The organism is Spirochaetota bacterium (assembly GCA_017999915.1).
Taxonomy (GTDB): domain Bacteria; phylum Spirochaetota; class UBA4802; order UBA4802; family UBA5550; genus RBG-16-49-21.
In genome coordinates, this window is the sequence record JAGNKX010000026.1 from 1 (window position 1) to 50021 (window position 50021).

The 50021-nt window shown below is 52.0% G+C and carries 43 protein-coding genes and 2 tRNA genes; 17 read left to right on the plus strand and 28 right to left on the minus strand.

All coding sequences use genetic code 11. The features are described from left to right. Positions 1 to 323: 323 nt before the first annotated feature. The 5 genes from KA369_23700 to KA369_23720 all read right to left on the minus strand — a co-directional run bounded on the left by KA369_23700 (position 324) and on the right by KA369_23720 (position 4643). Positions 324 to 779, minus strand: a complete 456-nt coding sequence (locus KA369_23700; GenBank protein MBP7738996.1) for a hypothetical protein — start codon at positions 777 to 779, stop codon at positions 324 to 326. 163 nt (positions 780 to 942) lie between these two features. Continuing rightward, positions 943 to 1596, minus strand: a complete 654-nt coding sequence (locus KA369_23705) for a hypothetical protein (GenBank protein MBP7738997.1) — start codon at positions 1594 to 1596, stop codon at positions 943 to 945. Positions 1597 to 1643: 47 nt separating this feature from the next. Beyond that, positions 1644 to 2393 (minus strand): hypothetical protein, encoded by a 750-nt coding sequence (locus KA369_23710; GenBank protein MBP7738998.1) that lies wholly within the window; start codon positions 2391 to 2393, stop codon positions 1644 to 1646. A gap of 80 nt (positions 2394 to 2473) precedes the next feature. Next, a complete protein-coding gene (locus KA369_23715) occupies positions 2474 to 3106 on the minus strand; it encodes a hypothetical protein (protein MBP7738999.1) in 633 nt (210 codons plus the stop codon). 547 nt (positions 3107 to 3653) lie between these two features. Beyond that, positions 3654 to 4643, minus strand: a complete 990-nt coding sequence (locus KA369_23720) for a hypothetical protein (GenBank protein ID MBP7739000.1) — start codon at positions 4641 to 4643, stop codon at positions 3654 to 3656. Positions 4644 to 5436: 793 nt separating this feature from the next. Between KA369_23720 and KA369_23725 the strand changes: the two genes are divergently transcribed. Then, a complete protein-coding gene (locus tag KA369_23725) occupies positions 5437 to 6867 on the plus strand; it encodes a B12-binding domain-containing radical SAM protein (GenBank protein MBP7739001.1) in 1431 nt (476 codons plus the stop codon). Here KA369_23725 and KA369_23730 read toward each other — a convergent pair. Continuing rightward, a complete protein-coding gene (locus tag KA369_23730) occupies positions 6803 to 7891 on the minus strand; it encodes an AraC family transcriptional regulator (GenBank protein ID MBP7739002.1) in 1089 nt (362 codons plus the stop codon). The genes KA369_23725 and KA369_23730 overlap by 65 nt on opposite strands. A gap of 402 nt (positions 7892 to 8293) precedes the next feature. Here KA369_23730 and zupT point away from each other — a divergent pair, with 402 nt between their 5' ends. The 3 genes from zupT to KA369_23745 all read left to right on the plus strand — a co-directional run bounded on the left by zupT (position 8294) and on the right by KA369_23745 (position 12701). Beyond that, the gene (gene zupT / locus KA369_23735) at positions 8294 to 9106 is read left to right on the plus strand and encodes a zinc transporter ZupT (GenBank protein MBP7739003.1); all 813 of its coding nucleotides are present in this window, start codon (positions 8294 to 8296) and stop codon (positions 9104 to 9106) included. Positions 9107 to 9452: 346 nt separating this feature from the next. Continuing rightward, complete coding sequence (locus tag KA369_23740; protein MBP7739004.1) at positions 9453 to 10553, plus strand: hypothetical protein; 1101 nt, start codon at positions 9453 to 9455, stop codon at positions 10551 to 10553. After that, positions 10554 to 12701, plus strand: a complete 2148-nt coding sequence (locus KA369_23745; GenBank protein MBP7739005.1) for a GAF domain-containing protein — start codon at positions 10554 to 10556, stop codon at positions 12699 to 12701. Positions 12702 to 12746: 45 nt separating this feature from the next. On the opposite strand, the gene KA369_23750 is transcribed toward KA369_23745, so the two are convergent. The 12 genes from KA369_23750 to KA369_23805 all read right to left on the minus strand — a co-directional run bounded on the left by KA369_23750 (position 12747) and on the right by KA369_23805 (position 26255). Further along, the gene (locus KA369_23750) at positions 12747 to 13595 is read right to left on the minus strand and encodes an activase (GenBank protein MBP7739006.1); all 849 of its coding nucleotides are present in this window, start codon (positions 13593 to 13595) and stop codon (positions 12747 to 12749) included. Positions 13596 to 13812: 217 nt separating this feature from the next. Further along, positions 13813 to 15255: a 2-hydroxyacyl-CoA dehydratase gene (locus tag KA369_23755; protein MBP7739007.1), complete on the minus strand. Its 1443-nt coding sequence runs from the start codon at positions 15253 to 15255 to the stop codon at positions 13813 to 13815. 50 nt (positions 15256 to 15305) lie between these two features. Beyond that, the gene (locus KA369_23760; GenBank protein ID MBP7739008.1) at positions 15306 to 16436 is read right to left on the minus strand and encodes a 2-hydroxyacyl-CoA dehydratase; all 1131 of its coding nucleotides are present in this window, start codon (positions 16434 to 16436) and stop codon (positions 15306 to 15308) included. Beyond that, entirely contained in the window at positions 16433 to 17224 is a 792-nt protein-coding gene (locus tag KA369_23765; protein MBP7739009.1) for an AAA family ATPase, read from the minus strand. The genes KA369_23760 and KA369_23765 overlap by 4 nt, the downstream gene beginning before the upstream one ends. Before the next feature lie 4 nt (positions 17225 to 17228). Next, complete coding sequence (locus tag KA369_23770) at positions 17229 to 17978, minus strand: hypothetical protein (protein MBP7739010.1); 750 nt, start codon at positions 17976 to 17978, stop codon at positions 17229 to 17231. A 6-nt stretch (positions 17979 to 17984) separates the two neighbouring features. After that, positions 17985 to 18806, minus strand: coding sequence for a 2-hydroxyglutaryl-CoA dehydratase (locus KA369_23775; GenBank protein MBP7739011.1), 822 nt, complete (start codon positions 18804 to 18806; stop codon positions 17985 to 17987). After that, a complete protein-coding gene (locus KA369_23780; protein ID MBP7739012.1) occupies positions 18803 to 19594 on the minus strand; it encodes a 2-hydroxyglutaryl-CoA dehydratase in 792 nt (263 codons plus the stop codon). Before KA369_23780 ends, KA369_23775 begins: the two co-directional genes overlap by 4 nt. Next, positions 19591 to 21000, minus strand: coding sequence for a 2-hydroxyacyl-CoA dehydratase (locus KA369_23785; protein ID MBP7739013.1), 1410 nt, complete (start codon positions 20998 to 21000; stop codon positions 19591 to 19593). The genes KA369_23780 and KA369_23785 overlap by 4 nt, the downstream gene beginning before the upstream one ends. Further along, entirely contained in the window at positions 20997 to 22148 is a 1152-nt protein-coding gene (locus KA369_23790; protein ID MBP7739014.1) for a 2-hydroxyacyl-CoA dehydratase, read from the minus strand. Before KA369_23790 ends, KA369_23785 begins: the two co-directional genes overlap by 4 nt. Next, a complete protein-coding gene (locus KA369_23795; GenBank protein ID MBP7739015.1) occupies positions 22145 to 23614 on the minus strand; it encodes a hypothetical protein in 1470 nt (489 codons plus the stop codon). Before KA369_23795 ends, KA369_23790 begins: the two co-directional genes overlap by 4 nt. A gap of 28 nt (positions 23615 to 23642) precedes the next feature. After that, the gene (locus tag KA369_23800) at positions 23643 to 24986 is read right to left on the minus strand and encodes a GMC family oxidoreductase (protein ID MBP7739016.1); all 1344 of its coding nucleotides are present in this window, start codon (positions 24984 to 24986) and stop codon (positions 23643 to 23645) included. Positions 24987 to 25172: 186 nt separating this feature from the next. Beyond that, positions 25173 to 26255 (minus strand): AraC family transcriptional regulator, encoded by a 1083-nt coding sequence (locus KA369_23805; protein ID MBP7739017.1) that lies wholly within the window; start codon positions 26253 to 26255, stop codon positions 25173 to 25175. Between the two features lie 307 nt (positions 26256 to 26562). Here KA369_23805 and KA369_23810 point away from each other — a divergent pair, with 307 nt between their 5' ends. Genes KA369_23810 through KA369_23820 form a run of 3 tightly spaced genes read left to right on the plus strand, consistent with a single transcriptional unit; the run spans position 26563 to position 30386 of the window. Further along, on the plus strand, positions 26563 to 27510 hold the full coding sequence (locus KA369_23810; protein ID MBP7739018.1) for a hypothetical protein: 948 nt from the start codon (positions 26563 to 26565) through the stop codon (positions 27508 to 27510). Next, positions 27511 to 28509, plus strand: coding sequence for a TRAP transporter substrate-binding protein DctP (dctP, locus tag KA369_23815; GenBank protein MBP7739019.1), 999 nt, complete (start codon positions 27511 to 27513; stop codon positions 28507 to 28509). Continuing rightward, positions 28506 to 30386: a TRAP transporter large permease subunit gene (locus tag KA369_23820; protein MBP7739020.1), complete on the plus strand. Its 1881-nt coding sequence runs from the start codon at positions 28506 to 28508 to the stop codon at positions 30384 to 30386. Before dctP ends, KA369_23820 begins: the two co-directional genes overlap by 4 nt. 246 nt (positions 30387 to 30632) lie before the next feature. On the opposite strand, the gene rlmKL is transcribed toward KA369_23820, so the two are convergent. From rlmKL to KA369_23845, 5 genes are all read right to left on the minus strand, one after another. Further along, the gene (gene rlmKL / locus KA369_23825; GenBank protein ID MBP7739021.1) at positions 30633 to 32795 is read right to left on the minus strand and encodes a bifunctional 23S rRNA (guanine(2069)-N(7))-methyltransferase RlmK/23S rRNA (guanine(2445)-N(2))-methyltransferase RlmL; all 2163 of its coding nucleotides are present in this window, start codon (positions 32793 to 32795) and stop codon (positions 30633 to 30635) included. 5 nt (positions 32796 to 32800) lie between these two features. After that, positions 32801 to 33433, minus strand: a complete 633-nt coding sequence (locus tag KA369_23830) for a response regulator transcription factor (protein ID MBP7739022.1) — start codon at positions 33431 to 33433, stop codon at positions 32801 to 32803. Beyond that, positions 33430 to 35250: a response regulator gene (locus tag KA369_23835; GenBank protein ID MBP7739023.1), complete on the minus strand. Its 1821-nt coding sequence runs from the start codon at positions 35248 to 35250 to the stop codon at positions 33430 to 33432. The genes KA369_23830 and KA369_23835 overlap by 4 nt, the downstream gene beginning before the upstream one ends. A 72-nt stretch (positions 35251 to 35322) precedes the next feature. Beyond that, positions 35323 to 35658 (minus strand): hypothetical protein, encoded by a 336-nt coding sequence (locus tag KA369_23840; GenBank protein ID MBP7739024.1) that lies wholly within the window; start codon positions 35656 to 35658, stop codon positions 35323 to 35325. A gap of 26 nt (positions 35659 to 35684) precedes the next feature. Further along, positions 35685 to 36071, minus strand: a complete 387-nt coding sequence (locus KA369_23845) for a hypothetical protein (GenBank protein MBP7739025.1) — start codon at positions 36069 to 36071, stop codon at positions 35685 to 35687. Between the two features lie 369 nt (positions 36072 to 36440). On the opposite strand from KA369_23845, the gene KA369_23850 reads away from it, so the two are divergent. Then, positions 36441 to 36629, plus strand: coding sequence for a hypothetical protein (locus KA369_23850; protein MBP7739026.1), 189 nt, complete (start codon positions 36441 to 36443; stop codon positions 36627 to 36629). Between the two features lie 159 nt (positions 36630 to 36788). Here KA369_23850 and KA369_23855 read toward each other — a convergent pair whose 3' ends face one another. Continuing rightward, positions 36789 to 37610 (minus strand): NAD-dependent protein deacylase, encoded by an 822-nt coding sequence (locus KA369_23855; protein MBP7739027.1) that lies wholly within the window; start codon positions 37608 to 37610, stop codon positions 36789 to 36791. Between the two features lie 234 nt (positions 37611 to 37844). On the opposite strand from KA369_23855, the gene KA369_23860 reads away from it, so the two are divergent. From KA369_23860 to KA369_23880, 5 genes are all read left to right on the plus strand, one after another. After that, positions 37845 to 38771 carry an alpha/beta hydrolase gene (locus KA369_23860; GenBank protein MBP7739028.1) on the plus strand — a complete coding sequence of 309 codons (927 nt, stop codon included), beginning with the start codon at positions 37845 to 37847 and terminating at the stop codon, positions 38769 to 38771. A gap of 190 nt (positions 38772 to 38961) precedes the next feature. Beyond that, a complete protein-coding gene (locus tag KA369_23865) occupies positions 38962 to 39993 on the plus strand; it encodes a 2-hydroxyacyl-CoA dehydratase (protein ID MBP7739029.1) in 1032 nt (343 codons plus the stop codon). A gap of 9 nt (positions 39994 to 40002) precedes the next feature. After that, positions 40003 to 41292 (plus strand): 2-hydroxyacyl-CoA dehydratase, encoded by a 1290-nt coding sequence (locus KA369_23870; GenBank protein MBP7739030.1) that lies wholly within the window; start codon positions 40003 to 40005, stop codon positions 41290 to 41292. Between the two features lie 208 nt (positions 41293 to 41500). Then, positions 41501 to 42127 carry a cache domain-containing protein gene (locus tag KA369_23875; protein MBP7739031.1) on the plus strand — a complete coding sequence of 209 codons (627 nt, stop codon included), beginning with the start codon at positions 41501 to 41503 and terminating at the stop codon, positions 42125 to 42127. A gap of 24 nt (positions 42128 to 42151) precedes the next feature. After that, positions 42152 to 42805, plus strand: a complete 654-nt coding sequence (locus KA369_23880) for a sensor histidine kinase (GenBank protein ID MBP7739032.1) — start codon at positions 42152 to 42154, stop codon at positions 42803 to 42805. Between the two features lie 74 nt (positions 42806 to 42879). Here the strand turns inward: KA369_23880 and KA369_23885 are convergent, their stop codons facing one another. From KA369_23885 to KA369_23900, 4 genes are all read right to left on the minus strand, one after another. Beyond that, positions 42880 to 43263, minus strand: a complete 384-nt coding sequence (locus KA369_23885; protein ID MBP7739033.1) for an Hsp70 family protein — start codon at positions 43261 to 43263, stop codon at positions 42880 to 42882. A gap of 249 nt (positions 43264 to 43512) precedes the next feature. Continuing rightward, positions 43513 to 43977 carry a hypothetical protein gene (locus tag KA369_23890; GenBank protein MBP7739034.1) on the minus strand — a complete coding sequence of 155 codons (465 nt, stop codon included), beginning with the start codon at positions 43975 to 43977 and terminating at the stop codon, positions 43513 to 43515. A 143-nt stretch (positions 43978 to 44120) separates the two neighbouring features. Beyond that, positions 44121 to 45959, minus strand: a complete 1839-nt coding sequence (locus KA369_23895; protein MBP7739035.1) for an AMP-binding protein — start codon at positions 45957 to 45959, stop codon at positions 44121 to 44123. 301 nt (positions 45960 to 46260) lie between these two features. Continuing rightward, positions 46261 to 46998 carry a hypothetical protein gene (locus tag KA369_23900; GenBank protein ID MBP7739036.1) on the minus strand — a complete coding sequence of 246 codons (738 nt, stop codon included), beginning with the start codon at positions 46996 to 46998 and terminating at the stop codon, positions 46261 to 46263. A 388-nt stretch (positions 46999 to 47386) separates the two neighbouring features. Between KA369_23900 and KA369_23905 the strand changes: the two genes are divergently transcribed. The 4 genes from KA369_23905 to KA369_23920 all read left to right on the plus strand — a co-directional run bounded on the left by KA369_23905 (position 47387) and on the right by KA369_23920 (position 50019). After that, positions 47387 to 47779 carry a response regulator gene (locus tag KA369_23905; GenBank protein MBP7739037.1) on the plus strand — a complete coding sequence of 131 codons (393 nt, stop codon included), beginning with the start codon at positions 47387 to 47389 and terminating at the stop codon, positions 47777 to 47779. A gap of 352 nt (positions 47780 to 48131) precedes the next feature. Further along, entirely contained in the window at positions 48132 to 49442 is a 1311-nt protein-coding gene (locus KA369_23910) for a VWA domain-containing protein (protein ID MBP7739038.1), read from the plus strand. Between the two features lie 287 nt (positions 49443 to 49729). Then, positions 49730 to 49804, plus strand: a tRNA-Pro gene (locus KA369_23915). Between the two features lie 142 nt (positions 49805 to 49946). Continuing rightward, positions 49947 to 50019 (plus strand) — tRNA-Arg (locus KA369_23920). Positions 50020 to 50021: the final 2 nt, after the last annotated feature.

A 50021-nucleotide genomic window follows, 5' to 3' on the forward strand; every position in this document is an offset into this window, starting at 1 on the left:
GCTCACCAAGGATCCTTACGATTTGTTCTTCTGAGAATCGTTTTTTCATTTTAACCTCGTTTCTTTCTTGTCTATTTATCGGTTAAAACTAAACTATCTCATGGTACAAATTTAAGGGGTGGGATCACATGCATTTTAGGTCTTCTGTTGAAAATTGAATTTCTTTAAATTCTATCATGATGATTTCTCCAAGTGAACTTTTATTATTATTGCTTAATTATACTATGAATTATAATAATTAAGTGGATGAATCAAACTACAAGTGATTCCTCACAAGATCACATCTATAGTGTCAACTCCGTTAACCTACCACTATACTACAGTTACTTGTACTCGATAGACCCCTGAGCGATGATCTCGTCCTTGACAATGAAGTTGATCTTGTACTTTCCCTTTGCCGTCAGATTATAGACTATCTGTAAAGTTGTCATATCAGGCATCGTATCATAATCCTTGCTAAATATAACTGATCCTCGGATACTATCGATAAGCTGCATCTTTACGGTAGAAGAACCGATCGGCTTTTCAAAGCGGGTTCCCATGATAAGACATGGCTTTGTCGTTATACGGTTCTTACACCTGGTGAAGTAATCGGTATAAGACTTATTCTCCTTCAGGACAGCATTGCATGCTTCGACATATGAATATGAATTGCAGTAATCATAGTTCTTCATGTTGCTGAATTGAATCTTCGACGGCTTCTTCTTGCAGGCATCCAATGCAAGTACCATGAGAAAGACCAGTACGATACCCAGCACGCTGTACATCTTATGTTTCATATAATCCTCCATGTATAATAATTAATCATAATATTATAATTCAGAATTTGATTATTCTGCCAACGCATTACACTATGTTCCCAATATTAATTTATCCTTGTTTGCGCTTATAATTAAATTTGTTCTTTTACAACTAATTCAAATACATTCATATATCACTATATTAAGGATGACCCTTTAATGCTTCTACAACTGTCCAAAGTTCAGTATTTGTACCAAATATGCGAAATTTAACAACAGTAAACCCCATCTTAACTATTTCAACTTTTACCCCATCTTTTAAAGCTATAACCATTCCTGAATTTAATAATTGCTGTAAAGCATCGTAATCCTTTGCTACTGATAATTCTGTGACCCTATCAAGTAATTCTTCAGTAGTTGCAGCCATATAACCGCCAACAGTATATTTAATACGACTATTTGAATTTGCATTATCTGATGTTACCGAATTGATCATTTTAGTTTTTTGATTTGTATTGGTTGTTGTTTTTATGTCATCATTTGATACAATGATTGCATATAAAATAATTAAAACAAAAAATCCAGTAATTGCAGCTGGAATAACATATGATTTTTTTTTATTTAAATTATTATTATTCAAATTTTTATTCATATTTATTGTTTTACAATATGGGCATTTTCTTGCACCTTTATAATATGGTTGTTTACAAGAAACACAAATTGTAAAATTTGATGATGGTTTGAATGTTGGTTTTTCTGAAGTATTTTTTATAGACCTTTTGAAGCCACAATGAGGACAGGCTTCCAGTGTGTCAGACATTTCCTTATTACATTCCATACATGTTATTAATGCCATCTTATCCCCCACTATTTCTTTATATTTATATTATTTCGCATTACGAATCATGGTTGCCCTATAACACAATCAAATATTTTGCCATTATCTGAACCTTTAACTCCCATCATAAAATCCTCATAACCGACATCCATAATTTTAATTGATCCATTATTGATATATCCTACATATCTCATCAAAGGTGTTCCAGTTGTTCCATTAAAAACAGTATTACCGTTAATTCTCATATTATAATTGTCAAAATTAGCATATTCAATATCGAAAAACTTTCTTTTTCCATTCCCCAATGAACTAACCCAAAAATGATTTTGTTTAAATAGATACAATCCCATTTGTAATTCTTTTAATTTTTGTTGTGATTCATTGTAATTTGGATCATTTTTGGGTGTAGAAGTTAGAATTGAGATAGCTTCATTAAGCTGACCATCGCAAAGAGCTTGGTCAACTTTATCGTCTATTGTTGATTTTGATGTAGAACCCAAATTTATTTGGAAGCCAATAATTTTTAATATAACAAATACTAGAATTATTCCGAGTATGACATATACCATAGGATGATATGTTTTTTTATTTACATTTTTCGTTTTACAATATGGACATTTACTCGCACCTTTATAATAAGGTTTTCCACATGAAGAACAGATTGTATTATTTGGATTAACTTCTAAATTTGATTTAACTTCTGGATTTGGTTTATCTACATTTTGTATTGTAGTCCTTTTATATCCACAATGAGGACAGGCTTCTAAAGTATCGGACATTTCCTTCTTACATTCTATGCATGTTATTAATGCCATATTATCCCCCACCAGGTAAATATTTATTGACGACATGATTTCACGTCTTAATCATTTTTACTCCACTACAGACCTTGATATTATTTACTTTTTACAATTTTATAGTTTAATGGCATCATCAAACTATTCTTTTCCATTTCGAATTTTCCTATAAAAACAAATTTCATTTGTTTTTCCATATTAGATATCTCACTTTTACTTGGAATACTTTTTCCTGAATTTATCGAATCAATAAACATTCTCAATAAAATAAGTGTTGCTTCATATCCAGCTCTTTGAGCATCATTTATAAAATCATATTTTGCGATAAATATACTCGAAGAATCCGATTTAATTTTTTTGGGAAATTTTAATAATTGAAGTTGAGCATAACCTTGTTGTGTGTCAAATATTACATAAATCTTATCATTGGAACTATTTAAACTTAAATCTCGATTAGATTTATTCATGATCCTCACTGGAAGCAACCAAGATTGTTGGTTCGAACTTATACTTGAACTATAAAGATCAATATCAACTTTTATGTTATTTAATTCACCACTGATATAACAATTATAAATAAAATAATTCATTGGAGCTTGCGCATGTGATACAATATCATTCAATTCTTGTTCATTTCTATTTTTTAAATAAATCGCTTTTGCTCTTTCTTCTTGAGTTGTATAGCAAGACATTAGAAGCGTTATTAATAAAATATTTAAATATTTATACATGGTGTTTATTCCTTAAATATTATTTAAAAGTATCAGGTATATCACTAATAAATTCTAAACACTCTATAATGCCATAAACCAGAGTGAATATTCCATTTTTAGCATATTTATTAAATAGACAATAATATTTTTTTCTTCGCTTCTGCAAATTCATCTTCAGTCATTATATAGGAAACTCTGACCAAATAGGCAATGGTCCAAGCGCCATAATGGGCTTTATCTTAAGTTGCCCCCTCTCAAATTGAGCCTCATTCCAGCAGAAAAAGCAATGGACAGAGGCTTAAAATTTGCATTTTTCACAAAGAACTAATCCTGTTAAAAGATATGATTTTTCTCTTCGCTTCTTACTCCCGGTACTGTTCATTTTAATAATTCTTTGAATTTCTTCATATTGTTCTTCAGAAATATAAGAGGGGTGCGCCGCCTATATCCATGATTACAAAGCACATCAATGTAATCACAAAATAGCCTAAATTTTATTGGATTTATTATCATGAATCATATACGTGGTGTTATGTCAATTAATATCTAAAAAATTCAAATCTTTTCATAACAAACCTTTATCTGTAATTCTTTTATTCATTTTTTCTAATATTTCATAACGTGCTATCTTATGTTTGACCGGTTTTCTAATCGCATCTTGAACTTTAATTAATAAATTTTGAATATGCACATTATCATTTAAATTAAAATCTCGTTTTATTTTATTATTCTTAAAATACATATTCTTAATACATAATTCTATTTTAAACCTATCGCCAGTTTTATAATAATCTCTTTTTTCCTTCTTTGCGTCAATGTTGTAAATAAACAACTTTGAACTATTATTTGTCCAAATATAACAACTCATATCCCATATGTTTAAAACTTGATGTTCGACGGAAGCATATATTCTTTTGTTTTCATCCAAAATTCTACAACCAAAATCTGTTAATAAACAATGAGTTTCATCATCATCTAAATAACCATACATTTCCTTTTCTATATCATATAATACTTTATCACTATAAAATGCATTCAATTCAACTTCATTAAAATTAAACTTTTTCAAATAATAATTCAGTATATGATTCTTTGAACTAACAGCTTGAATATACTGCTTTTCAATTAAATACTTAATCACCTCCTTAACCTGTTTCTTTATATCTTTATAATTATCCAATCCATTCAATACCAACTTAATACTATTGCATTCAAATTCTATAGTCCCATATTTTATCTTTTGAAATTTCCTTTTTCGATAAATAATTTCTTTAATACTATAACCTAATGACTTATAGTATTGTATAGAACTTGGTAAAAGATAATTAAACTCCCTCCTTACCACATTACCTTTATTAAGTATCAACGTGATTATTCCATTTTTACTGTCCGGATGATTTTTTAACCGTTTTTTTATATTAGGATTAAGCTTTCTAAAACGACTTTTTTCTGCTGATAGAATGATTTTATCAAAATAGTTAAACTTTAAAGATTCCAATAATTTAATTTTATCATTCAAATGAACAATTCTTTCTTTTAATTCAGATATTTCCATAATTTAAAATGGCCTATATTCAAAAATACTAATAATTACTTTATCATAACCTCACTATTATTATGCCTTCTGAAGATGAATCTGAATTAATATTTTTAAAAATTGTGTAAAAAAATAGGGGTGGGGGTAAAATTTTATGCTGGTTATAGACAGGGTTTCACTTATTCTCAATACTATATAACATGGTTTTTATAAAAATAGACATCTGATAAAATTGATAATGTTAATAATCAATATTGCAAATATTTTCATTAGACAATTAAGTTTAATTCCCTTATAATACTTAATTCTCTTAATTATTAATTTATTTTATTAATTTAATTAATAATCTTAATAAATTATAGTTGATTAATATTTTTTATGAAGCTTTATTGTATTTAAAATAATGTAAAAGGGATAAGAGTTTAAAATCTGTTATATTACTATCATCCACCCATGAAAAACAGCCCCCAAAGACATTGGGGGCTGTTTTTTTTCACACCGGCGGGATTCCGGTCGCCCGACCATCATCCCGAAATGAATATTCATTATTCCGAAACCTGCGCGGCACCCATGAGGTCGTAATCCAGCGTTCAAGTGTTTACGGCATAAAAAACAACCTCTTCCTTTCATAAATTTCCAGAACAGTATCCGTTAATGCACAAACCACTTCCAGAATAATATTCCGCATATTTCCTGAATGTAAATTATGATATTGAATGAATTGCTGAATTGTATTCCGGAAAGATTAATGCATAGGGATATGCTATTCTATCGGCAATCACACAGGCAAAGGGTATGGAGGTTCAAATACATGAAAAAAATCCTTTTCATCAATCCCACTATTAATAATACGGTTTTCGGCAACATGAAGATGCTGGCCCTTCCTCCTATGGGCCTCGGAGTGCTGGCAAGCAGGACACCGGAACGCTACTTCGTTTCAATTGTCGATGAAAACGTCGATCCCCTCATCATCAATTCCGAGCCGGACCTTGTGGCCGTGACCGCCACTACCGGGCAGGCCCCGCGGGCCTATGAGATCATCCATGAGTTCAAAAAGCTCGGCATACACACCGTAATGGGGGGGATTCACGCCTCGGTCATGCCCGGAGAGGCGGCCCTTCACGCCGACACCGTCGTGACCGGCGAAGCCGACGAATTATGGCCCCGCGTTCTCGATGACTTCGAGAAGAAAAGGATCGGCAAACGGTACGATGCCGTAACGCGTCCCGGCCTTCAGAATATTCCAAAAATCGACAGGGGCCTTTATTCGAAAAAATACATGATCCATTCGGTGCAGACCTCCCGCGGCTGCCCCTGCAACTGCAGCTTCTGCTCGGTCACGAAATTCAACGGCGCGCAATACCGTTTCCGGAACCTGGACCATGTAGTCGAGGAGATACAGGAGATAAGGGACCGCCGCTTTTTTATCGCCGATGACAGCATCGTGGGACTGGGCAACGACGGCATCGCCCACGCCAAGAGCCTCTTTGCCCGGCTGAAGGGCCTGGGCAAGTCCTGGGGGTCCCAGGTGTGCATAACCATCGCAGAGCACGACGACCTTCTCCGAGACGCCGCCGATGCTGGCGCCAACACCTTTTACATCGGCTTCGAGTCCATCGACGCCGAATCGCTCAAATCGGTGGACAAGAAGATCAACCTGCGTCCTATCATCCGCAACTACAAAAAAACGATACAGAAATTTCACGACCACGGTATCGGCGTCATCGGCGGCTTCATCCTTGGAACCGACGCCGACACAAGTGATATATTCGACAAGACGATCGAATTCATCCACGAAACCGGCATCGACGGGAGCCAGTTCACCATCATGACCCCCTTCCCGGGAACCAGGCTTTACGACCAGATGCACCGAGAAGGAAGGCTCATCTACACGGATTATCCTAAAGATTGGGTCAAGTACAACGCCTACGAAGCGGTCATACGGCCGCGGAACATGACCGTTGACGAGCTCGTGGAGGGCTGGCGCAGGGTCTACAATGAAACATCATCGCCGGTCCGTTCGCTTAAACGAAGCATAAAAACCCTGATGAACACGGGAAGCTTTGTCAACGCGTCCATAAACCTGTTCTGGAATTACTACAATTACAAGGCCATACAGGGCGCCAACGGAGTTGCTCAAGACTACAACGCGGAACCAGCGAGCCCGGAGGCCGGGGTCACAGCTCTTCCTGTTCGAGTTTACGGCGATAATCCGCAGGGGTCAGGCCGGTCATCTTCTTGAAAGTGGAGTGAAACGCCGAATAGGAATTGAACCCCACGGCAAAGGCTATTGAAATGATCTGTCGGCCCGGCTGCTCCCGCAGCATCTTCTTCGCCTCATCGATGCGGTAGCCGTTCACGAAGTTGTTGAAGTTCTTTTCGTAGTAGGTGTTCAGAAACTGCGACAGCTGGGTTTTCGTCAGCTCCAGGGCCTCACTGAGGCGCCCCAGGGAAAGGTCCTCGTCGCAGAATAGCTTCTCTTCCTCCATGATGATCTTCAGCTGCCGCTGTATGCTTTTCCGGTTTACCTTGTCCAGGTACGACTTGGCGTATTTCTTTCTCTTCGGCGGTATCGTGCCGAACTGCATCAGGTAGGGATACCTGATCGATATCAGGTAAAACCCGACAACGATGAGGCTGATGATGATATTGTCCAGTACCAGAAGGGTTTCGGAGAGGGTCACGGAGCCCGTAATGCCGACAATGCCCAGGAAGAGCCATATGATGAGAAGCGTTATCAGGAATATCAGGGGCTGGTAGGCAAGGTTTTCGCTGGGCCTGCGGAACCATATCTGCCAGATCGAGAGGGATATGTAGAATATCGGCAGCACCACCGCGGCGATGGCCGATATCAGGATCTGGATGAATTTGTATTCCTCCTGGAGGAGGAACATTCTGACCAGGTCCCTCTTGGCGTCATCGGGGACGAAGGCGAAAGGTATCATGATAATGACGACAATGATCATCGGTATGAAATTCACGATATCGTAGTAGTAGAACTTCTGCTTGTTCTTGATAAAGCTCAGCACGTACAGATACAGGAGCGGGCCGATGCTCAGCTCGATGGGCAGCAGTATCAGGAAATATGACGGGTACTGCAGAATGAGCTTCGTGTGGAGCAGGTAGATGAACAGGGTGAGATAACCCAGTTCGGCGATGAACAGGGCAAGGACGACATTCCTGAACCGCCATGGCCGGATGAGCAGACCGACGGCCATGAGGAAGCTAAGGAATATGGTCGGGTGGATGATCAGCGAAATGTCCATTGGCATCCTGGATAGAGTATGTTTATATTACTGCAATTTAAACGATAATCACTCTTTATCATGAAATTTATCATGTCAAGATTTTTCCCACCTCCGACATAGAGATCGTATAGTTCTCTTATGTTTCCCGATTGGGCTGATACCGCGACAATGCCGCTGAGCATGTCACCGTCACATTCATGGAAAACACCGGCATCGAAGATAATAACAATGGATCAAAAACCGATATTATTCTCAGAGTGCGTCCCTGTTTTTGGGCCGCACTCTTTAATAACCGATCATCATTAGAGTTGACAAAATTTATTAGAACGATCTAATTGTACTTTATCATTAACTAATCAGGATTCATGCGTCGCATGGAAAATCCTGCGCAATCAAATAGATTTCCGCCGGTATTATTATATGGATAACAATATTGCTTTTGCCTTTGCCCTGACAATAATCGCGGGATTATCCACCGGCATCGGCAGTATAATCGCTTTCTTCACAAAGCGGACCAATACAAAATTCCTCGCCATAGCCCTCGGTTTTTCCGCTGGCGTCATGATATATGTGTCCTTTATAGATATTATCATTGAATCTAATAAATTATTGATCGAGGAGATGGGCAAGCAGGGCGGTCTCTGGGCCACGGTGGCCGGCTTCTTTGGAGGCATACTCATAATTGCCGTCATCGATTACCTGGTCCCATCTTATGAGAACCCCCACGAGTCCCACATGGTGGAAGAGATCGGCACCTGTGAAACAATCCCGGTCAATCATAAGCTTTACAGGTCCGGCATCCTTGTCGCGGCAGCCATTATGATACACAACTTTCCTGAAGGCGTGGCGACCTTCACCATGGCGTTGAAAAACCCATCCATCGGCATTGCTATCGCCTTTGCCATCGCGATCCACAACATCCCCGAAGGCATCGCCGTATCCGTGCCGGTATTCTGCGCCACGGGCAAAAGGAAGAAAGCATTTTTCCTTTCACTGCTTTCCGGTTTCTCCGAGCCCTTCGGCGCCCTCATCGCCTATGTTATCCTGATGCCCTTCCTCAATAACTTTGTCCTCGGCATCGTATTTGCCTCGGTGGCCGGCATCATGATCTATATTTCATTTGACGAACTGCTGCCTGCCGCGCGCGAATATGGAGAGCATCACCTGTCGATGTACGGTCTCATCACGGGCATGGCCGTCATGGCCAGCAGCATCATATTGCTGGGTCAATGACATCATTAATAAATATATTGTCCCGGTCATGGCAACCCGAAAAGACATGCATATAATTTGTATGGCAGCTCGCTCTTCCTACCCGAATACAGGGCAGCTTCGCCGCAGCTCATCATTGATGAGCTCACCTAATCTCCGTGAGCAGATTCTTTGATTTCTGACCCATGGGTTTTCTTGCATATTACAATTTATTCACTATTTCTTTCATGGAATATAATTTATACTTGATTTAAGTGGCAGCATAAATTAATACGGTAAAAAATTTAAAGTTAATCCTTTCGGTCTTATCAATTCAATTAAAAGTAATAATTGGCACTAACGCGCTTAATCGATTGTACAGGTCAATATGAACGTTAAAGAAAATTATATCGATGTGAAGATACAAACATCGATGATGGAAAAAATACAGCCCCTTACCTCAAAAATCTCCAGCGGCAGTGAAAAAAAACTCATCGAGGACTTCTGGCGCAAGGCAACGAGATATTTCGGGATCATTTACGGGCTGGAAGAGGCCCTTGAAAAAGGCGACATTGGCGAAGCAGTTGCCAGCGATATTCTGATACGGGAGACTGATATAATACTTCCCGAAGGGAAAGAACTTGAAGAGGCCATCAACAATTCCGATCACATGAAGACCGTCAAAAGGATCTTCCGGGAATGCGTCATTCCCCTGGGAATCAAGTCCAGGATTGTAAAGCACGCCTTCACAAAACCGAGCGGCTATGCCGGTGATTTCGGCCTGATCGAAATAATCTACGACAATAAAATCCTTTCCGACAAGATCGGTTACTGCATAGACAGGCGTTTCCAACTGGATGATTATGCCCGCGCAGTCAGAAGCCGCAAAGATAAAATGAAAGATATTCTCGCTGATTTTATAAAAAGCGCGCCCGGGGAAAGAAAAAATATTCTCAATATCGCCTGCGGCTCATGCCGGGAAATAAAGGAGATGTTCGAGGAGAACACCTTCGATACTTCAAAATCCATATCCTTTACATTGATGGACCAGGACAAGGACGCTCTCGACTTTTCTCTCAACGTTCTTAAGAAATCCCCCTCCACTGTCGAATACCGCACCCAGTGCAACAGCGTGTATGACTATATAAAAAATCCGGATATGTACCGCGGACAGCTGTTCGGCCAGGATCTTGTCTATACTATCGGCCTGGCCGATTATATCCCGGAACCGGCGCTTAAATCCCTTATCCTTTTCATGTACAGCCTCCTGAATCCCGGGGGAAAGCTTGTCATCGCCCATAAGGATTCGAAAAACTTCAGCCCCCTTGCCGCCGACTGGTGGTGCGACTGGACGTTCCACCTGAGAAACGAGCCGGAAACGATCAGCCTGGTGAAGAGCTCCGGTATTAAGGATTTCGACCTGTCCGTCAAACGAGAAACGGAAACCAATATCATTTTCTTTATGATAATAGAAAAAAAGAAGCAGTAGATGACATATCTTGCCCTCACAGGACTGCTTAATTTTCTGGGGAGCGCATTCCTCGCGGCGGTCGTGTTATCCAAGAATCCCCGCGGCATACTTAACCGGCATTTTTCCTACAACAGCCTGAGCATCGCCTTTTACAGCGCCGGGTATTTTATCTGGCAGCTGAGCTCCACGCCGGAAATGGCCATGGTATGGTTCAAGGTTCTCTTCACCGGAATCATACTGATAAATCTCACCTTCATGTTCTATGTGTTCGCCCTTACCGATAAAATTGACCGGAGAAAATACGAGCTTGTCGGTTATACCGTGGTCAACGTACTATTCATCATATTGAACATATCTTCCCAGCTTTACACTCACCTCGAACCCAGGTATGGGCTCGGATACTGGCCTGCGCCGACAGTCATCTTCCATGTATACCTCGCATTCTGGATCTGGCAGCTCCTGTATGGTTTCATTCGACTTGTCTGGAGCCTGAAAACCATTACCGGGCGCCTGCGCGAGCAGATTAAATACACAATCGTTTCCGGCCTCATAGGCTTTATCGGCGGCGCCTCGAACTGGCCCATGTGGTATAATATCAACTTCCCCCCCTACGCAAACATCCTTATTGTTTTTTATATAGCCCTTATGGGATTCGCCATAATCCGGTTCCGCCTTATGGATATAAAAATCGTACTCACGCGAACCGGCATTTTCATCGGCATATATACGCTGGTGCTCGGCAGCCCGGTGCTTATCGGGCTCCAGACCAATTTCGGTTTTCTCTCATTCCTCTCCCTCTTCGTCCTCGCCACCATCGGCCCCGTCCTGTACCGGTATCTCCTTCGCAAAGCCGAGGACCTGCTCCTGTTCCAGCAGCGGAAATACCAGAGGAAGCTTAACGACTCCGTTGTGTTCATGCTCCGGGAACACAATCTCGACCGTCTGCTGCGCCTCATCATCTACGGCATGAAAAACATCATCAAGATCGATTATGCCGCCATCTTCCTGGAAGAAAGGGAAAATGAATGCTATTCCCTCAGGGCCGCCAGCACGGATACGGTCTTCCCTGAAGGGCTCTGCATCCCCTACGACAACCCCACTATAGACCTCTTGAAGCAGCATCAGCATCCTCTTGTCCTGGAGGAGATGTCCCATCTTTTCCACAGCGACACGAACCACAAAATAAAGATGATCGTTCCGTCCTTCATTGAAAACAGGCTCCTGGGATTCCTGGTGATGGGCGAAAAACAAAACAAATCCATTTATACGGAAGATGACCTCCAGATCTTCGAGCTTCTTTCTCATCAGACCGCCATGGCCATCGAGAACTGTATTTTCCTTGAGGAACGCAAAAAGACGCAGGAACGGCTTTTCCAAGCGGAAAAGCTGGCCTTCATCGGCGGCATGGCCGAGGGTGTCGCGCACCAGATACGGAACCGCCTCAACCACTTTTCCCTCGGCTCTCGGCAGATCCAGCACGAAATAGAGGACTTCAAGAGCATGCACGATGACATTGTCAGCCGGAACCCGGCGGTCAAGGAGACATTTGATTCGCTCTATGAGATCAGCGAGTCTATTGTAGACAACGTTATACGGACAAATTCCGTGATCCAGGGAATCCTCAATTACACCCTTGCCGACGATAAGCGCAACACCTTCTTCGACCTCCCCTTCAAGGACGTTGTCGATGGCGCCATCGACCTTGCCAAGATCAAGCACGGCATCGAGGAGCTTCCGATCAAAACCGAAATAGAGCAGGATTCCATTATCTATGGCGTCATGACCCAGCTCATGGAATCAATGTACAATCTCATCGACAATAGCTACGAGGCCATCGAGGAAAAGAGAAATATCTTGAAAAATCCCGAGGACCGAAAGAGCTACGAGCCCGTTATCCAAATCAAGCTCAGCCGGCAGGCGGACGGGTCATTGATTGAAATAACCGATAATGGCATTGGCGTCAGCGACGATGACAAGAAGAAGATATTCGCTCCCTATTTCACGACCAAGACATCCTTCAAGACCCAGTCCGGATCGGGAATAGGGCTCTATGTAGTGCACCGTATCATCGAGGAAAACCATAAGGGCAAAATATGGTTTGAATCCGAATTCATGAAGGGAACTACATTTTTCATCAAGCTTCCGCTTAACACCTCATTGATATAATATACCTGGCGCAAAACCGTCATTTCGACGAATTTCGGCATTCCATCACCGAACCGGCGCGGACGATGCGTCGCCGACCCGGAGGCGGACCGATTCAATCCCGCCGCCCCTGCGGCAGGCTAATACCGCTGCCCCCAGGGCGCCCATAAGCTGGGGATCCAGAACCAGGGAGGCGATCTCCATCCGGAGAAGGTCTCCCAATGCCTTCATGAGGCCCGCATTCTTGGCGCAGCCGCCCGTAACGGTCAGCTTTTCCCTGACGCCGATGCGCTTCAGGAGGGTGAAGCAGCGCTTGGCCACGGCGGCCTGTATGCCGGCGGCGACGTCGGATGGCGGCTGTTTCTTCGCCAGGAGACTTATGACCTCGCTTTCGGCAAAGACGCTGCACTGGGCCGTAACGGGTATTGTCTTCCGGGCGTTCAACGACAGCAGTGAAAAATCATCGAGGCTCATCCGGAAGACCCTGCTCATGGCCTCGAAAAAGCGCCCGGTGCCGGCGGCGCACTTGTCGTTCATGGCGAATTCCAGCACGGACCCGTCCTCCGCCACGGAAATGCCCTTCAGGTCCTGCCCTCCGATATCCACGATCGTTTTAATGGCCGGGTCGCAGGCAAAAACGCCCATGGCGTGGCAGCTTATTTCGGAGATATTCTCATTCGCGAAAGGCACCTCGTTCCTTCCATAGCCTGTGCCCACCAGGTATGCCAGGCCGCAGCCATCCTTCACTCCATTGGCCATGGAGCACGCCTTTTCCATGACGATGCGCGAAGTCTCCTCCGGATCGATCTCGGAGGGGATGATGACCGAGGCGGCCACGGCCCCGCTTTCATCGAGTATGACCGCCTTGCCGGTCGTTGAGCCGATGTCGCACCCGCCGAAATATCTTTTTTCCATTCCAATCCCTCTCGATGGTAAATTCTTTACTATTCTGTGATTGCGAGGAGTCCCGACACACTCGGGACGATGAAACATGCCTCGACAGTTCGACAAGCTCACTGCAACGCTTCGCTCAGCAGCCGCCGTGAACCGTGGTCCCCGGGCACCATCGAGGCGCACATCGCTTCGCTCGCGATGACACCCCATAGGGGTTGCGCACCCGCCGGTTCACAAATCACTTAGTCACAGCAGCAATTCTCTCCTTCCCCGCCCCGTTCCTCCCGACCTTCATGACATTCTGCATGAAGTGATCGATCTGGCGGATAATGCCTTCATGGGAACATATGCGCTGGTCAGACAGGTCGTATTCTATGATGAGCAGCGGCACGCCGCGCTCGCGGCACGCCTCCCGGAGCATCTGGTTGAGCGCCATGGTGTTCTTGCACCCGATATGACCGGCGACCCATACCATGTCGAGGTCGAACCGCTGATATATCCTGAAGATATCGTCGATGTAGTTTTCAGCCGGGCCCCTGGTGTGGCGCGCCATCGGGCCCTGCATGATAATTTTGCCCAGGTCGCGGAGCATGGTATCCGGCGTGGCCGTGTCTATCAGCGGCTGGGAGTTGTAGGTCATGCTGTCTATGACCAGGGTGACTCCATAGGCCTCCTCTGCCCATTGGAACAGATCTGAAAAATGGAGGAGCGGCGGATTCCAGAGGACAGCGCGGAACCGCTCGTTGGGCACCGCTGCAACATCGGCTTCAAGGTTCCGCCTGGCCATGTCCACGAGTCGCTTAAAATGCCGGGTGGCCACGGGGTTTCCCGGATCGATATTGAAAGCCCAGAGGTGGCTCAGGTATACGGGCTCCGCCGCCAGGGGGGACGGCCTGGCGCTTATGATCTCCCAGAGCTCTATTTCAAGCTCGGCCATGCGGTTCCTCTCCTCGCAGATCCTTCGCAGCCTGTCCCAGTCCATCCTGCCCGGCGTATTCTCCTCGAGCCATGCGATCATCCTCCGGAGCTCCCCGGCGAAATAATCCGCGGCCCGGTCATCGTAAAAATTGAAGGGGATGTCGAGCCGGTAGATGGCAGCGTCGTTCCACCGCCGGGTGATCTCGTACCCGGTCATGTTCCCGTCGCAGGGCAGGTTCGAGCTCACGATATTCGATGAGGGCGGCATTTCCCCGTTCAGGACTACGCCCAGGGTCATCTTGACGTGACTGCACACATCCGGGGGGACCCCCTCGTTTTCGCACCGGTCGATATAGCGCTCCGCGGCGTGGGTGTCGATGATGGGCAGCAGGATTGAAAGCAGCTCCGCGGGCCACACGTTCAATCCCATGGCCTGGGATATCTCGGGAGGCACCATCTCCTGGTGAATGATGAACCTGTCATTGCGTTTCAGGGTATAAATAAGAACGTGGACCATTCTTTTCACGATGAAAGAGATGAGCAGCTCGTTGGCTTCACGGTAGAGCCCGGTTCGGCCATGGGCAAAGCGGCCCATCAGCAGCGGCGCCTTGAGCAGCGTCAGTATCCACGGATACCGCATCATGTCCCGGATCAGCGAAAGGGGACCGCGCCGCAGCGCCAGATGGGCGAAGCTCAACAGGATGAGGATCAAATACTTCCCATGCTTCAGGTAATCGCCCGCCGAAGGCCCGGTGTTATCCATGATCTGTAATCCTCCCGTTATGCACGCTGAACATCATGTTCTCCCGCCTGTCACTTTCCCATGCTTTCGATGAATGCCTGGACGCGCGTGCGGAGCTGCCCTTCCCCGCCATGACGGTATTCCCGCTCCAGGCGGAGCACCGGCATGCCGGAGGAACGGAGCTCCGAGGTCATGGTGCTCCCCTCGACGCCCCAGGTATCGCAGAACTTGATCGCCTGCAGAACAACGCCGTCCGCCCGGTATTCCCTCGCTGTCTCGCGGATGGCCGCGGCCCTTTCATCGAACTCCTCCATCATGCGCGGACACAGCACCTTGGCGAGGGTGTGCTCCGCCACGGCGCGCAGGGGATCGCCCGTTTCCGGCACGGGATCCAGACCGGGGAGCGACCCGGTGCAGAACCGGTCAGCGACAACAAGGCCGCCCTGGGACTCGATGGTATCGATAAAAAAAGTATCATCGAGATCCCCCCCCGCCACCATGATCCGCGCCCTGAAGGATCCGACACCGCCGCGCTCCACCGCTTTTACGTGAAATTTTTCCACCAGCGGCAATAACAGGTTTTTCGGTGTTACCTGGGAGGCAATCATGATCCGGTGGAACTCTCCGCCGGTAATGAGGGGCGGGTCATGCTTTCTCAGGTCGCCGATCGAACGAAGGGCCCGCGCATAGGCATTGCGGCCGCGGATCGCTTCCGATAAATCCTCCCCCGTTGCTCTGACCCCGAAATGGCCGGACAGTTTATCGGCAAGTGCCCCCAGCTCATCCATGAACCAATCCAGGGCCGGTCCGCCCCGCTTGTGGGGGACGTCCAGGGTGTGGCTGAAGGCCGGCTTTCTCAGGTACGCAAGGTTGTCCATCAGGCGGCGCATGTGGTCGCAGTTTGCCGTAAAGACCACCCCTCCCAGATGATCATAGGCCCCTGACAGGGCCGATTCGAGGAGGCTCTTAGTATAGGAACAGATAACATTGGACATGTAGGTGTCCGCAAGCTCCGTGCCTGCAATGCCGGGGGCCCGGAGGCGCACCGGGAAGAGCTTGCCGGTTGAAAGAAGCGTCTCCGGAACATAGCTGCAGGTGTAGCCCATGGGAACGCGCCCTTCGCTCATCGCCTGTTCCACGAGGCTGTTCAGCGGATCGGCCAGGAGATCGTTAAAAAGAGAGCTGTCGGCGATCCGGTTCATGTCCTCACTCCTTCGGTGCGTGTATCATTAAATGCCGCTGCCAGTCCGAAGGCCGCAATGCAACGGCCCATACCGGTCCGGGCAGGGCCTTCAGGCAGACCAAGGATGCTTTTCCCATCAATATCAAAATCCCGTATCAGGTCATCTTCGGGAATTACGCCAAGAAGGGTAAGCCCCGGCGGCGCCACGACCTTCCCCTCCTCGCCGGAACGGACACGGTTGACGATGAGTCCGCACCGTTCAAATCCGACCGTTTTCGCCGCCACGTCAAGGATGCTCCCTGCTACGGCAAGGCCCTTGGCCGACCGGTCGGAGACGAGCAGGAGGTGGCTCACCCGCTCCATCACCCTTCGGTTCACCTGTTCGATGCCAGCCTCCCCGTCGATCACCACGTAATCGAAATTAGATGAGATCGATTCTATGACTTCTTTCAGAAAATCATTGACCTGGCAGTAACATCCCTCCCGCTCCGGCCTGCCGATGGCGAGGAAGGCGAGATTATCCTTCTCTTCAAGGGCCCTGAACACCTCGTAATCGAGGGCAGTGGCGATCTGCTTCATGTCCTCCCTGGTCCCATCCTTCACCCTTGCAATCAAATCGTTCCTGATGTCGTCAATGGTCCGCTTTGCCGGGAAGCCCAGCGAAAGGGCAAGGCCCACCGCCGGGTCCGCATCAATGGCAAGGACCTTTTTTGAAGGGTCTTCAGCGAGAAGCGCGGCGGCCATGGCGCTAATGGAAGTCTTGCCCACGCCTCCCTTGCCGCACACGGCTATAATTGTCGTATTCATTCTATCAGTTCCTTTCATAGGCCGCTTTCTCCCTGCCGCGCAGGGTTTCCCTCATTGACCTGAGGCCGGACACCTCGCCGCAGACATCGGTATAATCGCAGGTGCCGCAGTCGAAGGACATTTCACCGGCCATCTTGTTCATGGCGCCGATAAGCCTCACGGCGCGTTCGCCGATGCGCTGGAGCGACAGCACGTCCTCGGAGGACGATGTGACGATGATCGTTTCCACGGCCCGCACATAGTCCAGGGTACGGTACCTGTCCATGAGAGCCGCGGCAAGGATCTCCAGTGAGAATCCCTCCGCCACGGCCTCTCTGCTGATCCTGCTCCACTCGCGCAGGTACTGCGATACGGCCCTCATCATGTAGCCCTTCAGGTTCATGTCGTAGCGCATCAGCTCGATCTCGCGGTGCCGGTCATAGCAGTTCTCCTCGGTGAAGCCCTCAACGGCGAGGATCACGGCCTTCCCCAGCGGAAGCCTGGCACCTGCTTTGCCGGCGACCTCCGGTCCCACGAGGGTAAGATGGCCGTCCCGCACCAGGGCTTGGTCCTCTGTCCAGAGCAGGAACGACGCTGACCCGTCCCGGGGATTGCCGAGCTCCACCGCCGTATCGCGTTGCATCACGATGTTTCCCCGCTCTCCCGCCGGCCAGGGCCTGAAGACCGCTATACGCTCCTCGTACCCATGGGGCGATCCCTTTACAGATTCGATCCATGACCGGAGATCGTCTATTATCTCTTCAAAAAGCTTCATTGCGCCTCACCGGACAAGGGCGTCCTCTTTCAGATTCACGCTTTCCGCACCCTTTCCCCGCAAAGAGTCAAGGGCCATCAGGGCAGCCCCGATGGCGCCGTTTATCTGCGGATTTTCGACTTTTATGATATCTTTCCCCAACGCGCCTTTAAGGGCCTCGAACATCCCCGCGTTCCTCGCCACGCCGCCGGTCATGACCACGTCACCTTCGATGGTGATGCTTTTGGCCAGGGCGGCCGCCCTGTTTGCCACGGCGTTGTGGAGGGCGCGGATGATGTCGGGTATCTCGGCCCCCTCGTTCACAAGGGATATGATCTCTGTCTCGGCGAAGACCACGCACTGGTTCGACAGGGTTATCTTCTTCGTCGATTTCGCCGAGATATCGCCAAGGTCTTCGAGCCTGATTTCCAGGGCCTCGGCGATTATTTCAAGGAACCTGCCTGTCCCGGAGGCGCACTTGTCGTTATAGATGAAACGCTTGACGTTGCCGTACGGGTCCACCTTGATCGCCTTGGCGTCCTGGCCGCCGATATCAATGATCGTTCCGGCGGTCGGCGCCTGCCACAGGGCGCCGCGGCCATGGCAGGCGATCTCGGATTCCACGGCGCTGACAAAGGACACATGCTTCCTGCCGTACCCGGTGCCCACGCACCGGCCTATATCCTTCATGGCAATGCCGGCGCTCTCCAGGGCCAGGTCCATCACGGTCCGGGCCGATTCTTCCGGCGACCTCTTCGCCAGGGCCACCGCCGACGCCACGATGCCGCTTTCGTCCATGATGACCGCCTTCGCGGTCAGAGAACCCACATCGCATCCAGCCGCGATCATATCGTCCCTCCTTTTGCCCGTTCATTCGCGAAAAGCGCGGCGCCTATGGCGCCGGCGAGCTGCGGATCGGCCCTGGCGAGGCGCTTGATCCGGAGCCCCAGCAGCTTCTCAAGGGCGGCCACCACCCCGGCGTTCTTGGCCACGCCGCCGGTCATGACCACGTCCTTCTCGTATCCGATGTTGTTCACGATGACGGCCATGCGGCCGGCCATGGCGCTGTTGATCCCCGCGGCTATGTCCTCCACCGGCACGCCGCCGTTCAGGTGCTGGATTACGTCCGCCTGGGCCCATACCGTGCAGGCCGACGCCAGGGTTATGGGATTCCTCGAAATCGCGGACATCGCGCCGAGGTCGTCAAGCTCCACGTGGAGCACCCTGGCCATGACTTCGAGGAACCTTCCCGTGCCGGAAGCGCACTTGTCGTTGGCGGTGAACTTAACCATCTTTCCCTGCCCGTCAAGCCGCAGGGCCTTGCAGTCCTGGCCGCCGATATCAATTACAGTCCTGGCCGACGGTACCAGCCACTGGGCGCCCCGCCCGTGGCAGGCAATCTCCGTCAGGGCCTCGTTCACGAAGGACATCCTGTCGCGGCCGTACCCGGTGCCCACGCAGTAGGCCATGTCTTTCATGGTAAGCCCTTTTTTCGAAAGGGCCTGACCCATGACCGCGTCGGCTGAATCGCCCGGCTTAGCCTTCGATTTTATGATAACCGATTCAATTATCTTTCCGTCTTTCATAATGACCGCTTTAGACGTGAGAGAGCCCACGTCGCATCCAGCTACCATCATACCAGCAGCCTCCTTACCTTCAAGAATTCCTCCAGGCGGTCCCGGGACGCCTCCCACGATTCGACACGGTCATCGAATGCGTCGCCGTACATGATGAAGGTCGGGAACCCGGCCTTTTCCGTATCCCTGGCCAGGAGCTTCACCATGCCCCAGGTGTTACGGCATCCCGGCGTGCCGTTGTAGATGATGCAGTCGGCCCCGTACATCTTCGCCAGCGAGAGGGTGTCCTGGAGCCACATGTCCGGCGCGTCGTAGGGCCCGCGGATCGACTTGATCATGGGCATGCGCGAGTTGTGGTTGGCCATGGTCCTGATCATCGAGTCAAGGTCGCTCAGATCGAAGGAGTACGCCGCGTGTTCCGTGCTGTATTCCTTCACATGGGGGGCCGTGACGGCCCAGGAACGGCTGAGGATGTTCCCCTGGTAGCAGATCCCGTTCCGGTCAAGGAAATCCCAGAGCCTCAGGCTGTTAGTGTAATGGTCAATGTAACAGAAAAAGGCGCGGAGCTTTTCCTTGCCCCCGGAGAGGCCCGAAACTCCCCTGGAGGCGTTGTCCGTACCAATCCTGACCATCGACTCCAGCACCGCCGTGCACTCCTTCATACCGGAGAAGAGAAACCGCGTCGCGTACTTCATCAGGTTGAAGGAAACAGGGAAGGGATTGGGAACAATACGGGCCAGTTCTTCCATCTCCGCCACCAGCAGCTCCTGCTTCTCGATCTCATTGAGCACGGTCCGGAGCCTGTCGATATCCAGCTTTCTGCCGGTGTTTTTTTCGAGAAAGGCGATGAGCGCCTTGAAATCCCCGTTATGGTATTCATCGGTCCTGGGGTCCGCCAGGACCGGCGGCATGTCGAGAGAAAAGAACGGCACCTTCAGATAAGCCGCCGCGAAGGCGAAAGCGTTGGCGTTGGTATCGCACACGCCGGGAGTATCGGTGAGGACCATGTCCACGTCAGCCCCCACGCCGGCGAGAAAGGCCCCCAGGGTCCCCCGCTGGGAGGAGCAGGACGTTTCCGTGTATCCCACCTCGTTGCAGTAGTCGAGAAATTCCGCCGTGCCGCGGCGGTACGCGAAGGTCTGGGCCACGGACAGAACCTCGAGACAAATGGGGTACACGTCCATGGCATAAAGGATTCCAGGGGAAAAGCAAAACGTCGTAATGGCGTTATGGAATCCCTTATCGCGGGCCGTAATATAGTTCTCGAAATATTTTGCCACGCATTCGATGAAAAGCTGTCCCGGGTCTCCCGTGTCCAGCACCGCAGCGACCGTACCATTGAAATAGGGAATATACTTCATCATGGTGCGGTATTCCTTGTCAGAGCCGCTTTTCAGCTTCGCCGCGGCCGCGAAGGTACTCCAGAGCATCGTATCAAACTTATATTCCTTCAGTTCAGGTCTCATGCCGTTCGCCTCCTCTGTCCGATACGCTCCAGGAACGCGTCCACCCTCATCTTCAACCGGCCCGTTTCTACCAGGGGTCCGTATTCCCGCTCGATCTTCAGGCAGGGGATGCCGGCCTCCTCAAGGTCGCGCTCGAAGAGCCCGTTCTCCGAGCCGTGGAGATCGCAGAAACGGATGTTCTGCAGTATCACGCCGTCGACCTTCGCCTTCGCCGCCTTGTCGGTGAGCATCTTCAGCCTTCCGGCGTACTCGCCGTACATGCGGGGACACTCATTTTTAGCAAGGTACCTTTGCGCCAGGGATTCGACCGGGTCACCGCTCTCGTCCACACGGTCCACGTGGAAACGCGATCCAAAGCAGAGGTTGTCCGCCACCACGATGGCCCTGTCTCCCTCGATCATCCTCACCAGGTTCACGTCGTCGCTGGCGCTTCCCACGAGCATGAGACGGGTCCTGTTCTTCAGGCTTCCCCCGGTCTTCCGCATTTCTTCGATAAGACCTTCCAGTAATTCAACATAGACCGCCCTGGGCATCGTGGTCCCGGACAGGATCACGGCCAGGGCCTCTGTCCCGGTAAGGGCCGTATCTTCCGCTATCCTGATGCCATCGAAGGCGTCCAGGAGGTCCCTGCTTTTATTATAGAGCCGTATCGATTCACGGAGAGCGCCATCGGCGATGGACACGTTAAAATGATCCTCAATGGCTTTTTTCAGTCTCATTATTTCATCGATAAACCACTTCACCGTGTAATCCGCGAACTTGTGGGGCACGCCGAAATGGAAAAAGAACTTCGGCAGGATCCCGTCGATGTCCTCCCCCGCCTTGCGCCAGCACTCGTCGAGGCGCCGCATCGAATCGCACCCGGGAGTGATGATGGCGCCGTCGAGAAAATCGAACCTGCCTTCCCCGGCCAGTTGCAGCATCGCCTTGGGCAGGCTGCATATAAAAGGCCCGAAATACGTATCGCCGATGGTCGCTTCGGTCGCACCGAAGCCGCGCACGCGGTACGGCAGTATCCCGGCCGCGTCGAAGAGCTCGTCGGGCACATAGGAGCAGGTGTAGCCCACGACCTTTTTCCCGGCCTTTTTCCAATCCTGTACATAATCGTTGTTGAGGGTTATCGCGGCTTCCATGAGCTCTTTTTTCATGCCGATACCTCCCCTTTGCTGAAAAGTCCCCTGAGCCTGTCGCAGGCTTCCTTCATTTCATCCGACATTTCACCGTCCGGAGCGATAAGCTCAGCCAATCCGTTTATGACCGGCGGCATGATCTCCGGCGCGACCGGCTTCATCGACTGGACGACGTCATCGACGAGCCACCGCGCCGTCTCGGCCAGCACCCGCTCGTCCAGGGCGCTGAAAAACTGCGACAGGAAGCTCTTTATGGTTCCCGGTGAGAGCTGACGAACCTGGTTAAAGAGGCCGCAGACGGCGCTTAGCGCCGCAGCCATCTCCTGGGCGTCGAGGTCGCCCATGCCCCGGGCGAATTCCCTCGCAATGTCCCCATCGGAGAAGACCCTCTGGAAGGTTTCCGCCTTCTGGCTCCAGGCCCGCACCCATGACACCAGGGACCTGAAATGGCTCTGGAAGAAATCCGCGGCTATGGCCGGATTATCTTCCAGCACCTGAATGACGGATATCCGCACCAGGTCCCGCAGCTCCCGGAGCATTCCCTGCGACTTAATCAGGAGGGACACATCGATCTCTCCCAGCGTATCGATAGCCAGACGCGATACTGCCGCGGGAACGGCATGACTTGCCTTGTCTCCTATGAGGGCGCTGCCGGTATGGATTTTTCTCACCAATTCGAAGGCCTGGTTCACGGCCATGCCGATACTTTTACCGTCAATATCCCGCACCAGTGAAAGGATTACGTCCGCGAGAAGGTCCGGGGGCATCTCATTGATCGGCCCCAGCGTTTTCACGGACGACCGTATCAGGATGTTTCCCAGGGCAGGCAGGAGGGAGAGAAGGCAGACCATCTTTGCCGGGTACTGCCACAGCTCCTCGTTTATCATGCCCACCAGGGAGGGGATACCGTCGGCGGAGGCATCCGCCATTTCCTTGATCTCCCCGAAATCGAGCTCGGAGAGAACGGACCGTACTTTCGGCCTGAGCGCTTCAATGATAAAAGCCGGGTCATGGCGCTCCATGTTCAGGCTTTTCACCAGGTTGGCGACTATCCCGCCGATACCCCCCATGTCCGTATTTTCAATAAAAGCTTTCAGAAAGAAGCGGCGCTCTTCCTCCGGCATCTCCGAAAGGCCCCGCGTGAAGGCCCCCAGGGCGGCGATCACCGCGTTGATAATCCCGGGAACGTGAGCCGCGGCCTGACGCTGAAATTCGGGGTCAGAGCAGGTATCCACGACGGGACTCCCGCCGAAGCCGCTCCGGGGCGCAAACCCCTTCGCCAGGACCCTGCCTATGATCGAGGCAAGGGTCTTTCTGATCCTGCTCTGTCCCGCCCATACTGCAAGGACCTCGGGCAGTGCTCCATACAGGATCACCCGGAATTCCTCTGTATGCACGAAGGACTTTGCGAAGCTCTCCACGAAGCCGCCCGCGTCCCGCCGGGCCACCCTATCACGGACAAAACCTGTATCTTTCCTGTTCATCCGGCAACCCTCCTCGCCACCCTCAGCGTCAATTTTCCACGGCGTAAACCGGTTGTTTTGCCCGGGTAGCTCCCTGTTTTTCGCTGGCCAGGTGCTTCCCAAGGCGTTTGCCGAGACACACCAGGGTCAGCACCGGCGGCAACCCGAAGGGCTCCGGGATGACAGAGCAGTCGCACACGTAGAGATTTTCGTATCCTTTCACCTTAAGATTTGAATCCACTACATGGCCTATGCGAATGGTCCCACCAGGATGCGCCGCAAGCTTCCAGGTCTTGTATATCCCCTTCGCGCCGGCGTTGAGGAGTATGTTCTTCGCCATGTCATAGCCCTTCCTGAGCTTTTCCTTGTCAGCCGGCGTAAGCCGTTTCCTCACCCCGCCGCGATCCGACAGGTGCCCGGACAGATCATCCCGTATCTTGATCATTATACGGAGCGTTTTTTTCGTTTCAAGAAGCCTCCAGAATCGAAAAGCCGACGCGGTAAAAACCTGGTCGAGCAGGAAAGGCTCCGCCATGTCGGTCATCACTATTCCCTCGTTGCGCATGACGCATCCCGCCGTCATGGGGATCTCGTCTTTCCGTTTTTTCACGTCCTTGACCTTGCCGCAAACGGTGATGAGGGGGTCGAAAAAATAATTGTATCCGACGTTCCGTATGCCGGATTTGTGAAGCACCACCGGCGAACCGATGCCGCCCGCGGCGACAATCACCGTATTGGCCAACACCTGCGTGGTGCGGCCCTTGTATCTCACTTCAACCCCCCTTGCGATCGACCCTTCGAAGATGACCTTCTTCACCATTGCCCTGTTTAACAGCACCGCCCCTTTTTTGACCGCTTCATCAACGTGCATTTTAGCGCTCCACTTTACCTCATGGGGGTCGCCGTAAAAACCGAAGCGGTATCCCGGCCGCCAGCGGTCCTGGTACATGAATTTATCGAGCTTCTTCCAGTCATACCCGAGGGCGCGGGCGCTTTCCATCATCCGCCTGGCCATGGGAGTCACCATTTCATCCTTGAGAGGGCCGATGGGGAGCTCCCTCCTGACCTCGGCCTCGACTCCAGTCAAATCGATGCCGTATTTTTTGAATGCGTCATGGTTTACAGGAAATGCCGTCCCGTAATAGAATACTGAGCTGCCGCCGGTCGTGAGTCCGCGGACCATGCCGAGTAGCTCCGGCGTTAAAAGAAGGCTTTTGAAGGGAAACATCATGTGAGCCAATGCCCAGAGGAACGTTCCCTTTATCTTGTTCCCGCCGCTCCCTTCGAGAATGAGGACCTTTTTCCCTTTCGCCGCAAGATCCTTTGCAACGCTTGCTCCGCCGGCGCCTGATCCGACGATAATGGCGTCATACTTTTCCTTTATAATTTCCATTTTTCTCCTCCATAAATAATAATATCCGGCTCCCTGAAATTGCCGTATCCTCTGTTTTGATTAAAAACCGCGATATTGCCTGGTTGATGATATAATAGGTTATTCTTAAAAAAAAGTCGTCCGGACGGATAATTCCAGAATTATCAAAAGTTCCAGATTTATAAATCCAGAATTTTTCCACTCGTATTATTTTTGATACTTTCTGTACCGCGCCGGGGACATGCCGATGAATTTCGTGAAAGCCTCATAAAATGCGGACTTGCTGTTGAATCCTACCGAATAGCAGATGGCTGTTATGGACCGGTCCGGCTGCGTCTGGAGAAGATTCACAGCCTCGTCAACGCGGTATCGGTTTATATAGTAATTGAAGCTGATAGCGAGGTTCTTGTTCAGGAACTCCGACAACTGGTGGGGGGAGATGGAAAGCATTTGAGCGAGTCGCTTCAGGTTAAGGTCCTCATCGCAATACACCTTGTCTATGATCATGAGATCGTCGAGGCGGCTCTTTAACGCCTCCACGTCCAGGCCCTTGATGAGGGAGCGCTCGTAGATGTTCTTTTTAACGACACTGGTGATCAGCGATATTAGCTCCGGAAAGAGATTTCCTACGATGTAGATAAACAGGAAAGGCAGTATCATCAGGGTCATTACTATGCGGCCAAGAGTGATATTCCGCATTATGAATGCAAACAACAACATGATGGCGATCATGAGGACCATGACGATATAGACCAGGGCCACCTGGTTGACCTTGACACTGAACTGCTTTGTCATTAATAGCGATATAAAATCCTCTTTTACAAGGATGTAGATATTATAGATGATAAATATAACGGCCGCGGAGATCAGGTAATAATAATTGCCGGCAATCAACATCGATCTGACTTCAAGGAGCGGCCCGGCCTTTATCGTTTCTGTCAGGACCATGAAAAAATCGATGCAGAGGGATATGAGGGGAGGAACGAAGTGAAAGGCATGGCTGATGTTAAAGGTAAAATCGTTGTAAAAAAGCTTCTTGTAGAAAAAGAAGATCGAAGGGCCCAGTAAAAAGGCCACGGCCTGGCCCCGCCAGAGGGAGATATCATGGTCGGGAACGGCATATACGCCATAATAGTATTGCTGGAACCCTATGGCGGATATGCAGGCGAAAAAGATAAAGAGCCATAGGTGCTTGGTGTCGCGGAATATCTGGGCAAATTGCATGAGGGCCATGGTCAGGGCGAGGCTTCCGCCATAAAAAAGCAGATGATTCAAGATGGTATCCAGCATCTCTCAAGTCCCCCGGCTTGATCGAGTTAATCGGAGCATTCTAATTGACGGTTTTATCCGAACAGACACGTAGTCCATAACAACACGAATGTCATAATAACGATTGAATCACATCCCCTGTCAATAGTTAATTTAACTGACGGTCAGTATTGCACATGGTAATTGTTTTGTGATATTATTATTGACTTTCCTGTAATTATTGCTATTTTGTCATAGTTTTTTGATTTTTTCTTTATATATTATCATTTTTACTGATTATATTCAAATATAGCATAGTCTTTTCAGGAATTGGCAGGTTAACCCTATCATGGATAGAAGAATCGCCCGAGTCAGCCTAATCATCATTCTTTTACTCCCCCTCTGTCTATCCTGTTCCGCCAACAGGACCGCCATGACAATGGTCGCCAACGCCCTCTCTTCGTCGACGTCCGGCACGACCTTCACCGGGGAGGACGATCCGGAGCTGGTGGGAGACGCCCTCCCCTTCGCCCTGAAGCTCTACGAGAGCCTCATTGAGGAAGTGAAGGACAATCCCCGCCTGTACCTTGCCACGGGAAGCGGCTTCATCATGTACGCCAACGCCTACGTGCAGGCGCCGGCGGACATGCTCCCCGATACCGAGGTGGACAAAAAAAGCCGGATGACATCGCGCGCCCGGAAGCTCTATCTGCGCGGCCGCGATTACGTTCTCAAGGGCATCGATATCTCATACCCGGGTTTTACCGCTTCCCTCGACAACGACTCGTTCAAGGGCAGCCTGGACTCAATGAAGCCCGACGATGTCCCGTACCTCTACTGGGCGGCGGCGGGTTGGATGGCCGCCTATGCCTCCGATCCCTTTGACGTGAACATCGGCATCGGCGTCAAGAAGGCCGCGGCCATGATGGAAGCCGCCCTCAGGCTGAACGAATCGTTCAACGACGGCGCCATCCATGATTTTTTCATCCTCTATTACGGCTCCCTGCCCCAGGTCATGGGGGGCAGCGAGGAAAAGGCGCGCCACCATTTCAAGAAGGCCCTCGAGTTTTCCAAGGGGCTCACGGCGTCGCCCTACGTCGCCCTGGCATCGACGGTTTCCGTCGGCAACCAGAACGTGAAGGAATTCACCGATCTTCTCAACAAGGCCCTCGCCGTCGACGTATCAAAAAGAACCGGCAACCGGCTGGCCAATATCATAGCACAGAGAAAGGCCCAATGGCTCCTGGACCACCGGGAAGACCGGTTCCTCTCAGACACGAATGAAGGAGATAAATAAATGAAGCACTTTTCAAAAGCAATTCTCTCACTGGTCATGACCGCCGTCCTGACCGCGCCCCTCTTTTCTCTCACCATCAAGGTGGGAAGCATCGCTCCCGGCGGGTCGCCCTGGGACACGGCCCTCAAGAAGATAGCGGCCGAATGGAAGACCATTTCCGGCGGGACCATCGACATGAAGATCTACCCGGGCGGCATCGTCGGCAACGAGCCGGACATGATACGGAAGATGCGGATCGGCCAGCTGCACGCCGCCATCTTCACCGGCGTGGGCATGAGCTATATAGCCCCCGAGGTCTTCTCCCTGAGCCTTCCATTCCTTATTCACGATGACGGCGAGCTCGAGTACATCATGAAGAAGACGACGCCGCAATTCAACCGTCTTATCGAGAAGAAGGGCTTCTCCACCCTGGTCTGGTCCAAGGCCGGATGGGTGTCCCTCTTTTCGACGAAGCCGGTCGTGTATCCCCGCGACCTCAAGCCCCTGAAGATTTCAGTATCTGAGGGCGACGCGGAGCTCCTCCAGTCATGGCGCGTCATGGGATACAACGCCATCCCCCTGTCCACCAACGACCTGATGACATCCCTCCAGAACGGCATGATCGAGGCTTTTTACGCCCCGCCGCTGGTGAGCGCCTCGTTCCAGTGGTTCGGCATAGCCAGGCACATGTGCAACATCAAGATCGCCCCGATGATCGGCGGGTTCGTCGTCTCCAAAAAGACATGGGACCAGGTACCGGCGGAGATGCGGCCGAAACTCCTCAGGGCGGCACAGAAAATCGTTGACAACCTCTACGTGGAAACAAACGCTCTCGAGAAGAAGGCCATCGACACGATGCTCAAGCACGGACTGAAGATTCACGAGGTCCCGGCCGACGCGGCCAGGCTCTGGCAGAAGGAAGGAAACAAGGGATATGACGTGTTCGTGGGCAAAACCTTTTCACGGGACCTGCTGGAAAAGATACAAGGTTATTTAAAAGAGTACCGTAACAAGAAATGATACTTAAAAAGATCAGCGCTCTTTTCAACAGACTGGAGAATTATATCGCCTACGCGGCGCTAATCCTCCTCGCCCTTCTCCCCGCCGTCGAGGTGATCGCCAGGAAGGTATTCAAAACAGGGGTGCCCAATTCCAGCGACTACCTCCAGCACCTCGTCCTCTGGCTCACTTTCATCGGGGGGATGATAACGTCCCGGGAGCGCAAGCACCTTGCCCTTGCCGCCGGTGTCGCCGCCATCAAGGAGCGGATCAGGAACTGGATATACGGGGTGACCGGCGCCGTGTCGACGGCGCTCAGCGCCGCTTTTGCCTGGTCATCCCTTTCGATGGTCATAATCGGCTTTGACCCGGCCAAGGAGATCGGTATCTTCCCCATCCGCCTCGTCACCGCCATCATGCCGATAGGCTATGCGGTCATGTGCGTCCGCTTCGTGACGAAAGCCCCGACGCACCGCGCCGGAAAGATCATCGCCGCCATGGGGATACTGGTGGGGACCTTTTTCTCCTTCCCGCAGATAGGCAACATCATCACGGCGTATTTCCCCGACGCGGGCGCGACGACCGACATGATAGCGCAGGCATCCCATTCCCTGGTGGCGTTCCTGTCGCTGCCGATAATCATCTTCCTTATCATGGCGGCCTTCTTCGACACGCCGATTTTCATTGTCCTGGGAGGCCTGGCGTACCTTCTCTTCGTCCGTTCCGGCGGCCAGCTCGAGGTCATTCCCAACGAGGCCTACACCATGCTGATCAGCAGCCCCCTGCCGGCCATTCCGCTCTTCGCCTTTGCCGGCCTCATCCTCTCCGAGAGCAAGGCCGGGGAGCGTCTCATCGATCTTTTTAGAACACTCATCGGATGGCTCCCGGGAGGCATGGCCATAGTGGTCGTCCTGGTGTGCGCCTTTTTCACCACCTTCACCGGAGCCTCCGGCGTCACGATCCTCGCCCTGGGGGGCCTCCTCTACGTCATCCTGACGAAAAGCGGTGGTTACAATGAAAAATTCACGACAGGTCTCCTCACGGCGTCCGGAAGCATCGGCCTCCTGTTTCCGCCGAGCCTGCCGGTCATACTCTACGGCGTGGTCGCGCAGATAAGCATCAAGCAGATGTACGCCGGCGGCATCATACCGGGCGTTTTCATGATAGTGGCCCTTTCCATCATGGGTATCGTGACGGCCGTCAGGGGCGGGATACCGCGGGTGCCCTTCAAGGGCAAAGAGGCCCTTGTGGCGGTCAGGAAATCGATATGGGAGCTCCTGCTGCCGGTCATCATCCTGGCGGGCTTCTTTTCCGGCCTCACCACCCTGGTGGAGATCGGCGCCTTCACGGTGATCTACGCCCTGTTTATTACCATGGTTGCACACCGGGACATTCGCGTCCGCGACCTGCCCGCAGTCATGCTCAAGTGCCTGCCCATAATCGGCGGCATCCTGGTCATCCTCGCACTGGCGAAGGGCCTCTCCTATTACATCGTGGACGCCGAGATCCCGCAGACGCTGGCCCAATGGATACAGACGCATATCCATTCAAAGATAGTGTTCCTGATCCTGCTCAACATAGCCCTTCTCATAACAGGGTGCTTTCTCGATATTTATTCGGCCATACTGGTGGTGGTGCCCCTCATCATACCGCTGGGAGAGATATTCCAGATCCACCCGGTCCACCTGGGGATCATATTCCTGGCCAACCTGGAGCTGGGGTACCTGACGCCGCCGGTGGGCCTTAACCTTTACCTTTCGTCATATCTCTTCAACAAGCCCCTGGTGAACATCTACCGGTTCGTGGTGCCCTTCCTGCTCCTGCTCCTGGTGACGGTCATTGTCATCACCTACGTACCCTGGATGTCAACGGCCCTGATCGGCTTGGTGGGAGAATAGGGTTTTTATCTCTTCCTAATTACCATTAATCGAAATACGCGATACAGCGTCGGGAAAAAAGCCGAAGGGCCGAGGACTGTCTGAGTCTTCCATTTCTTTGTCCGAGTTCCGCAGGCCCGGAGGCTTTTCCCGACGCGAAATGTTGATTTGACGTTTATAGATTCAGGCGGAATATGCTTGTATCTATCTTTCCTCTCATGCAAACAGAGCAATAAACAGGCATGCTTCGCCTTTCTGAGTAGTTATTTAACTCTTCCTCTTAATAATCCAGCATGAATGAATTCTCGGATTGCGCTCGAAATCCTTCGGAATGGTCTTTGCCGTGATATCCTCGGCGACAAGGCCCTTCAACGCGCCTTCATCCATCTTGAACCTGTCGCGGTTGGTGCTGAATAAAATGGTCCCGCCCGGCGCCAGGAGCCTTGCCGAGTCATTGATGAGCTCCCCGTGGTCCCGCTGCACGTCAAAAGACCCCTTCATCCGCTTGGAATTCGAAAAGGTGGGCGGGTCGAGAAAGACGAGATCGAACCGCTCCCTGCACGCGGCGATCCATTCGCGGCAATCGGCCTGCTCAAGGCCGTGCCTGGCTCCCCGGATATCGTTCAGCTCAAGGTTGCGGCGGGCCCAGTCAAGGTACGTGGCGGAGAGGTCCACGGAAACGGTGGACCGCGCGCCGCCCAGGGCGGCATGGACCGTGGCTGTGCCGGTATAGCAGAAAAGGTTGCAGAACCTCTTGCCTTTGGCCAGGGATCCGATCAAACCGCGGGTCATCCGGTGATCAAGGAAGAGCCCTGTGTCGAGGTAGTCGGTGAGATTCACCAGGAAGCGGCAGGGGCCCTCGGCGACCTCTATGAACTCTCCCCGGTCGTTCTGCTTATCATACTGGCTCGGGCCCTTCTGACGGCGGCGTACTTTCAGGATTATCCTCCCGGCATCGACGCCAAGCGCCTCCGGCAGGACCGTCAGGGCGTCCTTCAGCCTGGTTTCGGCCTTAACCGCATCGACCGATGGAGGCGCCGCATATTCCTGAACGTGGACCCACTCCCCGTACCGGTCCACCGCCACGGCGTATTCGGGCAGGTCCGCGTCGTAGATGCGGTAACAGGTGATCCCTTCCCGTGCCGCCCATTTGCCCGTGGTCTTCATATTCTTGCCAATGCGGTTCATGAAGGCAATGGCGCCGCGCTCCAGGGCCCGATCAAGTTTTATCTGAATTTTTCGTGAATCAAGGGCTTCTCTATCGATGAAGCTGTCCGGCTCGACGCGGAACTGTAGCAGCCTGCATTGCAGCGGGCCGTTGAAAAAAACATTGGACTTGTGGGCGCGGAGCCCCATGCGCTTGCCCAGCTCGGGCTCCCCGGTTATGACGGCGGCCCGCCACCCGGGAAAGCTTTTCTTTAGGGTGTCCCCCAGCTCTTCATAAAGGGAGCGCAGCCCGCCCGCGTCGCCCATGCGCTTCCCGTAAGGGGGGTTTGTAAGGATAAGGCCTTCAGCGAGACCGGGCGGCGGTCCTGCTGCCTCCAGGAGGCGTTTCTCAAAATGTGCTATCGTTTCCACGCGGGCCCGGGCGGCATTGTGCCGCGCCATCCTGAGGGTTTCCCTGTCGCTGTCGAAGCCGACGCATTTCGGCGCCCCGGTGAGCCCCCTGATCATGCGCTCCGACGCCTCGTTGACCAGATCCTCCCACAGGGAGGGGTCAAAGCCCTGCCATCCCCGGAAACCCCATCGAAGGCGGTTCAGGCCAGGGGCGATATCGGCCGCCATAAGGGCCGCCTCTATGACCATGGTGCCGGAGCCGCACATCGGGTCGAGGAAGGATCCTCCCGTGCCCGCCACCGTGGGCCACCCGGACTTTATGAGGAGCGCCGCCGCGAGGTTTTCCCTGATGGGCGCGGCCCCGGATTCAAGGCGGTATCCCCTGGCATGGAGGCCCCCGCCGGAGAGGTCCACTCGCACCTCCAGGCCTTTCCGCGACAGGTGGCAATTCACCAGGAAATCCGGCTCCTTCGCGTCTATTGACGGGCGCTTCCCGCGCCGGTCCCGTATGCGGTCCACCACCGCGTCCTTGACGAGCTGCGCCCCGTACATGGTGTTGTTAATGCCGGCGCCGGTCCCGCTGAAATCAACGGCCATGGTTGCCCCCGATGCGGCTAAATCTTCCCACGGCACGGTCCGCGCGGCGTCATACATGTCGCCGCTCTTTTCCACGGCGCTTTCGCCGAGGCAGAGGAAGATCCTGCTGGCCGTGCGCGACCAGAGGCAGGCGCGCAGGGCCTCCGCGAGGGACCCTGTAAAATGCACGCCCCCGGCGGTGGCCCGGCATCCGGCGGCGCCGAAATCGCGCAGCTCCTCCGCGAGAATGGGCTCGACGCCCTTCGGCGCGGAGGCAAAGAGATTCAATGGTTGCACGGGCTTCACTCTATGAGGTTGTTGGAAATTACGTAATGGGTCAGCTCGGCGTTGTTCTTCATGTTCATCTTTTCCAGGATGCGCTGGCGGTAGGTGCTGATGGTTTTCACGCTCAGGAATAGCTCCTTCGCTATCTCGGTTATGGTCTTGCCCGACGAGATCATGCACATGACCTGGAACTCCCTGTCGGTGAGATACTCGTGGGGCGGCTTGCTCCGGGAGTCCGCGATGCTGTCGGCGAGCTGCTCAGCCAGTGAGGCGCTTATGTACTTCCCCCCGGCGCAGACCTTGCGAATGGCCTCGATGAGCTTGTCCGGCGCCGTCTCCTTGGTGATGTAGCCGGACGCCCCGGCCTTGATGGTCCGCACCGCGTACTGCTCCTCGGGATGCATGGAGAGCACCAGGACCGGGAGAGAGGGGTGCTCCATCTTCAGTTGCTTCAGTATCTCGAGGCCGCTGCGCCCGGGCATCTTCATGTCTAGGAGCACCACGTCGAACTTCTTTTTCCTCAGCGTTTCCAGCAGCTCCTGGCCGTCGCCCGCCTCCCCTTCGACCGATAGCTCCGGGTCATCGGCGATGATCTGCTTCAGGCCGGCGCGCACGATCTCATGGTCGTCCGCTATGATTATCCTCTTCATGAGGCACCTCCGATCGGTATATGGGCCGTTACGACCGTTCCCCTGCCCGCGGCGCCCTCGATGGCGATGGTGCCGCCGCATGACAGGGCGCGCTCCCGTATCCCTATGAGTCCCAGGGAGCGGGCGTTGTTTATCTCCTCGCCGGTTATGCCCCTGCCGTTGTCCCGGATGGTCAGGATGAGCTCATCCGCGTCCATGACAAGGTCGACATCCACGGCCGTAGCATTGGCATGGCGTATGATATTTGTCAATGATTCCTGGACGATGCGGTAGATATTAATGGATTTTTTCTCATCGAGCTCCGGTTCCTCGGACCCGCTCGAAACGCGGCAGGCTATGCCGGTGCGCTTTTCGAACTCCCCGGCGGACCATTCGATGGCCGCGATGAGCCCGATGTCGTCGAGTAGGTTGGGCCGGAGCTCCGAGGAAATCCGCCTGACGGTGTTTATGGTCGAGTCGATCATCGAGGACATCGCCTCGGCGCGGGATACCAGCTCGGGCTGCGAATCCAGCCTGTTCTTTATCCACGACAGGTCCATCTTCAATGCCGTGAGGGACTGTCCCAGGGCGTCATGGATCTCCCGGGCGATCCCGGTCCGCTCCTCCTCGCGGAGCGTCTGGAGGTGCGTTGAAAGGCCCCGGAGCTCTTCCCGAGACCCGGCCAGGTCCTCGAAGGTCGTCTTGCGCTCTATGACGATGCCGAGCCTCTCCGCCACGGCGTTCACCAGGTCGCGGTCCTCCTTCGTGAAGATATCCTCGTCGCCGGGCCCCTTCATGGCGTGGAAGAGCTCCACCGAACCTGTTTTCTTCCCGAAAACCTTCAGCGGCGCCACAAGGAACAGGGCCCCGGCAATGAACTTCTGCGACGTGAATTCCCGGTCTCCGTAACGGATCCTGACGGAAACGAGCCCCGGGCTCTGGAACGCCGTGGGAACGATCTCGACCGTCTGGGTGAATATGTCATCGAGGGGCGTATCGATGTTCCCCGAGATGGTGGAAAGGCGGTACAGGCAGTTCAGCTCCTTGACCCGCTTGATCTTTTCAAAGAACAGCGCGTCCCTGACCCGCTCGAGCCTCCGGTGGCCCGTCACGTCCCGGATGATGCCCTGGCAGTTGAATTCCGATCCGCCCCGCGTGACGATCCGCGTCATCGTCAGGAGGCATTCGGCGTCGGAGCCGTCGCTCTTTTTCATCCGGACCGGCAGGTTTTCGATGAAATCACGGTCGTTGATATCGGCGAGGACCATCGCGCCGTCCTCGCGGTTCGCGAAGAGCTCGGCGATATTCATTGCCGCCAGGCGCCCCGGGGAGTATCCCGTAAGCTCGTGCATCGCGTTATTGACCGTGGTGATCGCGCCGTCGCGGCCGCACATGAAGATGGCGTCCCTCGACTGCTCGAAGAGGGCGCGGTACTTCGTCTCGCTCTCCCTGAGCCGACGGTCGATCCAGTTCCGGTGAAGGGACGTTTCGATGGTCGAGTAGAGCTCCTGCTCGTTGTAAGGCTTTACGATATACCCGTAAGGCTCGGTGACCTTGGCACGTTCGAGGGATGATTTGTCCGACATGGCGGTGATGAAGATCACCGGCGCGTCGGTGATCGTGCGCAGCTCCCAGGCGGTGTCTATGCCGTCCATGGCGCCTTCAAGCTTGATGTCCATTATGATGAGGTCGGGCAGCAGAACGGCCACCTTGTCGATGCACTCCCGGCCCGAAATCGCGTCGCCGACCACGTCGTAGCCGAGGCGCGTCAGGATCTGCCTGAGGTCCAGGGCCTCGATCGGCTCGTCCTCGACGATGAAGATCCTCATTCTCTCCATGGATGAATCTGTATCAGCGGACGAGGAATCGGTCAATGAAAAAATAGGCCATGCGACGACGGCCCGGCGCTATTATTTTTTTGAGCGGTAATTCAGGAAGGAGAACAATCTCCTCTCTTTAAGATAATCCATGTCGTACATGCGGTCGAATGCTTCCCTCTCGAAGATAATGTTCATGTATGCCTCGTGCCAGGCCATTCCTCGCAGGCGGCTGACGAGGAATAACAGGGCGTACCAGACGGCGAATATGACAAGGAGAAGCTCGATCTGCTGCCGGATATGGATCCTCTCATGATTGATGGTGATGGCGGCCTCGGCGGTGCCGCGCAGCTCCTTTCGAATGATGATGAACGGAAAGATGGTCAGCCCGGTTATGCCTGGAAACCAGGGGACCAGGAATCTGATCAGGCGCGTGCTGAAGATGGTGATCATGCCTATTCCGTTTTAACTTTCGGAAAGGACTCGCCGGTCACGGGGCAGCCGGCGAGAATAAGGAGCCGCAGCCTGTCAAGGGAGGCGCATTCTTTTTTACGGCACTTGCCGTCTCCATCTACGGAGGGATAGCCCTTCTTGTATGAGTCGAGGGACTGGTACAGCTCGATCCGCCTCTTGCGGTACTCGTTCATCTCCCTTTTTTTCCTCGCCCGGGCCTGGGTGCTCAGGTTGTGCCACTTCGACGTCGAGGGTTTGAGCTCGTCGTTTTCGGTGAGACATTTCTGGGACATTTTTTCCAGCTTTGTTTCGCCCCATTTCCCCCCTAGCGTGGCGCAGGAGGCCATAAAGGCCATGGTTATGACAGCGGACAGCATTATGCGTTTCATCATAAACTCCTTTCAATGCGAATGCGCGGATGCCCTTGTGCGAATTCGTGCGAACAGTAGGATGATAAAACCACTGTTACAACTTTTCAGTCAATCTTTTTTAGGAATTATTGTTCTTTAAACCCGCCCGGCCGGGATTTGACTTCATAATAAATTTTCCAATTAATTTTAAAAAAATATTCCAAAAAATTTGACGATCGCGATTTTATTATATTATATTATATGGTTTGATTAAATATGGGGTCCCTGATAATTCCAGGGAAAGCTGGTTCCGGAATCACGGAGTTTGACATTATAAAAACAACAGTCAAACAATCAAAAATCAAGGTGGCCCCGAAAGATTATAAAGGATTGAATGGAGGTTCGTATATGAAAAGAGAAAAGGTTTCAAACAAGGCCAACAAGATCGAGCAGGAGATCATCAGAAAAGAGCGGCTTGCGCGGGACGCGAAAAACAAGGGGATGCATGCGGTATACAGCAACTACGTCATGGATATCTCCGTTTTGAAGTCCCAGCTTCAGAAGCTGTCGACCGGACCGCTCAGCAGCGCAAGCTGATTTCGCCGATCAACGGCCCGAAGGACCTTTCCTTACACCGAACTGTCCCGGCCAGGCGTGCCATGGGCAAGACCTGACGGGATACGATTAAGCCGCGGATTCACATCCGCCCCCACACAGAAACCCCCTCCCGGGGGTTTTGTGTTTCAGGCAATGCCCTCATTTTTTACAGCAGTTCTTGATGGCGCCCAGTATGGCGGGGATCGCTTCACCGGTCTTCATCGGCAGATACACATCGGTGACATCCTCAAAAGCGTTTTCATTGGGATTTATGACAATGATTTCAGAGCCAAGCCTCTTGGCGTCAAAGGGAATCTCCGCCGCGGGATAGACGACGCCGGACGTTCCCAGGACGAGCATCACGTCGCAGTCATGGGCTGCGGCAAAGGCGCGGGGCAGCTGCAGCACCGCCTCTCCGAACATGACCACATCGGGCCTCGTGAGAGACCCGCAGGCCTCGCAGTGCGGGACCAGGCCGAGCAGCGCCTGCAGGGAGAATTCCCTGGCGGCGCCGAGCTTTGCCTTGAGTTCTGACACGAAGGGCTTCCGGGAGAATTCCGCTTTTTTCCCACAGGAAACGCACACCATGCGGAAAAGATTGCCGTGCACCTCGATCACCGACCTGCTGCCCGCCTCCTGCTGAAGATTATCAATATTCTGCGTAATGATATTTTTCAATATTCCCAATTTCTCAAGCTCAGCCAGCGCCCTGTGGCCAGGATTACAATCGGCCTTCTCAAAAACGTCGAGCAATTCCATGAGAATGGAAAGGATGCGGCCGGGGTGTTTCTTGAGGGTGGAAATAATGCCTTCCGGCGTGCCCATCTCCATGGGATTGATGCGGTCCCAGATTCCGCCCGGATCTCGGAAGGTGGCTATACCGCTTTCAGCGGAAACGCCGGATCCGCAAAAGGCGGCGGCGTTTTTTGTGCCGGATAATAGTTCAGCCGCCCGCGATATCTCGTTTCGGTACTGTTCCATGAAAGGTCTGCCGGTTAGTTATTTATACAGCGCTATGGCGCTAACGCCACGTGAAGATAACTATCCGTCCAGGCGTCCGGTTGTCAAATAATTATTTATTCTTTTTGATTGAAATGTAATGATGCGATTGCTACCGCGCAAAACCAGGGATGGATCCCCGAAAAAGAATTGACTTCCCCCCTAATTGATATTCACTTTTGAAAGAATGTCAATTCTCGCTACCGGGAGAACCAAATGAAGATTCTGAAATACCTTTCCATTTTTCTTTTCATAATAATCGTCTTCCCTCTGGCGTTCCTCTACCTTGCCCCGGCGAAGGCCACTGGATCCATCCATTGGGCCGGTCAAAAGATGTCCGGCGTCGAGCGCAGGGAGATCACCCTTCCCGGCGGATTGCGATATGTCTACCTCGAAGGCGGCAAAGGCGAGCCCCTGATGCTCTTCCACGGCTTCGGCGGCGACAAGTATAACTTCATGCTGATTGCCCGGTACCTGACGTCCCATTACCGGGTCATCATTCCCGACCATATCGGCTTCGGCGAATCAGCCCACCCGGCCGACGCCGATTACACCACCAGGGCCCAGGCTGAGCGCCTCCATGGCCTGGCAAAGGCCCTGGGCATCGAGAATCTCCATGTAGGCGGCAACTCCATGGGAGGCCATATAGCCATGGCCTATGCATCCCTGTACCCGAAAGAGGTCAAGAGCCTCTGGCTCCTGGACCCGGGCGGCGTCTGGTCCGCGCCTGAAAGCGACCTGAGGAAGATCATCCGCGAAAAAGGAAAGAACCCCCTCATGGCGAGCACCGAAGAGGAATTCGCGGAGATATTCAAGTTTGTCATGAGCGATCCGCCTCCCATCCCGCGGCCCATGCTCAATGTCATGGCCCGAGAGCGTAAAAAGAACTTCGATCTGGAGGCACGCATATTCAAGCAGCTGACCGGCGATACCGTGGAAAAAGTGATAAAAGGATCCACCGTGCCCGCCCTCATAGTCTGGGGAAAAGAGGACCGTGTGCTCAGCCCGGCATCTGCGGAGATCCTTCATAAGCTCATGCCTAACTCACGGGTGATCATGATGCCCGGCATAGGCCACCTGCCGATGATCGAGGATCCGGGCAAGTGCGCCGAAGACTACCTGAAATTTCGCGCCTCCCTGTGACGGTAAAAGCGCCATGCAATAGCAATTTGAATTCACTTTGACTTGACTTTGCCGCACTTGATTGTATCTTTTGGAAAAATGTTGAAACAGCGGGCCAGACAGTTCTTTCATAGAAAACAGAGTATGCATTAACCGGCGCCCGGCGTTTCCGGTCGCCATATCATTGAGCAGGAACAGGTTCGGTTCTCCCATGAAAACGATAGCGTATTTCGACTCCTCCCATGACATGCCTGAAGAGATCATCATGGCCGCCGGGTTCGTCCCGTACAAGATCTTTGGCGACGTCCATAATTCCAACGCCCCGGCCGACCAGTACCTCCAGGCCTTCTTCTGCCCGGCGGCGCGGAGCTTCCTCACAGAGGCGCTGGCGAAATCCTCCCAGTGGGAAGGCATCATCGTCGCCCAGGGCTGCAACGCCACCAACCGCCATTACGATGTGTGGAAACGCCACGTGGAAACGCCTTTCCTCTACTGGTTCAACGGCCCCATCAAGGACGACGCCATGGCCCTCCGCTTCATGAAAACCGAGCTGTGGCGGCTCATCGATTCTTTGAACAGCCGGTACAAGGTGTCCATAACCGATGACATGATCGCGGGCGCCATCCGCGAGTCCAACGAGGTTAAGAAGAGACTCCAGGCCCTTTCTATCCTGAGGAGCAAAAAGGACATCCCCAACAGGGACTATCTCGATGCGCTTATAAAAAGCATGACGATGCCAAAGAAAGACGCGGTCGCGACTATCGACGCAATGATCGCCAAGGCGGAAAAGAGCGGGCCATTCCCGAACAACAAGAAGAAGGTGCTTCTCACCGGCTCCGACGTGACCTACCCGGAGCTCATGGACCAGATCGACGAGTCCGGATTCAGGGTGGTCCGCGACGATCTTTCCGTCGGGGAGCGGTATTACGCCAACCTTATACCGGAGGACGGGAGCCCCGTGGACGCCCTGGCCCGCTACTACCTGGCGGTGCCGAGGCCCGCCACCAAGGTGGGACTCCGCAAGAGGATAGAGTTCCTGGAAAAGTCCCTGTCGGAGTCTAACCTGGACACGGTCATTTCCCAGAACATCAAGTTCTGCGAGCCCTTCGCCTACGATTCGGTCCTGGTGAACGGAGAGCTCAAGGACAGGGGGACCCGCGTCCTCCACCTGGAACGCGAATTCACGCCCGGCCCGGACCACCAGCTCATGAACCGGCTCGCCGCATTTTCCGAGATGCTATAGGTGATTACCATGAACCAGCAACAAGCAACGCAATCAACGCAGGAAGCGCCCCAGGTCAGGATCGACACCCTGCCCCATGCCAAGGACCTCAAGTGGCCCATGCTCTGGTACCTCCTGGTGGGCCAGCTCTATTCGATGCTCCCCTGGAAAAAGACCGCGTGGACCTGCGCCGGCTTCCCGGTGGAGCTCCTCTGGGGCTTCGACATCTTCCCCCTGCACCCGGAAAACATGGCCACCGTGGCCGCCGCCCAGAAGCAGGCCCAGAGACTGATAGAGCACGCCGAGAGCATGGGATACTCACGGGACCTCTGCTCCTACTGCAAGACCAATTTCGGCGCCGTGGACACTAACATCAAGACCACCCTGGGCGGCATTGCCAGGCCCGACATCATAACCTGCACCAACACCATCTGCGACACCCACTGGAAATGGTTCCAGATACAGGCCGAAAAGCTGAAGGTGTCCATTTTCGTCTTCGACTGCCCGAAGATCGTGAGCGGCACCGACGAGCGCACCATCGAGGGCTACATCAATTACATGGTGGAGCAGTTTTACGATTTCTTCGAATTCGTGAAAAAGCACACCGGGAAGAAGCTCAACATCGAACGGCTGAACAGGGCCTGCGAGGAATCGGAATACATGAGCGTCCTCTGGAGGGACATCTACGAATACCGCAAGAGCGTTCCCAGCCCCTACAGCTCGGCCGAGACGTCGGCGTCGTTCTTTCCCCTCGTGGTATTGCCCGGCAAGAAGGTGGGTATCAATTTCTTCAAGAAGATCAGGGCCGACATCAAAAAGCGCGTCGAGAGCGGCGCGGGAACCCTTTCCGGCGGCGCCCCGGAGAAATACCGCCTCCTCTTCGAGGGTATCCCCTTCTGGTACAAGATGCGGTTCATGTACGACCTGGCGAAATACAACGCCGTGGTGACCTATGAGCCCTACACCTTCTCCTTCGCGCCCCCGAAGCCGGTGGGTAAGGATTACACTGAGACCCTCAGGGACGTGGCCCGCATCATGATGGACCTTCCCTACTCCTATAACCTGGAAAAACGCATCCAGTACTTCGAGCAGGCCGTGCGCGATTTCAAGATCGACGGCGTCATTCTCCACGAAAACCTTTCGTGCCGGCCGTCGAGCACCGGAATGATCGATTTAAAAAACGCCATCCAGGAGGACCTGGGGGTTCCGGTCCTTATCATCCAGTGCGACATGAACGACCCCCGCGCCTATTCGGAGGCGCAGATGAAGACCAGGACCGAAAGCTTCATCGAAGTGATGGAGAAAAACCGGAAGCGATAGGTATTCGTTCTGCCGCCGTTCGACAAACAGGCCTCATGCCGGCCGGCAAAGCCACGGTGTCGGATGCTTTTCCCATATACTGCCCGGTCGTCCCTGAATAACTTTTTTTCTTGCTAAATGAGCTGCCCTGAATTATATTATTCAGATAGTGAAAAGCATAAAAAAAATCGCTCCCGCTTTTCCTGCGGCCCCACCGGGATGGACTATCGTGGCTAAGACCGCCATCCCCGTGATAATAACGCTTTTACTTTTCATCATAACCACCCATGTCGTTTCGATCCCTTCCTTTAAAAGCGCTCTTCTTGAATCCAAAAAGCAGCTCCCCATCGACCTCTCGATGACGGTATTGAGCCTCCTCTCCAATTACGAATCCCGCGTGCGCCTTGGAGAGATATCCCCGGCGGAGGCCAGGAAAAGGGCGATCCTTCGCATAAGGGATCTGCGCTACGGCCCGGAGAACAAATACTATTTCTGGATAAACGATACGACCCCCAGGATGGTCATGCATCCCTATCGTTCGGAACTGGAGGGAAAAGATTTGACGTATTACGCCGATTCCTCGGGCAAGCGCCTCTTCGTTGAGATGGTCGACGTCGCAAAGAAAAATAAATCCGGTTTCGTCGAATATATTTGGCAATGGACCGATAAAACGGACCTTGAGACAAAAAAAATATCATATGTCGTTCTCTTTGAACCATGGCAGTGGATAATCGGCACCGGCGTCTATTACAGGGATGTGGAGCATGTTATCAACGACCTGACGAAAAACATCAACAGGGCCTTCACCGCCATCATTATCATCGTGGCCATGGTTTCGTCCTTCGTAATCATCTAGTCCCTGGTCCGAGAGAAAAAGAGAATGACGGCGGAAGAGAACCTGAGAAAGCTGTTGACCGAGAAAGAGGTATTGATCAAGGAAGTCCACCATCGCGTCAAGAACAACCTGCAGATCATCTCGAGTCTCATCAACCTGCAGTCCTACTCGATAAAAGACGAGGGAATGACCGCGATATTCAAGGAAACCCAGGGGCGTATATTGACGCTGTCGGCGATACATGAGCTGCTCTACGGTTCGGACGACCTGTCCGTCATCAGCATGAGAACCATCATCCAGAATCTCATCGGCAATATTTCATATCTCACCGGGATCAGCGAGCGGAAGATATCCGTTGTCTATGACATCCAGGACCTTGCCGTCTCCATGGACATCGCGATACCCGTGTCTTTGATCATCAACGAGGTGGTTACAAATTCATTTAAACACGCTTTCCCGGACAGAAGCGGGACCGTACGCATCGTATTCAATGTGTTTGATAAAAAGTATTATTCCCTGGTCATAGCGGACGACGGCGTCGGGATGGCGTCCAGCGGCAAAACCGAAGTATCGGAGACACTGGGTGTTCAACTCATCGGCGCCCTTGTGGGGCAGCTCAATGGCAGGTATGAAGTCATCACGAAAGGAGGCACCGAGTATCGCTTTATCTTCCCTCAATCCGCCGACGGCCGAGGCTGACAGCCTACGGCCAGTGTCCATGCGGCACTATTGGACATGGCGGCACGTTAAGCCAGGGATACCCTGCGCTTCGTTCAGCCTAAATCGGCTTTCTTCAACTCCATCCTGAGATTGACCGGCCCCGACGGGCCTGCGGCGATAAAGGGAAGGTCCACCTTGGTCTTCCCTTTATCGGCGATCTCGCGGGCAATACGCTCCGACACTTCGGTGATGCGCTCCATGGCCAACTGGTCATCGGCCAGGTTGATCTTGTTCGTTTCAAGAAAGCGGGCGATAATCACTTCGGCAACCCTGCGGCCGGCCGGGGTGCCGCCGCGCTTCACTACGGGCCCGCCAGCCGGCGGATTCTCGAAGTTGAGCTCCGATCCGCAGCCTGAGCATGTAATGACAGTGCCTGCCGCGATGGGTGCGCCGCAGACGGGGCAGGATAGGGGAACCTTTATATTGGGTGTAAACATGGCATTCTCCTCTAACAGTTTCCTGAAAAACTCCCTCCTTGGAGTTTTTGCCGACGCTTTTTAGCGCATCCTGCGCAGCGTCGGCATTCGGACATCTTGTCCAGCACATGTCGGTTTTACGAAGTGAATTCGTAAAACCTCACATTTTTCTCGGCTAATGCCTCGAAAAATGGCGATACATCCATGTATCGTTTAGCAGTTTGCTGATTTTCATCAAACTGCTAATGATTACCGTCCCGTTCGGGCGCGCTATTTCGGAAACCGGGAAGTATCCCAGACGAAATCACCGGTGACAAGAACCCTTTTCCCCTTGGCATCTTTCAGGGGAATCGCGCTTTTGAAAAACCCGAGAAGAGTCGGGAATTTCGGGCTCGCCTTCAGGTTCTGCGTCGTCTCCCCGGTGTAGCTTTCCGCAAACTTTTTCCCATCATGCCTTTTCAGCACGAGAAGCATATTGGCCTTGCCGGGACTCCTGGTAACGCCGGTTAGGTCCATCATCCAGAAGCTTCCCTTGAAATCCATCTGTATGAGCAGATAGGCCGGTCCCGCGTTGTGGACGATCTCGCACTTGATGCTTTTCACCTTGACATTGTCAACGGTGCCATTGAACAGGCAGGGCTGCTTTGCCTGGGAAAATCCGTTATTTGCCATTAAAAATAATGACACCGCCACAAAGGACAGGAATGCGAAAATCTTGAACAAACCCTTTGCCATCTTGTTTCTCCTCAGTGAAGTTATTCATTAATGAATTAATTTGTTAAAAAATATATTCAAGCATCAGAAATATCAAGGAAATTTTTTTGCGGGAATATATGGGGCTGAAGGCCCCTGCCGGGCGGCAGGGGCCGGTAATCAATTTATACCAAAAAGCTTTCGCGGCCGTTCTTCCTGAACCCTTCCTTGATCTCGAGAAATTTTTCCTTCGTCAGGGGATTATAGGTGCTCCCGCCGCGCTCCCGGAAATAAACCTTCATATCCGGATTTTTCTCGACATTGAAGTAATCCTTCTTGTAAGGCCGCACCATGATCTTCTGCGTGTCCGTGACCGGGAAGTGATCGATGATGCGGATGTAATCAGGCATCCATTTCGGGTCCATGCCCCCTTCCTTCTGCTGCCGGAGGAGCCATTCATGGGCCTCCTCCGGGTTGAAGGCGCAGTTCTTCTTGAGCTGGACCGTCACCATGACGCGCTCGTCCGCCACGTGGCAGGGAGCGCCGTAGGCCACGGCGATATCCACGCCGGGGATCTCCTGGGCGAAGTGGAGCACGTTCTCGGCCGAAAAGTTCTCTCCGTCCTTGCGGATCCAGTCGTCGGTGCGGCCGTTGAAGTAGAGGTAGCGCTTGCCGTTGACGACGCGAACATGGCCCAGGTCGCCCGAATGGTACATGCCGTTGCGGAACTTCTGGCTGGTGGCGCCCTTGTTGTCGAAATAGCCGTCGAACCTGAGGTTGTCCGTGCCGACCTTCCGGCATATCTCGCCGACCGCCTCGTCGTAGTTGGCGAGCTTTCCATTGGCGTCCGCCTGGCCCGGCGGGCATTCCTTCCCCTCCTCGTCAAGGATCAGGACGTCCTTCGGCGCCTGCCCCACGCACTCGATCGGGTCGCCGGGCCTGTTGGCGGTGGTGATGACCGCCTCCGTGGAGCCGTAGATCTCGAAGATATGCTCCATGCCGAGATAACGCTTCAGGTTGATCCTGTCTATGATCGAGGCGCCGTTGCCGTAGGCCACGCGGAACCTGTTTTTCGGATTATTGGCAAGGGCCTTCTCGATGGCCTCGCCGCTGCCATATTTCTTCTCCAGCGCGTCGATGATATAGTGGAGCGGCTGACCGACGTAGTTCAGGAAGGTCACGCCATACTCCAGCATGTCCTTTTCGAAGGCGCTGGCGCTGAATTTTCTCTTGAGCACGAAGCTGCCCCCGGCGATGAGCTGGGGCAGGATGCCGATGTACCAGGCGTTGGAGTGGAACAGCGGCATCGAGATGTATCCGCGGTCCTTGTTGGTGAGCTTCACCGCGCCCTGTACCACGAAGCCGGCGCCCACGAGCTTGATATGGGTGCAGGGAACGCCCTTGGGCATCCCCGTTGTTCCGGAGGTGTATATGACGATGACCGGGCTGAAGTTGTCCACCGGCACCCTGTAGCGCGCGGGAACCTTCGGTTCCGATTCTTGAATGGCCTTTTCGAGGCTTCCGTACCCGGTCTTCTTTATCTCGTCGTCGGTGCCGACGCAGAGAAAGTCTTTTGGTGTTATGACAGTCATCTCGCAGGCGACCTTCGCCACTTCCTCGGCCGAATTGGTGTTGAGGATAAGGAATGACACCTTAGCCTGGTCGATCACCTTCGCCAGTGTCTCTCCCCGGAAGCCGGTGTTGATGGCGAAGAGAATGGAGTTGCTGAGGCCCGCGGCCAGGGAGGCGAACACGTATTCCGGCGTGTTCTCCATGTAAATGCCGACGGCGAGGCGGTCATTCCTGCCCAGCTTCCCCTCCTCGACCTTCTTCTTGCGAACCGCAAGGAAGAAGTTCGCGTAGCGGCACGCCTCACGGTAGGCCTCGCCGTAGGTGTATTCACGGCCTTCGAATATAAAGAGAACGCGCTTTCTGCGCGTGATCATCAGCCACATGGTCAGCTTGATCATGGAACGAAAATTGACAAACCACAAGAAACGCCGGAGAAAAGTTTTCAGATTCATGCACTACCTCTTCAAGACTTGATAATTAACGCCTGCCGCTGATAATCCATATTGAATTATGCCGACACGGTCATGGATATAATGTCCCATCAATACATCAATAATTAATTATGGATGCTGTAAAACTCCATAATCAATCGTATTGACTCACGCCGCCGGAGGCGGCGGGAGCAGGCACATTATTTATTAGCATTTATGCTACAGGTTTAAAATTAATCTTATCAAAATCAATCCGAATTGGATTTGAGAGGGGGATTTGCATCATGTACATTAGCCCGGGGTTTAAACCCCGGGCCAAGAATTACATGGATGGCGCTGCCGGTGGCGGGGCAACGTCCGGGGAGGGAGCCTGAACAGCCGCAGCCGGGCCATCGGGTTTGAGCTTCGTATAGGCCGCAGCAAACACTATCATGGTAAGGGGCATGGCGAAGAGGAGGCCTATGAACAGGAGCAAAATCCCCCCCAGTATCATCAATCCGTTGACCATCGCCAGGAGGAACAGTTTCCCGGTGAAGCCCTTCGTGATGCGGGCGCTTTCCTTGAAGGCGTCCATCACCGCCAGGCCGTCGATGATGAGGTATGTTACCATGGAAAATCGTAAGACTACTGCGATAAGAACAACGAGGGAAACAGCGGAAACCACAATAGTCACATAGGGAAAGAAGTTGGTAAAGCCACCATGGATTACCACGTCGATTATGAAGCCGATAAGGGGCGGCACGAACGCGGCGGCCACGATGGCCACGAAGAGCCAGTAGGCGCCGATGAAGCTGCCGAACCAGTCACCGTTAAATCCGGCGAAGAGGTCCTCGATCCGGCCCTCCCCGCCCCTGGCCGCCTTCAGCGCGAACATGGCCAGGCCCGCCGACATGACCGGCGTGACTACCACGGCGACGGCCAGGTTCACGATGGGGATGACATTCCCGATCGAGGTGATGATCCCGTATACCACGACTATGCCTATGGCGGTACCGGCGTTTTTCTTGAAGCCCTCCCACCCGCTCCTGATACAGTCACCGACGCGCAATTGTGTCATCATGGCACCTCCTGGCGCAAAGTATATGCCTCAACCATAGGCAATCAATTTTATTTTGTAAATCATTTTATTAGAGCCTGCCAAAACCCCGCGACCGGTAGCAGTCGTAAATTAGGGGGGCTTGGGCCATCCCGCTCGTCCGCCTCGTATAAGCAGAGCCAAATGCGACATCCTGTCGCGGCTCTGCACTCGGACCTCCTGTCCAGCGCACCATGTTGACTCGGCGGAATCGGCGACATCCGTGTCGCCTGCTCGCCGGGATGGCTCCATGCCCCCCCAAAAATTATACTGCTAACCCCGCAACCCGCCGCCAATACACTTTGAATTATTGAGTTGACTGGATGGTGTAAAACATATACATTTTAGTTATATGTATTCCGCATGAGGGGATATGGGAAAAAAAGCGATCCTGTGCGTTGATGACGAGGCGATAATCCTCAAGTCCCTTGAGTTGGAGCTGCGCTCCAACCTTGGCGGCGATTACATTTATGAATCAACCCAGAGCGCCGATGACGCCCTCCGGCTGATCGCCGGACTATCACAGGAAGGAGCCATCGGGATAACTGTGATTACCGACTGGCACATGCCGGGGGTCAAGGGCGACGATTTCCTCGCTATTATCCGGGACAGGTATCCTTTCGTTAAAATAATCCTCATTACAGGCCAGGTTGATGACGCCTTCCTTGATCATGTTCAAAAAAACGGGATCGCTTCAAGAATTCTTCTCAAACCATGGACGACCAGGCAACTCCTGCAGGCAGTTGAAGGCTGCGATGATACATAGAATTTTTCAATGTTGACGCATTGATTTTATTAAATTTAGCTATGATCATCATTAATTCAACAAAATATTGATTATTGTTCAATTAAAATAATAATTGACTATATTGTGTTTACTGCATATAATTGCTTAATTCATCCAGTATTAAAAAGCAATCGTACATTAAAGGATTGCTAACTGTTTTAATTGACACGGAAGAATTGAACGTGGTAATGTGTACAATATAATAAATACATAATTGCGTCTTCAGGGGATATATTTAATTTTATATTTTATCATTATACCATTACAACAGAAATATAAATCTGTAGATGGCACTATTGTTATTTTGTATGGGGATTGTTAGGTGAGCTTTATGAAAAATAAACTGGCTGCTTTATTTTCGGCAATACTTATAGGATTACTACTACTAACGGCATGTAAATCCGGCAAGAGACAAAGTTTATCGATACCCTTCATGCTGGTCCAGCTCGGTCTCACTGAAACAGCCTACAACTATTCCAACATTGTAATAGGCAACTACGCAGACCGAAGCTTTACCATAACCAATACCGGGAACAAAGACGGCCTCCAGGTGACTGGTTTTACTTCAAGCGATTCCGCATTCACGGTTCTTACCAACGAAGATTCTACTGACACAAAAGAAACCTGCACTACCCAATCCCTCGCCGCAGGAGCCAGTTGCACCTTCACCGTCCATTTTAAACCGACAGAGCAGAAGGAATATAATAATGCCAATATAGCCATAGCATCAAACAATATCCTTCCGTCTTCTGTTGCAGTGTCAGGGGAAGGATGCCGTCTCAACGTTTGGATGAACAATGCCAATTTTACAAATTGCAGCGATGGTGTTGTCACAGTTGATGTTACGGCCACAAATTCCGCTGGCGCGGTTGATTTAGACTCCTTCAATCTATCACGAATTGACGCTCCATGGCCATGGCCAACTGTTCCTTTAACTATTTCCTATGTAACACCAAGATATAATGATGATCCAATTTCCGTGGTGTTAGCGCTGGATTTTAGCAGCAGTCTCACATCGAACATAGATACCATCAGGAGCAGTGCCAAGTATTTTATTAATAATTTGAACGATAATAATGAAGCCGCTATATACTCATTTAAAATCAATATAATAAATTATCCTTCGTCATCATTTGAAAGTATTTCAACAGGAAAGAGCAATTTAACAAGTTTTATAGATACTACGCCCCCTCTTCCCGAGGGAACCGCTTTATTTGATGCCCTCTATGACTCGATAACCAGGGCAGCCTCTGGATCAAAAACCAAAAAAGCAGTTGTTGTATTATCCGACGGGGACGACCGGGATTCCTCGAACCACACAATGGCGCAAGTGATTGCCTACGCAAAATCATTGAATATACCGATATTTACAATATTCTATGTTGATTCTGATTTTGCCAATTTAGCAAAACCACAATACATGCATCAAATAGCGGTTGAAACCGGCGGTCAGGATTACTACACGGATACTACTACTACAACAATGGAATCGATATTCGGCCAGATCAGGAATATTATGGGGAGCAAATACGTCGTTCATTTCAGCACTGGGTCCGTCTGTACAGGTTCATTTTCTTTTAAGGTAAAGGCTGTCAGTGGAACCGACTATGGCATCGATACGAGGACATTTATCGTGCCGTAAGGATGTGTTGCGGTTGTAGATACGCCTAACGAATCATCTTTCTCTGCTATTATCTCACATCTATCATTTCACGGTAGCTATTGTAAATTGTGGGGGCATGGGCCATCCCGCTCGTCCGCCTCGTATAACATCCATGTTGACTCGGCGGAATCGGCGACATCCATGTCGCCTTCTCGCAGGGATGGCGCCATGCCCCCCTGAAATTATACCGCTACCTCATTTCACAACCGCCAAGCGCCTGAAAAAATATTGACACAAACCGATGCTGTCTATAGGTTGATTTTTCTCGGGGTGTAGCTCAGCCCGGTTAGAGCGCCTGCTTTGGGAGCAGGAAGTCGGAGGTTCGAATCCTCTCACCCCGAAAAAGCGGCTAATCGCGGAGGCTCATCATTCGCCCGCCTCGTAAAAACCTCGTGTTTACTCGGCGGGACCGGCGACATCCATGTCGCCTGCTCATTGATAAGCCTCCACGATTGATGCCTGAAGAGAAGAATTGATTGATATGCGCCAGTAGCTCAGTGGATAGAGCAACGGCCTTCTAAGCCGTTGGTCGCTGGTTCGATCCCAGCCTGGCGCGCA

What these genes read in the sequence shown, in the direction of transcription:
- KA369_23740 (MBP7739004.1), top strand. Translation starts at nt 9,453, where the DNA reads ATGAACGTTAAAGAAAATTATATCGATGTGAAGATACAAACATCGATG.
- KA369_23895 (MBP7739035.1), bottom strand. Translation starts at nt 45,959, where the DNA reads ATGAATCTGAAAACTTTTCTCCGGCGTTTCTTGTGGTTTGTCAATTTT.
- KA369_23805 (MBP7739017.1), bottom strand. Translation starts at nt 26,255, where the DNA reads ATGCTGGATACCATCTTGAATCATCTGCTTTTTTATGGCGGAAGCCTC.
- KA369_23810 (MBP7739018.1), top strand. Translation starts at nt 26,563, where the DNA reads ATGGATAGAAGAATCGCCCGAGTCAGCCTAATCATCATTCTTTTACTC.
- KA369_23845 (MBP7739025.1), bottom strand. Translation starts at nt 36,071, where the DNA reads ATGAAACGCATAATGCTGTCCGCTGTCATAACCATGGCCTTTATGGCC.
- KA369_23720 (MBP7739000.1), bottom strand. Translation starts at nt 4,643, where the DNA reads ATGGAAATATCTGAATTAAAAGAAAGAATTGTTCATTTGAATGATAAA.
- KA369_23860 (MBP7739028.1), top strand. Translation starts at nt 37,845, where the DNA reads ATGAAGATTCTGAAATACCTTTCCATTTTTCTTTTCATAATAATCGTC.
- KA369_23795 (MBP7739015.1), bottom strand. Translation starts at nt 23,614, where the DNA reads ATGAACAGGAAAGATACAGGTTTTGTCCGTGATAGGGTGGCCCGGCGG.
- KA369_23745 (MBP7739005.1), top strand. Translation starts at nt 10,554, where the DNA reads ATGACATATCTTGCCCTCACAGGACTGCTTAATTTTCTGGGGAGCGCA.
- KA369_23705 (MBP7738997.1), bottom strand. Translation starts at nt 1,596, where the DNA reads ATGGCATTAATAACATGTATGGAATGTAATAAGGAAATGTCTGACACA.
- KA369_23850 (MBP7739026.1), top strand. Translation starts at nt 36,441, where the DNA reads ATGAAAAGAGAAAAGGTTTCAAACAAGGCCAACAAGATCGAGCAGGAG.
- KA369_23865 (MBP7739029.1), top strand. Translation starts at nt 38,962, where the DNA reads ATGAAAACGATAGCGTATTTCGACTCCTCCCATGACATGCCTGAAGAG.
- KA369_23730 (MBP7739002.1), bottom strand. Translation starts at nt 7,891, where the DNA reads ATGGACATTTCGCTGATCATCCACCCGACCATATTCCTTAGCTTCCTC.
- zupT (MBP7739003.1), top strand. Translation starts at nt 8,294, where the DNA reads ATGGATAACAATATTGCTTTTGCCTTTGCCCTGACAATAATCGCGGGA.
- KA369_23715 (MBP7738999.1), bottom strand. Translation starts at nt 3,106, where the DNA reads ATGTATAAATATTTAAATATTTTATTAATAACGCTTCTAATGTCTTGC.
- KA369_23885 (MBP7739033.1), bottom strand. Translation starts at nt 43,263, where the DNA reads ATGTTTACACCCAATATAAAGGTTCCCCTATCCTGCCCCGTCTGCGGC.
- KA369_23900 (MBP7739036.1), bottom strand. Translation starts at nt 46,998, where the DNA reads ATGATGACACAATTGCGCGTCGGTGACTGTATCAGGAGCGGGTGGGAG.
- KA369_23870 (MBP7739030.1), top strand. Translation starts at nt 40,003, where the DNA reads ATGAACCAGCAACAAGCAACGCAATCAACGCAGGAAGCGCCCCAGGTC.
- KA369_23780 (MBP7739012.1), bottom strand. Translation starts at nt 19,594, where the DNA reads ATGATGGTAGCTGGATGCGACGTGGGCTCTCTCACGTCTAAAGCGGTC.
- KA369_23905 (MBP7739037.1), top strand. Translation starts at nt 47,387, where the DNA reads ATGGGAAAAAAAGCGATCCTGTGCGTTGATGACGAGGCGATAATCCTC.
- dctP (MBP7739019.1), top strand. Translation starts at nt 27,511, where the DNA reads ATGAAGCACTTTTCAAAAGCAATTCTCTCACTGGTCATGACCGCCGTC.
- KA369_23790 (MBP7739014.1), bottom strand. Translation starts at nt 22,148, where the DNA reads ATGAAAAAAGAGCTCATGGAAGCCGCGATAACCCTCAACAACGATTAT.
- KA369_23765 (MBP7739009.1), bottom strand. Translation starts at nt 17,224, where the DNA reads ATGAATACGACAATTATAGCCGTGTGCGGCAAGGGAGGCGTGGGCAAG.
- KA369_23785 (MBP7739013.1), bottom strand. Translation starts at nt 21,000, where the DNA reads ATGAGACCTGAACTGAAGGAATATAAGTTTGATACGATGCTCTGGAGT.
- KA369_23800 (MBP7739016.1), bottom strand. Translation starts at nt 24,986, where the DNA reads ATGGAAATTATAAAGGAAAAGTATGACGCCATTATCGTCGGATCAGGC.
- KA369_23770 (MBP7739010.1), bottom strand. Translation starts at nt 17,978, where the DNA reads ATGAAGCTTTTTGAAGAGATAATAGACGATCTCCGGTCATGGATCGAA.
- KA369_23830 (MBP7739022.1), bottom strand. Translation starts at nt 33,433, where the DNA reads ATGAAGAGGATAATCATAGCGGACGACCATGAGATCGTGCGCGCCGGC.
- KA369_23855 (MBP7739027.1), bottom strand. Translation starts at nt 37,610, where the DNA reads ATGGAACAGTACCGAAACGAGATATCGCGGGCGGCTGAACTATTATCC.
- KA369_23835 (MBP7739023.1), bottom strand. Translation starts at nt 35,250, where the DNA reads ATGGAGAGAATGAGGATCTTCATCGTCGAGGACGAGCCGATCGAGGCC.
- KA369_23700 (MBP7738996.1), bottom strand. Translation starts at nt 779, where the DNA reads ATGAAACATAAGATGTACAGCGTGCTGGGTATCGTACTGGTCTTTCTC.
- KA369_23880 (MBP7739032.1), top strand. Translation starts at nt 42,152, where the DNA reads ATGACGGCGGAAGAGAACCTGAGAAAGCTGTTGACCGAGAAAGAGGTA.
- KA369_23750 (MBP7739006.1), bottom strand. Translation starts at nt 13,595, where the DNA reads ATGGAAAAAAGATATTTCGGCGGGTGCGACATCGGCTCAACGACCGGC.
- KA369_23755 (MBP7739007.1), bottom strand. Translation starts at nt 15,255, where the DNA reads ATGGATAACACCGGGCCTTCGGCGGGCGATTACCTGAAGCATGGGAAG.
- KA369_23820 (MBP7739020.1), top strand. Translation starts at nt 28,506, where the DNA reads ATGATACTTAAAAAGATCAGCGCTCTTTTCAACAGACTGGAGAATTAT.
- KA369_23710 (MBP7738998.1), bottom strand. Translation starts at nt 2,393, where the DNA reads ATGGCATTAATAACATGCATAGAATGTAAGAAGGAAATGTCCGATACT.
- KA369_23725 (MBP7739001.1), top strand. Translation starts at nt 5,437, where the DNA reads ATGAAAAAAATCCTTTTCATCAATCCCACTATTAATAATACGGTTTTC.
- KA369_23760 (MBP7739008.1), bottom strand. Translation starts at nt 16,436, where the DNA reads ATGAACCGGATCGCCGACAGCTCTCTTTTTAACGATCTCCTGGCCGAT.
- KA369_23775 (MBP7739011.1), bottom strand. Translation starts at nt 18,806, where the DNA reads ATGATCGCGGCTGGATGCGATGTGGGTTCTCTGACCGCGAAGGCGGTC.
- KA369_23910 (MBP7739038.1), top strand. Translation starts at nt 48,132, where the DNA reads ATGAAAAATAAACTGGCTGCTTTATTTTCGGCAATACTTATAGGATTA.
- KA369_23890 (MBP7739034.1), bottom strand. Translation starts at nt 43,977, where the DNA reads ATGGCAAAGGGTTTGTTCAAGATTTTCGCATTCCTGTCCTTTGTGGCG.